We start from the raw sequence: 57,671 nt of genomic DNA on the forward strand, positions 1-57,671 counted from the left end.
GGCCTTAGCTCAGCTGGGAGAGCGCCTGCCTTGCACGCAGGAGGTCAGCGGTTCGATCCCGCTAGGCTCCATCTAAATAAAAAAGCTTACATCATATGATGTAAGCTTTTTTTGTGTTTAAAAAGACAACTTTTATACTTGTCGTTTAAAATGAAGAAAACGTAAAAATAAGGGATGGGGAGATAATTGTGAAAGTTGTTATTGCATCTGATTCATATAAAGAAAGCCTAAAAGCTATAGAAGTATGTGGAGCTATTGAAAGAGGTTTTAGAGCAATTTTTCCTAATGCAGAGTATGTGAAAATACCAATTGGAGATGGAGGAGAAGGGACGGTTGAATCACTTGTTGATGCTACAGGGGGGAGAATTATATCAATTAGTGTGACAGGACCGCTTAGAGAAGGTATACAAGCTTTTTATGGCATTTCTAAAGATAAAAAGACAGCGTTTATTGAAATGGCAGCAGCATCAGGATTACAGCACGTTCCAGTTGAAAAGCGCAACCCACTTATTACAACGACAAAAGGAACAGGAGAACTTATATTACATGCGCTAGATCAAGGAGTGGAGTACATAATTTTAGGACTTGGAGGAAGTGCTACAAATGATGGTGGGGCAGGTATGTTAGCAGCTTTAGGAGTAAGATTTATAAATGACAAGGGTGAAGTAATAGATCCATCTGGAGGCACATTACATTCGATTGTTGCTATTGATTTTTCACAAATGGACCCCCGCTTAAAGGGGGTAAAGATAGAAGCGGCATGTGATGTGGATAATCCATTAGTCGGAATGCAGGGAGCATCTTTCATATTTGGGAGACAAAAGGGTGCAAATGTAGAGATGATGAAAGAGCTAGATGAGAATTTACAACATTATGCGAATATGCTTAAACGATATGTATCTTTTGATGTATCTGAAATACCTGGTGCAGGGGCAGCGGGAGGAATGGGAGCGGCTGTTATTTCAGTGTTAAAGGGAGACTTGCGGAGGGGCATTGAAATTGTATTAGATTATACAAATTTCGATAAACATATAGAAGATGCAAATCTCATTATAACTGGTGAAGGTAGAATAGATAAACAAACTGCATATGGAAAGGCTCCTGTGGGTGTTGCGGGGCGTGCAAAACGTTTTTCTGTGCCTGTAATTGCTATTGGAGGGTCTGTATCATCTGATTATTCAGCTGTGTACGAGAAAGGAATAGATGCGGTATTTAGTATTACAACGAGACCGATGACACTAGAAGAAGCATATAAAGTAGCAGAAGAAAATATTGAAATGACAACAAAAAATATTGCAATAGTATGGAAAATAGCATCAGAAAAACACTTCTAAATGTAGGAGTGTTTTATTATTATTATTTAATAATAGTGATTGCGATTGTTTCATTAAGTTAACTTTATACATAGAATAGTCTTGAAATTTGGTTTTCAGTATGAATATAAGTGAATAAATTGTATATCCATACAGAAAAATGTCGAGTTGAGTCAGACTATATAAAAGATTTAAAATATTTAGTGAAGGCATAAAAGGGGGATACTATCTATGAAAAAAGAAATCTCAGTTATTGGAGTTCCAATGGATTTAGGACAGATGCGTCGTGGAGTTGATATGGGACCGAGCGCGATCCGTTATGCAGGGGTAATTGAAAGAATTGAAGAAATTGGATATGACGTTAAAGATATGGGAGATATATGTATAGAGAGAGAAAAAGAGATAGATGAAAATACAAAATTAAGAAACCTTACACAAGTTGCAACTGTATGTAATGAATTAGCAAGTAAGGTGGATCATATTATAGAAGAAGGTCGTTTTCCACTTGTATTAGGTGGTGACCATAGTATTGCTATCGGTACATTAGCTGGTGTAGCAAAACATTATAAAAACTTAGGCGTTATTTGGTATGATGCACACGGTGATTTAAATACAGAGGAAACTTCACCATCTGGAAATATTCATGGTATGTCACTTGCAGCAAGTTTAGGTTATGGACATTCTTCACTTGTAGATTTATACGGAGCATATCCAAAGGTGAAAAAAGAGAATGTCGTAATTATCGGTGCGCGTGCATTGGATGAAGGAGAAAAAGATTTCATTCGCAATGAAGGTATTAAAGTGTTCTCAATGCATGAAATTGATCGTATGGGGATGACGGCTGTTATGGAAGAAACAATCGCATATTTATCTCATACTGATGGTGTACACTTATCATTAGATTTAGACGGTCTTGATCCTCATGATGCACCAGGTGTTGGAACGCCTGTAATTGGCGGTCTATCTTATCGTGAAAGTCATTTGGCGATGGAAATGTTAGCAGAAGCTGATATTATCACATCTGCTGAATTTGTTGAGGTAAATACGATTTTAGATGAGAGAAATAGAACGGCAACAACAGCAGTTGCTTTAATGGGTTCTTTATTCGGTGAAAAACTAAAATAAATGTAAGAAAAGCAACTGAGAAGTTGCTTTTTTTATTTGAAAATAGGCGTATAATAATGATTTATATTATACTGTACAATAAAAATGTTTGACATCTTACCAATTTGAGCTAAAGGGGGTTGTTTGTAATTGTCGTTTGTTTCATGTATGGTATAATTAACTAGTTGTTGGAAATACATACAGATAGAGCATAAAACAATATTTCAATATATGGATAGAATTGCTCGTAAGTAGGAGGAAGGGATAGCATGCCTTTTGAAGATACGACCATTTTGAAATATCTTAGTACGGCATTAGATATTGCCATTGTATGGTTTATTATATATAAGCTAATTCTTATAATCCGAGGGACAAAAGCTGTTCAACTTTTAAAAGGGATTACAGTTATTATCGTCGTTAAGATGATCAGTATTTTCCTTGAATTGCGTACGCTATCTTGGCTAACTGAACAAGTATTAACGTGGGGATTTTTAGCCGTTATTATTATCTTTCAGCCAGAATTGCGAAGAGCACTTGAGCAGCTAGGGCGCGGAAGTTTATTTTCGCGTGTTGGAACGCATGAGGATGATGAACCTGAAATGGTTGCAACAGCGATAGCAAAAGCAACCGAATATATGGGGAAACGTAGAATTGGTGCATTAATTACTTTGTCAAAAGAGACCGGTATGGGTGATTATGTGGAAACGGGTATTCCGCTGAATGCAAACGTATCATCGGAATTACTTATTAATATTTTTATTCCAAATACACCTCTTCATGACGGAGCGGTAATTATGCAAGGAAGTACAATTAAAGCAGCAGCATGCTATCTTCCATTATCAGAAAGTCCGTTTATTTCTAAAGAATTAGGAACTAGACATCGTGCTGCAATGGGAGTTAGTGAAGTTACTGATAGTATTACAGTAGTTGTGTCTGAAGAAACTGGTCAAATTTCTTTAACGAAAAATGGTAAGTTGCATCGTGATTTGAAGACAGAACAGCTGAAGGATATGTTATTAGCTGAATTTAGTGGAAACGAAAAAACGACTTCTTCGTCTTTATGGAATTGGAGGAGAAAGCGTCATGGATAAGTTAATGGAGAATCATTGGTTTTTAAAAGGGATCTCATTACTATTGGCGTGTATGCTTTTTATGTCAGCGACGTTAACTGAAAAAAATACGACATCAGGTATATTACCTTTTGCAAATGATACGAAAGAAACATTAACTAATTATGCTATTAATCTTAAGTATGATGAGGAGAAATATATTGTAAGTGGTATTCCGGCAGAGGGCGTTAAAGTAAAATTAGAAGGCCCAAAAGCATCAGTTGCTACAGCAAAAGCAAAAAAACAATTTGACATACCGGTTGATTTGCGAGATAGTCCAAAAGGAACTTATGAGATTTCTTTAAAAACGAACGGGCTTCCAGATGATGTGAAAGGAACAGTTCAGCCATCAACAATTAAAGTTACTCTTCATGAAAAGGCGAGAAAATATGTTCATGTAGATCTGAAATTATCAAATGAGGATCAGATGCCAGCGGGGGCTACTCTAGAAAAATCAAGCCTTAAACCGGATACTGTTGAGGTAGTTGGGACGAAAGAAGAAATTGAAAGCATTTCATCTGCCAAAGCGTATGTTGATTTAAAAGGTGTTAATAAAACTGTTACAAAAACGCCCGAAGTTACATTATACAATAAAGAAGGAAAACGTTTAAATGTAAGAACAAGTCCATCTAAGATTAGTGTAACGTTGAATGTGGCAACGCAAAATACAGCCAATAATACTGAAAAAACTGTTCCTGTAACGTATACGAAGAAGGGGAGTTTAGCAGAAGGATTGGCGGTTACAAATATCAGTGTTGAACCGAGAGAAGTAACGATAGCTGGTCCAAAAGATATTTTGGATAATATACAATCGCTAGAGGGGGTCGAAGTAGATCTTAGTCAATTGACAGAGTCTACAACATTCGATGCCTCTGTTTTATTACCCAAGGGTGTAACAAGTGCCAAACCGAATCAAGTGAAGGTTTCGGTGGGAGTGCAAAAAACAAAACAAACGAAAACAAAAACGATTGATGGTATCCCAATCCAGAAAAATGGACTTTCTAAAGATGTTACTGCTCAGCTACTTTCGCCGCAAGATGGAAAGATAAGTGTTGATATTTCAGGAGAAGCAAGTATAGTAGATAAAATAACAGCTGCTCAAATAACAGCGGTAATTAATCTGCAAAATGTATCTCCAGGAACGAAAGATATTTCAATTCAAGTGAGTGGTCCTGGTAATATTTCAATAGAGCCAAAACAAAAAAGTGCTAAAGTTACTATTGTGAAGAAAGAAAAACCAGATAAAGAAGTACAGGGTAACGGTCAACAACCGGATTCAAACACCGATCAAGAAAATCAAAATGAGAAACCAAAAAATCCTGAACCTGATTCAGAAAAAGAACAGGAAAAGAATCAAAACCAAAATCAAAATCAAGATAAAGATAAAGAAACGAGTCAAGAACCAACAGTAGATAATCACAATCAAAAAGAGCAAGAAAAAGGAGCGAATCATAATGGGTAAATATTTTGGTACAGATGGAGTACGCGGAGTTGCAAATAAGGAGTTAACACCTGAATTAGCTTTCAAAATTGGACGTTTTGGTGGTTATGTATTAACAAAAGATACAGATCGTCCAAAAGTAATTATTGGTCGTGATACACGTGTATCTGGCCATATGTTAGAAGGAGCTTTAGTAGCAGGGCTATTATCAACTGGAGCAGAAGTAATGCGCCTTGGCGTTATTTCTACACCGGGCGTTGCTTATTTAACAAAAGCACTAGACGCACAAGCGGGTGTTATGATTTCTGCATCTCATAATCCAGTACAAGATAACGGTATTAAATTCTTTGGTTCAGACGGCTTTAAATTAACAGATGAGCAAGAAGCTGAGATTGAAGCTTTATTAGACAAAGAAGTTGATGAACTACCACGTCCGACAGGTACTAATCTTGGACAAGTGAGTGATTACTTTGAAGGTGGACAAAAATATTTACAGTACATTAAACAAACTGTTGAAGAAGATTTCTCTGGCCTACATATCGCTTTAGATTGTGCACATGGTGCAACTTCTTCTCTTGCTCCATACTTATTTGCAGACCTAGAAGCTGATATTTCAACGATGGGAACTTCTCCAAATGGTATGAATATTAATGAGGGTGTAGGATCTACACATCCAGAAGGCTTAGCTGAATTGGTAAAAGAAAAAGGTGCGGATATCGGACTTGCTTTTGATGGCGATGGCGACCGTTTAATTGCTGTAGACGAAAAAGGAAACATCGTTGACGGTGATCAAATTATGTTCATTTGTGCGAAGTACATGAAAGAAACTGGTCAATTAAAACATAATACAGTTGTTTCAACTGTTATGAGTAACTTAGGTTTCTACAAAGCACTTGAAGCAAATAATATTACAAGTGATAAAACAGCAGTTGGTGACCGCTACGTAATGGAAGAAATGAAGCGCGGAGGTTACAACCTAGGTGGAGAACAATCAGGCCATATTATCTTACTTGATTACATTACAACTGGTGATGGAATGTTAAGTGCACTTCAACTTGTAAACATCATGAAAATGACGAAAAAGCCATTATCTGAGCTTGCAGGGGAAATGACGAAATTCCCACAATTGCTAGTAAACGTTCGTGTAACAGATAAAAAATTAGCATTAGAAAATGAAAAAATTAAAGAAATTATTCGTGTTGTAGAGGAAGAAATGAACGGTGATGGACGTATTCTTGTTCGCCCATCTGGAACAGAGCCACTTATTCGTGTAATGGCAGAAGCACCAACACAAGAAGTTTGTGATGCATATGTACATCGCATTGTAGAAGTTGTGAAAGCCGAAGTTGGCGCTGAATAATTAGCTGAATTTATATGAAAAAGGAGCACAAAAAGTGCTCCTTTTTCATATGTTTTATAGACGATGAAAAAAATTTCATTGACGGTTTATCCATGTTTGTTATAAGATGGTCTTGTTCTTTTTCTCAAAGGAAATATTGTAAATTATAAAAGCGCCAGAACTACAAATAGTGTAGTTGACGAGGTGGGGTTTATCGAGATTTCGGCGGATGACTCCCGGTTGTTCATCACAACCGCAAGCTTTTACTTAAATCATTAAGGTGACTTAGTGGACAAAGGTGAAAGTGTGATGAGAGAAGAGGAACGGATGAAAACTAGCTGTATAAGTATATACGGACTTAAACCCAATCGAGAGGAAGGTGAAAGCCGTTACAAGCTTACAGGGCTAGCAATATGTAATCCGTTTTTTAGTATAAATAAAAATGGTATCGGACTATGTCGTTACATGTTCGCAGAGCAGTGTAAGCATTTGTAACGGCGACTAAACATGTGTGGAATCGTAGGATTTATTGGAGAGCAAGATGCAAAGGAAATTTTATTAAAAGGTTTAGAAAAGCTAGAATATCGTGGATATGATTCAGCAGGTATTGCAGTACAAGCAGAGAACGGTGTTGTTGTATACAAAGAAAAAGGCCGTATCGCAAAACTTCGTGAAATCGTAGATGAGAACGTAGCAGCAAGCGTAGGTATCGGACACACACGCTGGGCTACACACGGTGTTCCAAGTAAAGTAAACGCGCATCCGCATCAAAGTACATCAAAACGCTTTACATTAGTTCATAACGGTGTAATTGAAAACTATGAATTAGTGAAAAAGGAATATTTACAAGATGTAACGTTCGTAAGTGAAACAGATACAGAGGTTATCGTACAGCTTATGGAACAACAAGTGAGCACAGGATTAAGTGTAGAAGAAGCGTTCCGTAATACGCTATCTCTTTTACATGGCTCTTATGCAATCGGATTACTTGATGCTGAAAATCCAAACATGATTTATGTTGCTAAAAACAAAAGCCCGCTATTAGTAGGTGTTGGTGACAACTTTAATGTTGTGGCAAGCGACGCTATGGCGATGTTACAAGTTACAGATCAATTCATTGAGTTAATGGATAAAGAAATCGTAATCGTAACGAAAGAAAGTATTACAATTAAAAACTTACAAGGTGAAACGATTGAACGTGCACCGTTTACAGCGGAATTAGACGCAAGTGATATTGAAAAGGGAACATATCCTCATTTCATGCTTAAAGAAATCGATGAGCAACCACTTGTAATCCGTAATATAATTCAAAAGTATCAAGATGAAAATGGCGAAATTGAATTAAATCAAGACATCCGCAATGCGATTTTAGATAGCGATCGCATTTACATCATTGCATGTGGAACGAGTTATCATGCAGGTCTTGTTGGAAAACAATTTATCGAGAAGTTTGCAAAAATGCCAGTTGAAGTACACGTGGCAAGTGAATTCTCTTACAACATGCCATTATTAACAGAAAGACCATTCTTCATTTACATTTCACAAAGTGGTGAAACAGCTGATAGCCGTGCAGTACTTGTACAAACAAATGAAATGGGGCATAAAGCATTAACAATTACAAACGTGCCTGGTTCTACGCTTTCTCGTGAAGCTGATTATACACTTCCGTTATACGCTGGACCAGAAATTGCAGTTGCATCAACGAAAGCTTACACAGCACAGCTTGCAGTACTTTCAATTTTAGCGGCTGATATTGCTAAAGCAAAAGGTGAAGTTCTTGATTTCGATTTAACACACGAACTAGGACTTGTAGCAAATGCAATGATAGAACTTTGTGATCAAAAAGAAGAAATGGACGCATTAGCAAAACAATTTTTAGCAACAACGCGTAACTGTTTCTTCATCGGCCGTAGCGTAGACTTCTACGTAGGATTAGAAGGTGCGTTAAAACTAAAAGAAATCTCTTACATCCAAGCAGAAGGATTCGCTGGAGGAGAGTTAAAACACGGTACAATCGCTTTAATTGAAAATGGTACACCAGTTATCGCACTTGCTACACAAGAGCACGTAAACCTTGGAATTCGTGGTAACGTGAAAGAAGTAGTAGCACGCGGGGCTAACCCATGTATCATCTCAATGAAAGGCTTAGAAATGGAAGGTGACAGCTTCGTATTACCAGCTGTACACGAAGCGCTAGCACCGCTAGTAGCAGTTATTCCATTACAACTTATCTCATACTACGCAGCACTTCACCGCGAGTGTGACGTTGATAAGCCACGTAACTTAGCTAAGTCTGTTACTGTTGAGTAGGAGATTGGTAGGTTAATAAATATAGTTATAGCTTTAAAATAAATTTACAAATTTGCACCCCTTTAGATATTTTATCTAAAGGGGTATTTTTGTGTCGAAAAAGAACATCTAAAATTGATAAGCGGAAAGAGCCCTATAGATTAAAGTTTTACTTTATCGGATTCACTTTTATTTATCTGAATTTTCCGTTACTATTTTAAGTATCCGTGAACAATTTCCTTTATTACGACAAGAAGAGACGGTAGATTCATGGACATTACAAGGGGGCTTATTATATGAAAGTGAAAGCAAAAACATATTTAAGTATAGAAGAGATTATTTCATTACCAACCGTATCAAGTACAAACATAAGTGATGATGGTAAAAACGTAGCATTTGTTAAGAAGACGGCTGATTGGAAAGACAATACATATAGGAATCATGTATGGATATATGAAAAAGATAAGAAGCAGAGTTACCCATTATCAAATGGTGATATAGATAGTACACACCCATTATGGTCTCCAGATGCTAGGTGTATCGCATATCTTAGTCCAGTTGGTGACGGGGAAAATCAGATATTTGTTAAGTCACTAGATGATTATAGAGAGGTTCAAATTACTGATGAGAAAGAAGGAGTCAGTACATTCAAATGGGGTCCTACTGGCAAGGGGCTTTATTATGTTACGCAGTCAAAAGAATGTGAAGAGATAAAGAAACGTAAGGAGCTATATGGAGATTTTCAACATATAGGTAAGGAACACCAGAATGATTGTTTATATTACATTGAAATAGAAAAGGTGATACAAAGTGATACAGATGAACACGAGAACAGAGTTGTTTATCAATTAACGGATGGTAAGGATTTTCATATCCATGAATTTGATATTTCAAATGATGGTAAAAAGGTTGTATTTATGGCGGCACCAAGCTCAAATATGGCAGATTATATAAATGGAGATCTATACATACTCCATATTAAAGCTGGAGAGCTACAAAAGCTGAATGTGGATAAGTTGTTGGGAGGGAGTGTTTGCTTTTCTCCTGACGGCAGTAAAATATGTTACACAGCAAGCATAAGAGAGAAGGATTACTATAGAAACCATATACAAGATAGTACGTTAGAGATATATGATATGAATACTGGAGAGGTAATTCAGCCTCTAACAAACTTTGATAGTACAGTTATGCCATTACAGTGGACAGCTAAAGGAATTTTAATTAGATGGCAGGATAAAACGAATTATCGTATTGGATTACTAGCTGAAGATGGCACTGTGGGAGCATTAAGCGACAAGATAGATGGCTTTATAATGGATGCCTCTATAACAAAGGATGGAAATCATATAACCTATAATAAGGCTATAACAAATGAAACCTTTGAAATCTATTTAGACGATAAAAAAATAACGGATGAAAATAGCTTTTTCAAAGGGAAACTTAAAAGTAACAGGGAAATCATCTCATGGAAAAGTAGTGATGGTCTTGAAATAGAAGGTGTTTTATCAACGCCAGTAGAGTTTGACACTAATAAAAAATATCCTTTATTAGTAGTAATTCACGGTGGTCCGGCTTGGGCATCTTTTCCGATATTTTCAGACTGCTTCAATGAGAAATATCCGATTGAACAGTTTGTTGAAAAAGGCTTTATCGTTTTAGAGCCAAATTACAGAGGAAGTTCAGGTTATGGTAATGAATTTTTAAAAGCTAACTATAGAAAACAGGGGATTGCTGACTACGACGATGTTATATCAGGAGTTGATAAACTAGTTGATCAAGGGATAGTAGATAAAGATAGAGTAGGAGTTATGGGATGGAGCAACGGTGGATATGTATCAGCTTTTTGTTCTACATTTAGTAGCAGGTTTAAAGCTATTTCAGTTGGCGGTGGAATAACTAACTGGAGTACCCATTATGTAAATACAGATATACCTTACTTTATTAGAATGTATTTAGGAAATACTCCATGGAATGATCCAGATATATATACGAAGACATCACCTATGACGTATATTAAATCAGCTTGTACGCCTACCTTAATTCAACATGGGGAAAAGGATGCAAGAATTCCGATTACAAATGCATATGATCTATATCAAGGATTAATGGATATGGAAGTTGATACAGAATTAATTATATTTAAAGGAATGGCATATAGTTCTGACCAACCAGGAGTTCATGTGGCTATTATGAAGCAGAACTTGATGTGGTTTTCACACTATATGCTTGAAGAGAGTATGGAGGGTTTTAGGACTTTGTAATAGATGTTTGTACAAGACATATGATTGAAACGGTCTTCATATTGAGATGATTTATTATAAAATATATACTTAAACTACTATCAGTACATACATCAGGGAGGACTAATATGACAGGAAATAAAAATGACTTACTAGTAGAAAAACGTGAAGAGTTATTGAAAGTATTGCAAGCTCGTTTTGAGAAAAACATGAACCGCCATGAAGGTCTTGAATGGGCTAAAGTTGAAGTGAAGCTGACTACTAATAATGAAAAATTGTGGTCACTTAACGAAATGGAAGTAACTGGTGGTGAGCCGGATGTTATTGGTTATGATGAAGAAAAGGACGAATATACTTTCTATGATTGTTCAAAGGAGAGTCCTAAAGGCCGCAGAAGTCTTTGTTATGATCTTGAAGCGTTAGAATCAAGAAAAAAGCATAAACCAGAAAATAACGCCATTGATGTGGCGGCCGCTATGGGTATTGAGTTATTAACGGAAGAACAATATCGAGAGTTACAACAACTTGGAGATTTTGATATGAAATCATCGAGTTGGGTACAAACACCTTCAGATATTAGAGAGCTTGGTGGTGCTCTATTTTGCGATTATCGCTTTGGACATGTTTTCGTGTACCACAATGGAGCAGACTCTTACTATGCTGCCAGAGGTTTTCGTGGTTCATTAAAAGTTTAAATTAGGATAAATAAGAAAAAGAGCCTATATTCAGGCTCTTTTTCTTATTTATATTTTAAAAGTAAATTGTTACTACGCAGTTTTACTTAATTTATATGTTCTGTGGTTGTTTTTACGGAAAAGTTTAGGGAAAACATAGCCATCTAATCCAATACGTCCAGCGTTCTGCCCTGCAACTAAAATGAACATAGTCAAAATAAGCAGGTTTGGGTTTACACTAACAGTTCCGCTTAATAAAAATGAAAGATTCATTATGATTCCGAAAAATGCAGCTGTTTTTGTTAATCCGCCTAAAATCAAACCTAGACCTACTAAAATTTCTCCCCATTGAACTAAAAAGCTAAATAGGTCTGCGTTTGGAAGGACAAAATGTTGAAGGAAATCTGCCCACCAACTTTGTACTGCAGGGTGGTCCCCTGATGCTTGAGCAATAGCGCCCTTTAGAAAGCCACTTGCGTCAAAAGATTGTCCGAAGACTTTGCCTATCCCAGCAGCGAACCATGTATATCCTATGTAAAGTCGTAAAAGTAATAATATGAAAGTAGCACGTTTATCAGTTCTTAAAAAATTGATAACCATTGAAATCCCTCCAATATTGTATTTACACGTTTATTATATATCCAATGTGAAAAGATTCACAATGGATAAAGTGTGAACAAAAATTATGATTTTTCATTTGTACATAAAGTATTTGGAAATGTATTGTTTGGAGGGTGAACAATATATGAAGGGAGCTCTCCACTAAAATATGTAGCTCCCATAGTAAACAGATTCATGTACGTTCTTTTAACTAGCTATTATTAGTTTATCTTGTCTTTTCATCATTATTTCTCTGGTTTTATATAAGGAACAACTTGTGCAGTCACCCCTACAGAAGCACCGCGAATAAAGTCTTGGTTTTCTAACGCCTTAAAGTTTTCCGTTCTCCCAGTTAGCATAACCCCTAAAATTTTCACTTGATCAAATGGTTTGTCCTTGTTTGATTTTAAAAACTTCTGGATATCTTTATTATGACCATCGTCATCGTATTGGTTAAGTGAATCAACGAACTCTTTATAGGCTTCTCCAGGTGACTTGTCTGGATTAAATCCATAAACGGGCATACCAGCAGGCCCTTTGCTTTCATCTCTAATTGGTGAGGTCATGTATAACCATACAATGTTTAAGTTGTCTGGAATCTTCTCTTTAATTTCTTGTAGTGTGTAGGGCTGGTTGAAAGAAATAGCAACTTCGGCAACATAGTTATTCATTTGTGAAACTTCCCCTAATTCATTTTGGACACCATCAAAATATTCCTTAATAGCGGGATTATAAAATGTTGCAAATTTTTTCTTTGTTTGTTTATCATACTCATAGAACTCTGTATCGGACCAATAAAATCCGGGTGTTAATTCATTGGTATCAATGTTGATACGGAGCCAACCATAGGAACTTGTTAAAGTGTTCCATGGGACTACATAACCATTAATATTTTTAGATCGATTTGATATAATATTGCCGCCAAACATAGTTGAATTACTTGTAACTTGAGAATCGATTTGCACATTAGGTTCGGCAATTGCATTATGTAAAAAGAGACTTTCGTGAAGCTTTGTCGAACTTTTCGCCGCAAAGTAATTGCCAACTTTATAAATTATAGGTATAAGCATGATTACAACGATAATTGAGGTAATGATGATTTTAAGTAACTGTTTTCTTTTAGCTTTTTTTAATGCATCTTTTAAAGAAGTATCCATTAAGGTTTTCCTCCTACTGTAGAATGAATTGTTTTACGTGCACGATGTAATTTTTGTTTTACGCTGTTCACTTGAATATCTAGTATTAGAGCGATTTCTTCATATGAAAAGTTGTAATAGTATTTTAAAAAGAAGGCTTCTTTATGTTCTGGTTTTATATCTTTTAATAAATAGAAAATCTCATCTTTATTTAAAACAGCGTCTAATTCTCGGTCTGTATATTGTAATTTTGAATAAATCTCTTCAGTTAAATAGATGTTCTGTTGCTCTTTTTTTCTCTTTAAGTCAATGTATTCATTTAATGCGACTCTGAAAAACCATGGACGTATGTTATCCTCGGTTAAGCTATCTAGCAATGTGTATACTTTATAGAAGGTATTTTGGATGATGTCTTCTGCATCTTCTTTTATAGCCCCTTTCGCTAATAATAGTTTGAACACTTCCTCTCCTAAATTGATAAGATAGGAGGTTAATATATTTTCTTTTCCCATCATTTTTCCTCCCTACACTTATACAACGAATAGGTAATAGTAAATGTATACACTTAAATTCAAATTCGTTATTAACTACGGTTTATAGTACATGATACTTTATAAATAGGAGCGATTATTTCTTTTTTTTGAAGCATTAAATATTTAATGTTAAAATAAAGTTTGGAGATATATGGAAAGGGGACGAGGACTCAATATGTGGATGAGCCTGTAATGTTTAGAAACTAGATACATAAATTTTTCTCTCATAAGTGAGAGTTTATTTAGCTATCTATAAATCATTCCAGGACTGCGTATTTGGCTTGTACATCCCTTATGTAAGGATAATGTGTAGGGAATTTTATATCTCTTATATAAAATATGCGTCCTTTAAAATTGGAGGAGTATATAATGAATCAATTAAAAAATAAAGTAGCAGTTGTGACAGGTGTAAGTCGTCTAGATGGTATAGGAGCAGCGATTTGTAAAGAATTAGCTGAATCAGGATACGATATATTTTTTACGTATTGGACAGCTTACGATAAAGAGATGCCTTGGGGCGTTGATAAAAATGAACAAATACAATTAAAAGAAGAGTTACTAAAAAACCGTGTTAAAGTATCAAGTATGGAGTTAGATTTAACTCAGAATGATGCACCAAAAGAGCTTATAAATAAAGTTACTGAACAATTAGGGTACCCTCATATATTAATTAATAATGCAGCATATTCTACGAATAATGATTTCTCTACGTTGACTGTTGAAGAATTAGATAAGCATTATATGGTAAATGTTCGTGCGACTACGCTGTTAAGTAGTCAATTTTCCCGGGGATTTGATAAGAAATCTGGTGGTAGAATTGTTAATATTACTTCGGGGCAATTTCAAGGTCCTATGGCAGGAGAACTAGCTTATGCGACAACGAAGGGAGCTATTGATGCTCTTACTAGTACGTTGTCAGCAGAGGTAGCTCATTTAGGAATAACAGTGAATGCAATTAATCCAGGACCAACCGATACAGGATGGATGACTGAAGAGATAAAACAAGGGTTAAAGCCGATGTTTCCTTTTGGCAGAATTGGTGAGCCAAGGGATGCAGCTAGACTCATTAAATTTTTAGTAAGTGAAGAGGCCGAGTGGATTACTGGGCAAGTTATTCATTCAGAAGGTGGATTTAAAAGATAAAAAAGAAGGCATCTCACCAGGGTGAGATGCCTTCTTTTTTAATCTTTCTTCAATCTTCGTGCAACACCATTCCCTAAAGACTGTAATCCTTGAACGAGGATAATTAAAATAAAGACGGTTGCATACATTACTTCAGGCTCGTAGCGTAAATGTCCGAAGCGGTATGCTAAATCCCCTAGCCCGCCAGCACCTACAAGGCCAGCCATTGCTGTTGCGCCGATTAAGCCGATCGTTGCGATTGTTAATCCGAGTACAAGGGAGGGACGAGCTTCTTTCACCATGACGTGCCAAATGATTTTTATAGTAGAGACTCCCATCGCTTGGTAGGCTTCAATGACACCGCGATCGACTTCTAGTAAAGCTGTCTCCATTAAACGTGCGATATAAGGGGCTGTGAAGACGACAAGCGGTACGATAACACCTTGCACGCCAATGGACGTTCCCATTAGAAACTTTGTAAAAGGTAAAATAAAGAATAATAGAATGATAAATGGAAGAGAGCGAATGATATTAATAATTGTATTAAGAATAGGATAGATGATTTTATTTTCACGCTGCCCACCAGGTCTCGTTAAAACAAGTGTGACGCCAAGTGGTAATGCAATAAGGATCGAGATGAGTAATGAGATAGATGTCATTTGAAAGGTTTGGATTGTGGCTTCCCATATGACTTTACCCCATTCATCCAAAAAGGACTTGTTTCCCATAATCTGTTCTACCTCCTTCTACGATGATTCCTTGCTCTTGTAAAAATGATAAAGCACGGTGGATTTCATTTTGTTCCCCTTGCATATGAACGACTAGTTTCCCATATGCTTCATGTTTTAACTGCGTAATATTACCGGATAAAATATTCGGATACACTTGGAAACGTTTTGTGGCAACGGCTAAGGCAGGTTCCCCTGAAGTAGTGCCAATAAATGAAAGTGTTACAATTTCTCCAGTACTTTGTAGTTCTTGCTGTACCTCTTTTGGAATTTTCGCTGCAAATGCGCTATTTACAAATTTCTTCGTGGTTACATGTTGTGGGTTTGTGAAAATATCTTTTACAGTCCCACTTTCGACTACAGATCCGTGTTCCATAACAGCAACGCGGTCACATATACGCTGGATGACATTCATTTCATGTGTAATGAGTAAAATCGTAATTCCGATTTCTTCGTTAATCTTTAATAACAAATCAAGGATAGAATCGGTTGTTTCGGGATCTAATGCGCTCGTTGCTTCATCACTTAATAACACTTCAGGTTCATGTGATAGCGCACGAGCAATTGCAACACGCTGTTTTTGACCACCAGAAAGTTCGCTTGGATACGCATCTTTTCTATTAAAAAGATCGACAATGCGTAAATACTTTTCTACTCTTTTTTCAATTTCTGCTTTTGGAATGCCAGCAAGCCGTAACGGTAATGCGATATTTTCATAAACGGTAACAGTTTTAAGTAAATTGAATCCTTGGAAGATCATTCCGATTTTTTGTCTCGATTTTGCTAGTTCTTTTGTCGATAACGTTGTTAAGTCTTGTTCGTTTACAATGATATTTCCTGTCGTTGGTTTTTCTAATAAATTTACACATCGAATCAATGTACTTTTACCAGCGCCACTATACCCAATGATTCCAAATACCTCGCCTTTTTCTACTTTAAGGGAAGTAGACTTAAGAGCCTCAACATTCCCTTTTTTTGTTGTAAATACTTTGGATATGTTTTTTAATTCAATCATTATCGTCAGCTCCTACCAAGATGGTAAAACTGAACCATCAAATTTTTTCTCGATAAACTCTTTTACTTCTTTAGATTGATAAGCTTTCTTTAATTTGTTTACAACGGCATCATCTTTATTTTCAGTACGAACAACGACCCAGTTCACATATGGTGAATCTTTTCCTTCGCGGAAGATAGAATCTTTCGCTGGACTTAATTTTGCACCTAATGCAAAGTTTGTGTTAATTGCAGCTGCTTTCACTTCACTTAGTTGTGTTGGTAATTGAGATGCCTCTAATTCGACAATCTTTAATTTTTTTGGATTTTCAATTACATCTTTTGCAGTCGCTTTTTCTGTAGCCTTTGGATCAACTTTTAAAACCCCTGCTTTTTCAAATAATTTTAAAGCTCGAAGTTCATTTGTTGGGTCATTTGGTACAGCAATTGCATCGCCCTCTTTTAAGTCTTTTACATCTTTTATATCTTTAGAATATACGCCCATAGGGAATGTTACTGTTGAAAATACTTCAGCTAATTTCATATTGCGTTCAGCTTTAAATACATCTAAATACGATTTCGTTTGGTAACTATTTACATCAAGGCTTTTTTCATCTAATGATACGTTTGGCGCTACATAATCATTAAATACTTTTATATCAATTTCGAGATCATCTTTTGCTGCAACTTCTTTTACCTTTTCAAAAATTTGTTCATGTGGTCCACCTGTTACACCGACAGTAATCTTTTTCTCGTCTAATGCTTTTACCTCTTTATCTGAACTCACGCTACATGCGCCTAATAATAATACTGCTCCGCTTACAATGCTTAATAATACCTTTTTCATCTATAAATCCCCCTTCATATACGTTCCAAAATAAAAAGCACCTCCCAAAAATAAGAGAGGTGCCGAATAGACGAAATAGATTCCTCTCTTATCTTCCAAAACGAAAACTCGTTTTGCAGGAATTAGCACCTTAGCTTATACGTCATAAGCTCGGTTGCCGGGCATCATCGGGCCAGTCCCTCCGCCACTCTTGATAAGAGTATGTGTATGTAGTTTTGAATATGGTACTAATAGTAAATCGTACAAAAAGAATTGTCAATGATATTTTCAGAATATATTTTATTTTAAGATAATCGAAACATTCCCCTTTTTATGTCCTTTTTCTACATATATATGAGCTTCAGCAATTTCTTCTAATCGGTAAGTTCTATCAATAACAGGTTTTAGCTTTTCTGTTTCAGCTAGTTGTTTTAGTAGGTTCATATCTTCTTTACTGACCTTTGCCATCATTCCGTTCACAGATACATATTTTCCATTAGGCATTAATGCATCTGTACAAAGAGACTTTTTATATTTTCCAACTGCATCAAATATAATATCGTAGTGCTCGCCCTGCTTAGTAAAATCTTCTTTCATATAATCAATTACGTTGTCTGCCCCTAAAGCTGTTACTAATTCGAAATTCGAACTACTACAAATGGCTGTGACAGTCGCCCCGAAGTATTTAGCAAGTTGTATGGCAGCTGTCCCTACTGACCCAGAGGCGCCGTATATAAGTACTCTTTGCCCTTTTTTTATCTGTCCTTTTTTAAGGAAGTGCAATGCTGAAGTTCCGCCAAAAGGAATAACAGCAGCTTCTTCATATGTCATATTGGTAGGTTTTAATGCTATTAATCCACTTTCATGCACGCATGTGTATTCCGCATAACCACCAAGGTTTAGTTCTGTTAATGCAAAAACTTGATCTCCTTTTTTAAATTGTGTTACATCTGTTCCAATGTCTTCGATTTCACCGGATAACTCTACGCCAAGTATAGGTTTTCTCGGTTTTCTGAAACCTAATATGATCCGCATAGGAATCCAAAATAAGAGGGGGCTATTAAAGCCACGTATTCTACAATCTCCAGTCGATACACTTGTTGCGTGAATTTTAACTAATACTTCATTTTTTTTAGGTTTAGGCTTTTCTACATTTTGAAGCTGGAGAACATTAGGTGGTCCGTACTTTGTACAAATAATCGCTTTCATAATGACCTCCTGAAATGAGTTGTTATTATTTACATCATATTTAAACTTTTTCTCAAACATGTTGTTATATAGGAAATAAATTTAAAGATAAATATTACGAATTATATAGATTTAATAGGAAAAGAGATGATATTATTTTGGGGAAGGAGGGGACGTTATGAAAAAACTTATTTTAATTTCAAGTTTAGTACTTGCAGTCGGTCTAGGAGTAGGGTGTAGTAATGAGAAAACAAAAAAGACTGATGAACCGAAAAAAGAAGCTGTGCAGAAAGAAAAGGAATTAACAGCGAAGGATGTTTTCAATAAAGCGAATGAAGCTTTTAAAAACGAAGAAAATGTAACGATGACATATGATGTGGGAATAAAGGCTGAAGGAACAGAGATGAATGTAATAAAGGCTAAAATGCAACTAGAGCCGAAGAAAAAAAATTCTCGTTCTGAAATGAATGTTTCTGGTACAGAGGTTGTTGTTTATGATGTGGGTGGCAAAATTGCTGGTCAGTTGAAAAATCCTAATACAGGTGAAGTTATGTCTGTACCAGAGGAACAATTAAATGCTAACGGAATGAACGCGACTCAAGGAATGGTAGATAATTTAGAGATTCCATCGGAAATTTTAAATAAAGTGAAGATGGAGAAAAGTGGAGATAATTATAAGCTGAAGTTTGCATTAAAAGGGCAAGAGACAGAGAGTATGCTAGCTAGTATGGATGAAAAGCAGAAAAAAATGCTACAAGGCCAAAATGCAAAGATAGAAGAAATAGATGGGGAATATATTATTACAAAAGATTTTAAATATGAATCAGCAAAGATAGATATGGTTATGAGTAGCAATGGTGAGGATAAAGCGCACATTATTACGGATGCAAAGTTTACATCGTATGATAAATTTGATCCAATACAATTGCCAGCAGCAAAGTAATCACTGTCAAGAGAGGTACCTGAAAGAAAGGGTATCTCTTTTTGTTGCTAATAAGGAGAGTGTCCTTTGAAAAAAAGAAAGATAGCAGTGGTCATTGTCGCATATACGGTTTTGCTTGCAACGTCTGTACATACGTATAAAAAACAAATTGATCATCCTATTATGAGTGATGTAGGTAAATTGCTTCCGACAAAAATAAAACGTGTTGAAAGCGCTACGGAAGAGCACTCGTTAATAAAATTAGTGCGAGATGCAAAAGTTTCAGGAGAGAAAATTTCCATCGCAGGCATGCAACATAGCCAAGGAGGACAGACATATTATCCGAATGGCACGATGCTCGATATGAAAGGATATAATAAAATATTAGAATTTGATCCAGAGAAGAAGCGGATTACAGTTCAAAGTGGTGTCACCTGGAATGATATTCAGAAGAAAATAAATCCTTATGGCCTTGCGGTACAGGTCATGCAGTCTCAAAATATTTTTACTGTTGGCGGTTCATTAAGTGTAAATGTACACGGGCGTGATATTCGTCATGAGGCACTGATTGATACAGTAGATTCATTTAGATTGTTAATGGCAGATGGCACGGTACGTAATGTAAGTAGAGAAGAAAATGCAGAGTTATTTCCATATGTCATTGGGGGTTACGGTTTATTTGGAGTTATTTTAGATGTGACGCTGAAGTTAACAGATGATGAATTATATGAAATGCACACGAGAATGATAGATTATAAAGAATACGCATCTTATTTCAAAGAGAAAGTGAAAAGAGATGAGAATGTTCGTATGCACTTAGCGCGTATTTCTGTTGCTCCAAATTCATTTTTAAAAGAGATGTATGTGACAGATTATACTTTGGCACAAAATCAAAATATGAGAGAAGAGTACAGTGAATTAAAGGAAGAAAATATTATAGCTGCACCGAAATTTTTACTTGGGTTATCACGTTATAGTGATTGGGGAAAGAATACATTTTGGGATATACAAAGAGGTTATTTTGAACGTACAGATGGAAAGTATGAGACGCGTAATAATGTTATGAGATCAGATAGTGCTTTTATGGAATATGAAAATCCAAATAGGACCGAAGTGTTACAAGAATACTTTGTGCCTATAGATGCTTTCACAGAGTATATAGATGATTTACGTAACGTATTAAATGAAGATGAGTTTAATTTACTCAACATTACGATTCGTTACGTGGAAAAGAATGAAAATGCAGTTTTGTCCTATGCGAAAGATGATATGTTTGCGCTGGTTCTTTTGATTAACCAGGGACGCTCAGAGAGTGAGATAAAGAAAACAGAGGATGTCATTCGAAAGATGATTGATGTTACTTTAAAGCATAATGGTAGTTACTATTTGCCGTATTATTCTTATCCAACGAAAGAGCAGTTAAAGAGGGCATATCCTCGCATTGAAGAATTTCTCAAGAAAAAGAAGGAAGTAGATTCAGAAGAGAGATTTGTGAATTTATTTTATAGGGAGTATACGAAATGACATATAGAAGATTTGTGGCTTCGCAAAGTATCATCATGATGGCAGGAAGTATGGTATTTCCTTTTTATATATTATTGCTTCGAAACGTTGGAAATAGCTTCTCGCAATTTGGCTGGGCGTATGGCTTATTTGCTTTAACATCAGCACTTGTATATCCACTAGTGGGAAAGGTATCTGATCAAGTAGGTGATAAAAAATTATTAATCATATACGCTTGGTCCATGGCAATTTTAATGCTTTGCTTTCCAATTGCCACGGAAGTTTGGCATGTGTATATTCTTCAAATTGTAATGGGCGTTTTAGGTGCTGTGCAGCGTAATACTGAGAAGACTTCGTTAGCACGAAAGGTTGCGCAGGAAAAGGCTGGTTATGAGATTGGAAAATACCATGTGTGGACATCCATTGGCGGAGCAGTAGCGGTTATTGCCACGGGATATTTAGTAGATTTCTTTACCATTGGTACAATTTTTTATATTGCATCTATTCTATATGTAGTGAGCGGGATTGTATTAAGTAGTAAAAAAATATAACTATTCCTATTTTCACCTTAATACCCTTTATTTGTTATACTAAAAGGGAATACAAAAGAAAAGGGGACAGTGCCTTTGATGAAATTTGTAGTTTTAGCTATTCTTACTTTGTTTTTGATTCCATGGACAAGAAGTAGTAGTAAGCTTCGAGCAGTGGATAAGAAGGGAGATAAGAAGGTTGTAAAGGGTAAGAAATCATCTATTTTAGTTATTCCTGTTTTATTTTGGATAGGTATTGCAATCTATGAATACTTTTGGCTAATTGATGATCGAGTAGATTCGATTCTTACTCATTATTCTGTTGCAGTAGCAATTTTAATTGGGCTTGTTTTATTTTCACAAGATCAAATAGGGAAATTAGAAGGTACATTAAAAGGACTTCTAATGTTTATTTTACTCGCAAGTTACGGCTACTTTGGTTATTTGCACGATATAGTAATCTCGCAAAAGAAATATGATTCTGTTGTTAAGGTAGAGAAAGATATTTCAGAGCCATTTACTGAAAATGACCAGCCGTTTACAGTGCCGCCAAAGACAGCGGAGAATAAGATGAAAAAAGTATTTGGTGATATTCCAAAAGTAGCTTATTTTGAGCTAGGAGAATTAACGCCACAAATGGTAAACGGCGAGGCTTTATATGTAGCGCCGATTGAAGTTTCAGGATTTTTTAAAGCGCGTAAAGCTGAGACAATTCCAGGGTACGTAACGATGTCAGGTACGAATCCTGATGCGGAAGCGAAACTGCACCTCGGTTATAAAATGAAATATGTGCCAAGCATGTTTTTTGGTAATAATTTAGAGCGTGTGGTAAGGCAAGCAGAACCAAATTTAATCTTTAAAGGAAAACCTAAATTTGAGGTTGATGATAAAGGAAAACCATATTATACAATGACGTATGGTGAATTTATTTCAGGAAGATCTGGATTTGAGGTAGAAGGTGTTGTCGTAGTAGATGCACAAACAGGTGAAGTGAAAAGATATGATAAAGGAAAGGCACCTAAATTTGTTGATGGTGTATTAAATCATGAGACTGCATCTACGTTAAATACGTACTTTGGCAAATATATTCACGGATTTTGGAATACGAAATTCTCGCAAACAGATATGAAAATTCCGACTGAGTGGGGAACGAAAGAAGGCGTGACCCCGATCTTTGGTAAAGATGGAACACTGTATTATTTTACAGACTTTACTTCTCCAAAAGAAGGAGTAGATTCAGCTCTAGGCTATTCATTAGTAGATGCACGCACAGGCAAGCTATATTACTATAATGGAAAAGAAGTAAAGGGGATTATGGATGGTTCAGCAGCTACAGAAGTAGTAGATAATTCCTTTAAGAGAGAGAAATGGCATGGGACAATGCCTGTCATTTATAACGTATACGGTAAACCAGCTTGGATTATTCCGGTTGTTGATGACGGAGGCCTAGTACGTGCGCATACAGTTGTATATGCTGCTAATGCAAAAATATTTGCGACAGGTTCTTCGCAGAAAGAAGCGCTTGAGAATTATAAAAACGTAATGAGCGGTAATGGTGATACATTTAGACCAACCTCAACAGGAAAAGAAGCGCAAAAAGAAGGTATTGTACAACGTGTATATAAAGAAAAATCAGGTGAAAATACAATCGTGTACGTACTTTTAGAGAATGAACAAAAGGTATTTATGATACCGGTGAAGAAATTCCCATATGCTATGTTTACAGAAGTAGGAGATCCAATTCAAATTACATATTTAGATACGGGAGAGACGATGGCCTCGGTATCTAAATTTACGAATAGCAATGTGAAAAAATAAAGCGGTAGAATTTCTATCGCTTTTTTTACATTATGAAAGAGGAAAATGCACTGTACTTGACGTATGTTTATGATGTAACTATAATTGTTACGATTCAGTGTGTATAGGAAAGGGTGAATTGAAAAAGTGAATGAAGTTAATCACGAAATATATAAACCTGTAAAGGCAAACAGGTTGTGGATGATTCTTGTATTAGGGACACTTACGGCGATTGGGCCATTATCTATTGATATGTATTTGCCTTCATTACCGAAGTTAACGGATGACTTGCAAACAGGTGCATCCCTAGCGCAGCTTACATTAACAGCTTGTTTGCTTGGGTTGTCAGTAGGGCAATTATTTGTTGGCTCAATTAGTGATATTTACGGAAGACGCAAACCACTTATTATTGCTCTTATTATTTATGTTGCTTCTTCTTTACTTTGTGCTGTTGCGCCATCTATTTGGACATTAGTATTATTGCGCTTCCTACAAGGAGCTTCAGGATCAGCCGGGATTGTTATATCACGTGCGATGGTAAGAGATATGTACTCAGGTTCTGAAATGACGAAGTTTTTCTCACTGCTTATGTTAGTAAACGGAGCAGCACCTATTTTGGCACCGATTATTGGGGGTCAATTGTTACAGTTTACAACGTGGCGCGGTGTTTTCATCGTTCTTGGAGCAATTAGCGTATTCATGTTAATCTCAGCTACTTTTGTATTGCGTGAAACATTACCTCCTGAAGAAAGAGAAACGGGTGGTTTGTCAGGGACTTTGGCGACGTACGGAAAATTGTTAAAGGACCGTCTGTTTATGGGATATGCATTGTCACAAGGATTAGTAACAGCGGCAATGTTTGCATACATTTCGGGCTCACCATTTGTGTTGCAGAACATATACGGAGCATCACCACAGCAATTTAGTTTATTCTTTGCGATTAATGGCATCGGTATTATTATTGCTAGTCAGGTAACGGGTCGTTTAGCGGGGAAAGTGAATGAGAAGACATTATTTGTTGCGGGTATTATTATCGCAGCTGTTGGTGGCCTATCTTTACTACTGACAATCGTACTAGGAATAGGTTTAATTGGTGTTTTATGTTCGTTATTCCTTGTCGTATCAAGTGTCGGGGTTGTATCAACAACTGGGTTCTCATTAGCGATGAGAAATCAGAAACAAGCTGCAGGAACAGCATCAGCTTTATTAGGTTTATTACAGTTTATTTCAGGAGCTCTTGTTGCTCCGCTAGTAGGTATTGGTGGAAGTAATACAGCATTACCGATGGGTATTGTTATTGCGCTTTGTGAAGTAGGAGCAGTGTTATGTTATCTATTTATGGCCAGAAGAAGTGAGAAACAGTTTGAACTGCAGCAAAAACAAAATCTAGAGGCTTAACAAAAAAGAACTGATTCAAAGGGAATGTTTGAATCAGTTCTTTTTTCATTTCTTTGAAATACCTCATACAGTTTTGTAAGGTGATGTAGTAAAGCATTGCAAAAGTTATTTGTATAAAGTGACGATACTGTGACAAACATGTTGGTATATATATTACGGTGTCGTCTTAAGTGTAAAAAGTAGGATGTTCTCGGTATAATAACAAGTGGAGATAAAAGAAACTATAATGAGTAATAGTTGTAGATAAAAGGAGAAGAAGAGATGAAGAAGGTTTTGGGTATTGCCGTAATGGGAGGAATGCTCCTTCTAGCAGGATGTAATGGAAATAAAGATACGAAAGAACCGAAAGAAAAGGTAGAGCAATCTACAGAACAAACAGAAGAGATGAAAGAATACCGTGCAGTACATGAAAAATACGATATGAAAATGAATAAAGAAATTAATAAAGCACTGCAGTTATTTGAAGTAGCAAAAGAAAAGGGCGGTAAGGAAATAACGACTGCTACATATAAAGAAGATGTGCAAAAGGTAACAACGAGCATGTTAGAAGATATTGATCATATACGTAAAGAAATTCGTGTTCCGAAGTCGAAAGAGCAAGAACATGAAGTATATGTTGGTTTCTTGAATGAATCGGAACAAGCGATGAAAAAATTACAGAAGTTAGCTAAAGAAGAAGATTCATCGTTGATTCGTGATATAGAAATTAATTTTGCAACAGCATCGACATACTATAAACGTTTTCAAGCAGAAACGAAAAAATAACCTTGCCTGTGCAAGGTTATTTTTTCTTATTACCATCTCCGTCTTCATCTTCATCTTCATCCTCGGATACTAATACCTTCTGCTCTTCGTGAAATTCGGAAATAGTTTGCCCGGTAATATTATCGAAAGGAGTATAAAAAAAGTAATACGTTTCTTTTTAATAAAGAGTTTATAGAAGCCGATGATGACAAGTATAACGATTGTTAAGGGTAATCCTATAGTAGCAAGAAGTAAGGGGTCCATCTTATAACTCCTTTAACATCATTTCTTTTTATTATAAGCTGAAAAATGTAATTTCGATAAATGGATTAAAAACTGATTTTTCTAAATATACCCAATTTGATTGACTTTTCATTTTTTCAGAATTATAATTCGAAATATACAATTTGAACCAAATAATAATATAGCAATTTACTTATCCAGAGAGGTAGAGGGACTGGCCCTATGACACCTCAGCAGCGGGTTCTGTAGTAGGAACACCGTGCTAATTCCAGCAAGCAAGTCTTGAAAGATAAGTGATGGGCCTTTGTTTATTAAGCCTTGATCTTATTTTTTAAGATCAAGGCTTTTTGTATTCTAAAAAGAGAAAAGGGAGTAATGGAAAAAGTACGTTCATAAAACTAAGTAAATATATGTGTTTAGGGGGTTATTGAAGTGTATGTAATTAAAAAATTATCAGTTATGGTGTTCACGCTATGGGTTATTACGACGGTGACATTTCTAATTATGCATATTATTCCGGGGGATCCATTTTCATCAGATGCAAAAATCTTTCCTGAAGAAGTGATCCAAAACATGAGAGCGAAGTATCACCTTGATGAACCGTTGTGGAATCAATATGTGGCTTATTTAGACGGTGTAGTTCATTTTGATTTTGGTGAATCTGTTCAATCAACCGGGCAAGGTGTATCAGAAATTATAACAACTGGCTTTGGTCCATCAGCAATTATTGGTCTACAAGCACTTGTTATTTCGTTGTTAGTCGGAATTGCTGCAGGTACATTTGCTGCTCTATATCATGGGAAAGTAATTGACTATAGTGTGAGTTTGCTCGCAATTCTAGGTATTTCTATTCCAAGTTTTATTTTAGCACCACTATTTATACAAGTATTCGCTATTCAATTCGAGCTTTTACCAGTAGCCTCTTGGGGAACATTCGAACATACAGTATTGCCATCCTTTGCGTTAGCGTTAGGGCCAATCGCAGTGATTACAAGGTTTGTTCGTTCTAATATGATCGAAGTACTGCAGAGTGATTATATTAAGTTAGCAAGAGCAAAAGGCATACCAATTAAGAAGATTATTATAAGACACGCTCTTCGAAATACGATTGTTCCAGTACTTACATTTGTTGGACCGTTAATGGCTGGACTCTTAACGGGGACTTTCGTTATTGAAAAAATCTTTTCAATTCCTGGCCTAGGAAAATATTTTGTAGATAGTATTTTTAACCGAGACTATCCGGTGATTATGGGAACAACAATTTTCTATAGTGCATTATTAATTACTTGTATTTTCATTACAGATATTATTCACCGTATTGTTGATCCACGTATTCGTTCTATTACGTAAGGAGGGGGATGTTTAGATGGGGGCTTATGAAATTAATGACCAGTTATTAACAAATGAAGAGAAAAAAGAATTAACGATAAATAAAAATCAGCAAACGATTAGCAGAAAGAAAGAAGTGTTTCGTAAGTTTATATCGAATCCAATCGCAGTTTTAGGAACAGTGACGTTATTGCTAATTATTGTTTTCTCGCTTATTGGCGAAAGTTTAACTTCATTTACTGCGAGTGAACAAGTAAAAGAGGCAACAAATTTACCGCCGAGTAGTGAACATTGGTTTGGAACAGATGATCTAGGGAGAGATATTTGGGCACGTACTTGGGCTGGTGGGAAGATTTCACTAACAGTTGGATTAGTAGCAGCTGCCCTCGATATAGGGCTCGGTGTACTGATTGGTGGATTTAGTGGATATGTGAGAGGGCGTAATCGCCTTGGAACGTTAATTGATGAGTGGATTATAAGAGGAATTGAAGTATTATACGGCATCCCATATTTATTAATTGTTATTTTACTATTAATTGTTATGAAACCAGGTCTTTTCACCATTATTATCGCCCTTGCATTAACGGGATGGATTGGAATGGCTCGTCTCATTCGAGCACAAGTATTGTCTTTAAAACAACGAGAGTTTGTTATTGCAGCAGAGCGATTAGGTACATCACATATGAAAATTATATATGGGCATTTAATTCCGAATTTAACAGGGATTATTATCGTCAATTTATCATTTACAATTCCAGCAGCTATTTTTTCAGAATCATTTTTAAGCTTTATAGGACTTGGGGTACAATCACCAGCGGCAAGTTGGGGGACGATGACGAATGATGCACTCGGGACATTATTGAGCGGAGAATGGTGGCAGCTATTTTTCCCAGCAATCATGATTGCACTCATTATGTTCGCATTTAATGCAATTGGTGATGGTTTGCAAGATGCAATTGATCCAAAAATCGTCAAACGGAATCGAAAGGAGAAAAAACATGGGACAAATCTTATCTTTAGAAAACGTAACGTTAGCCGTTGAAAAAGAGAATAGTAAGCAAGCAATTGTGAAACATGTTTCCTTTTCTATTAACGAAGGTGAAATAGTTGCACTTGTAGGAGAAAGTGGTTCAGGAAAAAGTGTTACAGCACAATCCATTATCGGCTTGAATCAAGAATTAATTCATATCAATGATGGAAATGTATCTTTCCAATCAAAGGAATTAACGAATTTACAAGAATCAGAATGGAATCAAATTCGCGGAAAAGATATTTCCTTTATATTTCAAGATCCGCTTTCATCTTTAAACCCAACGATGAAGGTAGGCAAACAAATTACAGAAGTAATTTTGCAACATGGGAAAAAGTCGAAAAGAGCGGCAAAGGGAATTGCGATTAACTTGTTAACAGATTTAGGGATACATGAAGCAGAGAAACGCTTTGAACAGTACCCACATCAATTAAGCGGGGGGATGAGGCAGCGTATTTGTTTAGCAATTGCGTTTGCTTGTCATCCAAAGCTTGTAATTGCAGACGAGCCGACAACAGCGTTAGATGTAACGATTCAGAAACAAATTATGGGGCTATTAAAAGAAAGAAAAGAAAAACAAAATACGAGTATTTTATTAATTACACATGATTTGGCACTTGTACGTGAGGTAGCTGATCGAGTAGTTGTTATGTACGGGGGACGTGTTGTTGAAAAAGGAACGATACAGGAGGTAATAGGTTCTCCTAAACATCCATATACGAAAAGCTTATTACAAGCAATTCCGAATATGGATGTTTCCGAAAAGGTATTACGTGCTATAGAAGGAACGACACCTTCCATTGAAACATTAAATAGCTTTGGTTGTCCTTTTGTAAATCGTTGTCCAGTAGCCATAAAAGAATGTATTCATCGTTTCCCAGAGAGAACAACGTATTCTAAGGAGCATAGTTCACATTGCTGGCAGCATGTTCTGGAGCATAATAAAGCGAAATCAAAAGAGAAGGTGAATGCCTCATGACGACAGATTTAATTACTGTAAAGCAAGTAACGAAAACATATGGAAGTAAAAGTAAAGAAATCACAGCGTTAAAAGATATATCACTTTCTATCCCGAAAGGAACAACACTTGGCATTATTGGTGAAAGTGGTTCAGGAAAAACAACACTTGGAAAGCTCATAGCAGGGATTGAGAGTCCAACGTTTGGTGAAATTGATTATAACGGTCAAGTTGTTCACATGCTGAAGTCAGCTCATAAGCGAGATTTTTTACAGAAAGTACAGTTCATTTTTCAAGATTCTACAGCTGCATTAAATCCGCGCTGGAAAATACGCGATAGCGTAACGGAGGGTTATATTTCATTCGGTTTAGGTGATAAAGGATTGAAGGATAAAGTAGCGGGTGATGCCCTGGAGCGTGTTGGATTAGATAGAAGATATATTGATCGATATCCGCATGAATTTAGCGGAGGACAACGTCAACGTATCGCTATTGCAAGAGCGTTATTGTGTGAGCCAGAAGTATTGATTCTTGATGAACCAATTTCAGCATTAGACGTTTCATTGCAAATTCAAATTGTACATCTGCTGCAAAAAATCCAAAAAGAACAAGGTTATACATATTTATTCATCGCTCACGATTTACCGATGGTTCACTATTTATGTGAAAAAGTAGCTGTCTTATACAAAGGAGAACTTGTTGAATTTGGAAATACGGACGAAGTATTCCGTAATCCACAACATTCTTATACAAAAACATTATTAGCATCAACACCAAAAATTTCAGGTTAAAGGAGAATGTAGGATGAAGAAGTTTTTACTGTTTGTCATTATGACTGTTTTAGCAATTACTTCTGTTGCTTGCGGTAAGAAAGAAACGCCAAAGGCGAGTGCTGGTAAGGGAGAAGGCGATCGATTAGTAACGAATATTAGTAGTGATCCATATACACTTGATTCTGCTATTGCAACAGATAGCACGTCAGGTTATATAATTGGGCAGTTGTTTTCAAGTTTATATACGCAAGATAGTGATGGGAAATATCAAAATGAATTAGCGGAGAAAGAAGAAGTAAATGCTGATGGAACTGAATATACAATTCATTTGAAGAAAGATATTAAATGGTCAGATGGTTCGCCTATTACAGCAAATGATTTTGAATTTGCATGGAAGCGATTATTAAATCCAAAAACGGGTTCTATGAATGCGACAGAAATGTATTTTATTAAAGGGGCAGAGGCGTATAATACTGGGAAAGGTGAAGAGGGGCAAGTTGGTATTCAAGTTGTTGATCCTCAAACATTAAAGGTAACCCTTGAACACCCAGTTGCTTCTATTAAACAAAAACTAGCAAGCTCACTATTTATTCCATTAGCTAAAAAGTCGATTGATGATAATAATAAATTAAAAACAGATCCAAAAGAGTTAATTACGAATGGGCCATTCACGTTAAAAGAGTGGAAGCATAACCAGGCTATTACAGTACAAAAAAATAAAGAATTCTATGATAAAAAGGTAACTCTAAAAGAAATTGAGTTTCGTATTATTCCAGACTCTAAAACAGCGTATCAATTATTTAAATCCAAAGAATTAGATTTACTAAGTGGTTTACCACAAGAGATGATCGAAAAAGAAAAAGGAAATAAAGAATATAAGCGTGTTGCAGGTTTCTCTTCGTATATTTATTCGTTTAACGTAGAAAAAGAGCCGTTTACAAATGCGAAGGTACGTAAAGCATTTTCATTAGCGGTTGATCGTAAATTTATCGTTGAAAAATTGTATAAAAATAATGCGCAAGAAGCATATGCATTCGTTCCAGAAGGAGCAAAAACACAAAGTGGCCGTGATTTCCGTAAAGAAAAAGGTGATTACGTTAAATTTGATCCAGCAGAAGCGAAAAAGTTATTAGAAGAAGGCATGAAAGAACAAGGCTGGTCTACATTACCTGAAGTAACATTAAAATTCACTACAGATACACAACATAAAAAAGTAGCAGAAGCAATGCAAGAAATGTTTAAGAAAAATCTTGGCGTAGATATTAAATTAGAAAATAAAGAGTGGAAGAGTTACATCGACACATACAAGCAAAGTGATTTCCAATTAGCTTATATGGGATGGGGCGGCTCTTTATTAGATCCAATTACTAAACTAGATTTATATGCAGGTGATGGTCCGAATAACTATGCAAAGTGGCATAATAAAGAATTTGACGCTTTAATAAAAGAAGCAAAAGTTGAACAAAAAGAGGATAAGCGCTTTGAATTATTACATAAAGCGGAAGATATTATGTTTACAGATTCACCATTAATCCCAATTATTTTCCCAAGTGCCTCATATTTACAAAAATCATCAGTATCTGGTGTCCAATTCATTATTGGTTCTAGTCCAGAATTAAGATACGCAAAAATTAAAAAATAAAGAAGTAGGCAACCGCCTACTTCTTTATTTTATTTCTCTTTTGTATTCTTTTTTCGTTCCATCAGAGAAGACAACTTCTAAATCAAATTTTTGATAGTCTTTATCAAGTTTGAACACGTTCACTACTTGATCGATTACTTCTTGGTCAGCAGTATTTTTATCAAATTTTAATTCTTGTAAGAGTGGGCTTAATTTTGTGATAGCCTCGTCTCCTGTTAATTTTACATCTGCTTTATGATCTTCAATTTTTGCTTCCATTTTCTTATCAGCTGCTACATTTTTATAGTCTGCTTCGTAGTCTTTCTTTGTATCTTGGTAGTCTGCCTTTAAATCGAATTCATTGAAGTTTAGTTTTAAATCTGCAGGAGCCTCATTTTTTGCTTCTTCAGTCGTCTTTTTATTAGAAGTTGTGTCTTCTTTTGCAGGAGCTTTACATCCTGTTAATGCAGGTACTAGCATAAGAGCTAATAAAACTGATAGTAGAATTCTCATTATAAATTCCTCCTTATGTAAATTCGTTCTATACAAGTTTTTCCCAAAAACATGTAATTATGTATGTGTTGAAAATAAATTATTATTCTGTAGTTGCAAGGGCTAATCCGCAATTTAAATCAAAAAAGATTTGTATGTATATGGTAAATTGAAGTTGTGAGGAGGGGCTAAAATGCATGAAGAATATAAAGAGATAATAAAAAAATCAATTGAATATATAGAGAATCACTTACATGAGGAGCTTACAACAGAAAGAGTGGCATCTCACAGTGCAGTATCGATGTACCATTTTCATCGCATCTTTCAAAGATATGTTGGGATGAGTGTAACAGATTATATTCGAAAGAGAAGGTTAACTCATGCTGCGCAAGTTTTAGTGTCAACGGAGAGAGCTGTTATTGATATTGCAGTGCAATACGGTTTTTCCTCACAAGAGGCATTTACGAGAGCTTTTAAAAGAATGTTTCAATTGCCACCAAAGAAATATCGAAAGTACTTTCAGTCATTTTATATAGAAAGAGAGGGTGTTTCAATGCAAAAAGGTATACCGAAAGGATGGATCTTAAGTGGAAGTCATCCTGCTGAATATGAGATGGGTTTAGATTATGAAGTTGTCCATCAGGGGAAAGTATCTGCATACATAAAAGCAAAAGAGAATGTTACGCACGGAGGATTTTCAACATTAATGCAAATGTTCCGAGCGGATAAATATGTAGGAAAGAGATTACGTTTTACAGCATTTATTAAGAGTGAAAATGTAAGAGATTGGGCAGGATTGTGGATGCGAGTAGATGGAAAAGATACAGAACCGCTCGCTATGGATAATATGCAAAATCGCCCCATTAAAAATACGAATAACTGGCAATCGTACTCGGTTGTATTAGATATAAAAGAAGAAGCACTTGGTATTGCATTTGGTGTTTTATTATCAGGAGAAGGTTGTGTGTGGCTAGATAGTATTCGATTTGATGAAGTAGATGAAAAAATTCCTTCAACAGATTTGGCAGAGAACTTTTATGAAACACTTTTAGAAGAGCCGGTGAATCTACAATTTGAAGAAGTAGAAAAATAAAAAACAAGGAGAAAAGATATGCTCAAATATGTAAAACTAATAAGTATTAGTTTAGTAATATCGTCTTGTATTATGGGAGTTAATTATTTAGTTAGCTATCTTTGGTCAGGGCATATACCTTCTTTGACGTGGAGAACATATTTGATGTTTGTGTTTATATGTATGATGAGTTTTGGTTCAATGCAAAAAGAAGGAAAAGAGGATTATTGACAATAGTCTTCTTCGCCTTTCTTTCATTAACACAAATGGTTGTAACTGTTTTTGGAGATGCAGGTATGATTTTCAATATCATCTCACTATCGTTACAACTTGTAAGTTTGGGTGTAATTGTACCACATGAAATGCTTTCTAAAACATACCAAACAATCAGTGAATTATTTCCTGCAATATATGCAGGAAATGGCTATTATACAATAATATTTGGAGGAGTTAGTTTAGAAAGAAATATTATTTCATTATTAGTTATTGTATTGGTTATACAATTAGTAGCAGGTATGATTTTAGCTATAAAAGGAATGGCAAAGGGAAGAGGAAGCTCTGTAGTTAAAGTTGTATAAAAGTAAAAAGGTATCCTTCATGGGATACCTTTTACTTTTGTTACTTTGCAACTTCTGTCCACTTGTAGTTAAACTCACCACCGAAGTCAGTTGTTACAAGTCCTTTAATGAAAGAGCGTTGTAAGTAAGAACGACCTTGTTGGTATAAAGGAGCGACAGCGCCGTCTTGTAATAGAATTTTTTCAGCTTGCTTCATTGCTTCAAAGCGTGCTTTTTCATCGCCAGCTAAATCTGTTTTCACTTTATGAATTAGCTCATCGTACTCTTTGTTAGAGTATTTATCGAAGTTATAAGCACTATCTGTTGTAAATAGATCTAAGAATGTAATTGGATCAGCGAAGTCAGGGCCCCAGCCGTCAATACCAATTTCATAGTCACCACTTAATAGTAGTTTTAGCTGTTGTTTACGTGGTTGTGGTTTTAAATTCACTGTTAATCCGTCTAAGTTCTTTTCTAATTCACCTTTTAAATATTCACCAGTCTTTTTAGCTAAAGCATTGTCACTTGTTAATAGTTCGATTGTTACTTTGTCAGTACCAAGTTCTTGTTTTGCTTTTTTCCAGTTTTCTTTCGCTGTTTTCACATCATCCTTGACTAGATTTCCATTTTCTTTACGGAAGTCGTTGCCTTCTGGGCTCTTTGCGAATTTCGCAGGAACCATTCCTTCAGCTGGAACAGCGCCGTTATTTAAAATTGTTTCTACGTAAGCTTTTTTATTCATTGCGCCGTTAATAGCAAGGCGTGCATGTTGATTTTTTAATGTTTCATTTTTTTGATTTAATCGTAAGAATTGAATGCCGACTTCAGCGCGTTCCTTGAAGTTTGGATCGCTCTTATATTTATCAACAAACTCTGCAGTTAAAGCAACACGATCAATTTGTCCTGAATCATATAAGTTCACTTCTGTAGACTTATCTTTAACGACATTGAAGTTGATTTCTTCTAATTTTACCGTTTTAGCATCCCAATAGTTAGGGTTTTTCTTCAATTGGAAGCTTTGTTCATGTTTCCAGTTCTCTAATGTGAAAGCACCGTTGTAAATTAAATGATTTGTTTCCAAACCATATTTATCACCTTGAGATTTTAAGTACTCTTCATTAATTGGTAAGAATGTTGAGAATGTCGTTAAGCTTAAGAAGTAGGGAACAGGACGGTCTAGTTGCACTTCTAACGTTTTGTCATCAACAGCTTTGACCCCTAGTTGATCAATTGGCAATTGTTTTTGGTTTATTTGTTTCGCATTCTTTATATCGAAGAATAAGAATGCGTATTCAGCTGCTGTATCAGGATTTACGGCACGTTGCCAAGCGAAGGCAAAGTCCTTTGCTGTAACAGGAGTACCGTTTGACCATTTTGAATCACGCAGATGGAATGTATATTTTGTTTTATCGGGACTAATGTCAACCGACTCAGCGACACCAGGAACCGGTTTATTATCTTCTCCCATTGCATATAACCCTTCAAAAACATTGCGCATTACGTTCATGGATTCCCCATCCGTTGCTTTTGCAACATCCATTGTTGGAATTTCTGAAGCGAATGATAAGTTAATTGCCTGTTTATCAGGTGCTTTATCGTTTGCTTTCGCTCCGCTTGCATTATCCTTATTTCCCCCGCAAGCAGTTAGTAATAGACTTGCCCCTAAAACAGATGCAACAACAGGTATAACTTTTTTCTTCATTGTTCGTTCCTCCCTAAATGTGTTGTTCGTAACGTCATAATGTCCATGTCTTGAAGTAGCTATAGAAGGAGATAAAACCTATTATAAATATGCGTTTATAGGTAATCAGGTGTTCTATATGTATATACATGTTGATCTATAATCTATCGTTATATGTTTCAACGTAGTAGACATTATATTTTGATGGTGAAATATTTCGTTTCTTTGATTATTTAGAATATTAACACTGGAAAGAACTATATGTCAATAATAAAAATAGATTGTTAATTTCTTAGAATAATATATTGAAAAAGCGGATTCTCATGTGTGAGAGAACCTATTTTTAATATATTTTGCTAAAAAAACAATTGGTGTGGGCTAATAATAAGTGGGGATGAAGAAACCCCCACTTATTAAAGTTTCACTTTATTTTTCAATTTTTGCCCACTTGAAGTTTAATTGCCCTGCAAAGTCTACTTGCACAATTCCTTTCACATAAGAACGTTCTAAATAAGATTCGCCTTTTTGGTAAAGAGGAGCGATAACAGAGTCTTTAAATAATATTTTCTCGGATGCTAGTAATGCTTCCCAGCGAGCTTTTTCATCACCAGCTAAAGTTGTTTTCACTTTTGCTATTGTTTCATCGAATTCCTTATTAGAGTAATGATCTAAGTTATAAGGGTTATTCGTTGTAAATAGCTCAAGGAATGTAATTGGATCCGCAAAGTCAGGGCTCCAGCCATCAATTCCGATTTCGTAGTTACCTTTTAATAAAAGCGAAACTTGTTGCTTACGCGGTTGCGGTTTTATATTTACTGTTAATCCATCTAGATTATTTTCTAGTTGTCCTTTTAAGAATTCACCAGTTTTCTTATCAAGGTCAGCATCACTCGTTAATAATTCTAATGTTATCTTTTCAGAACCAAGCTCTTGTTTAGCTTTTTTCCATAACTCTTGTGCAGATTTTGTATCAACTTTTGTTAAATCGCCATTTGCAGTACGGAAGTCTTTTCCTTCAGTTCCTTTTGCAAAGTTTTTTGGAACGAGACCAAATGTTGGTGTAGATCCATCATTTAATAACGTATTTACAAAGGATTTTCTATCAATTGTTTGATCAATTGCTTGGCGTGCAGAAACGTTTTGAAGCACTTTGTTTTGTTGATTCATACGTAAAAATTGTACGCCTACGTTTGGACGTTCTTTAAAGTTAGCATCCTTTTTATATTTATCGACGAAGTCAGATGTTAGTTTTATACGATCTAATTGTTTTGACTCGAATAAATTTACTTCTGTTGATTTTTCTTTTACGACGTTAAAATTGATTTCTTCTAGTTTGACAGTATCTTTATCCCAATAGGTAGGGTTTTTCTTGAATTTAAAGCTTTGTTCGTGCTTCCAATCGCTTAGTGTAAAAGCTCCGTTGTACAAGATTGTATTATCTTCTAAAGCGTACTTATCACCTTGTGCTTTAAAGAATTCCTCGTTAATTGGTAGAAATGTTGGGAACGCTGTTAAGCTAATAAAATACGGAACAGGACGCTCCAATTCTACCTCAAACGTATGGTCATCAACTGCTTTTACACCAAGTTGGTCGGCTGGAAGTTCTTTGTTGTTAATTTTTGTTGCGTTTTTAATATCAAAGAATAGAAATGCATATTCAGAGGCTGTTGCTGGATCTACGGCTCTTTGCCAAGCGAACACAAAATCTTTAGCTGTAACAGGAGTGCCGTTTGACCATTTTGAATCTCGCAAATGGAATGTGTATTTCGTTTTATCGCCACTTACTTCATGAGATTTTGCAACACCAGGAACAGGTTTGTTACCTTCACCAAGATTATACAAACCTTCAAATACGTTTCTCATTACTTGACCAGAATCAGTATCTGTAGCACGAGCCGTATCCATTGTTCGTATTTCAGTAGGTGAAGATAAGTTTAAAACCTGTTTACTAGGTGCCTCGTCTTTTGCATTTGCTCCGCTTGCTTCGTTTTTATAACTACCGCAACCAGTTAATAAAATACTTACTCCTACAACTGATGCAATACCGGGTACAAACTTCTTTTTCATTTGATTTTCCTCCTAAATAATTAAGTTTGGATGATGATGAGGGAAATGAAAAATAAAAAATCCCTCTTTTCATATTGAGAAAGAGGGATTTTTACGTACAAGTTATGCACCCGTATATAAACGAAGTCCCTCATTCTATCTTTCAAGCATAAAGCTTGCAGGAAGTGGCACAGTATTCAAAATGAACCTGTTGCCGAGGTTTCAAAGGGCCAGTCCCTCCACCTCTCTTGATACAATGAGTAAACGAATAAATTTTATTAATTTTTGTGTTTCTTTGATAATTCAAAATCTTACACCTTGAATAATGAAGTGTCAACTAAATGAAATATAGTTTAAATTTTCAGTTTTCTTAAATAGAAAAACCACTGCATAGGACAGTGGTTTTTCTACTAGAAGTTAAAGTTATCTGGATCTGGACCAACGCGACGATCTTCATTTAAAGCTTGAATTGCTTTCATATCATCAGCACTTAATTCAAAGTCGAAGATGTTTGCATTTTCAATAATGCGATGTTCTTTAATTGATTTGGGAATTGTTACAACTTCGTTTTGTAAATCCCAGCGTAAAATAATTTGCGCAGTTGATTTATTATATTTTGTCGCAATTTCTTGTAACGTTGGATTATCTAGTAGTTGTCCTTGCATTAATGGTGACCAAGCTTCAAGCTGAATATTATGTTCTTTACAGAATGCATGTAACTCTTCTTGTGCTAAACGTGGGTGGTATTCCACTTGGTTGACCATTGGCTTAATTTCAGCAATTTCAAATACGTCTTGTAAGTGGTGAATGTGGAAATTACTCACACCGATAGCGCGAACACGGCCATCTTTATAAAGTTTTTCTAATGCTTTCCATGATTCGGTATATTTCCCTTTTACAGGCCAATGTACTAAATATAAATCTAAATATTCTAGACCTAATTTCTCTAATGTAGTTTCAAATGCTTGAAGTGTTGTTTCATATCCTTGATCGCTATTCCATACTTTTGAGGTAATAAATAATTCTTCGCGTGAAACACCGGATTCACGAATCGCTTGTCCAACGCCTTCTTCATTTTGATAGATTGCTGCAGTATCGATGCTGCGGTAGCCATTTTTAATTGCTGCTTTTACAGAATCAATTACTTCTGAACCATCTTCTACTTTAAAAACACCTAAACCAAACCAAGGCATTTTTACACCGTTATGTAATGTTGTATAGTCTTTTAAACTTGTTAAAATCATATTATTTCCCCCTAGCTTTTTTGTTTGTTGCTTCTACTGCTTTTTGAATTGCCTCTGAAAAATTATATTCGTATAAAGTTTTGAGACCCTCAGCTGTGGAACCACCTGGCGTTGTTACTTGTTCGCGGAGGTTAGCTGGATTTTGCGTTTGTTCGAGCATAGAAGCAGAGCCAGAAATCATTTGAATGACAAGATGTTTTGCGGTTTCTTCATCGACTCCATAACTTTTTGTTGTTTCAATTAAGCTTTCAGCAAAGTAATAAAGGAAGGCTGGTGCACTTCCAGTAACTGCAGTAAGCTGATGAACTTCTTCCTCAGTACAAAGTTGCGAAGTACCAATACCTTTTAAAAGCAGTTGCAGGGTTTCTTGATGCATCTCATTTACTGATTGTCCCATTGTATATAAGGAGATAGATTTTCCAATTTCAGCAGCTGTATTAGGCATAATCCAAGCAACAGGCGTGCCCTTTGGGAGTCTAGCTTCTAAATAAGATGGTCCAATGCCAGCTGCGACTGTTACGACTAGTTGATTTGATATTAACGGAGATAGCTCAGCTAATAACTCTTCATGAGCAGAAGGTGGCATTGCTAAAACAACCGTATCAACAGATGTAACATGCTGTTTCCAATCTGTTGCAGTAGACACATTATATCGATGTTGTAACTGTTTTAGCTTTTCTACGTTGCTTCGATTAGAGACGATAATTTCTTCGATGTACTCTTTGCTTGTTTTAAGTAATCCGGAAAATATAGCTTCTGCCATACGACCGGCACCAATAAATAAAATTCGATGTTTAGTTAGCATATTCTTTATTCCTTTCTAGTAGAGATATGTTATAAAAACGATATCATCTTTAAGAGAATGTTGTAAAAAGAAAAGACTTACCGTAGATGGAATGGATAATGAGAAGGCGGAAATTCATGCTAATATTAACTGTTATTAATCTCTTTATATGTGTAGCTGGTTTGCTAGAGTGGAAGAGCAATTATAGGGGGCAAGAACATACAAATAATTATATCTAGAAAATAATTAGAATTGAAAAACCCCTGAAGCATATATGCTTCAGGGGTTTACTAATAGAATATAAGATTATGCTTTTGTCATACCAAGTAATACAGCGCCGCCGATAATTAAAACACTACCTAGTGCAATAAAGATCAATTGACGTTTTGTTTTCTTTTCACCTAAGAAGACAATCGCACCAAATGTTGAGATAACGATTCCAGTTTGAGATAATGGGAAGCTTGTTGCTACTCCAACACGTGGTAATGAAAGAAGTAAGAATAAGTTTCCAGTTCCCCATAGTAAACCAGACAAAGCATTACGGATTGCATATTTGTTAAATGGTTTATGTTTAGACGTCAGTACAACCGCACCAACAAACATACCAACTGCTTGTGGTAAAATAGCAGACCAACCATCAATATTATACCAACGAATAATAATTACATATACAAGATAGCCGAAAGTAGAAACAATTAAAGTAAGAAGTCCTTTTTTCAATTGTCCAGGTGGCTGAGCATTTTCTTTATCATCTAATGATGTGAATACAACACCAACTACAATTAATAGGATTGCAATCGTTCCCAGAATGATCGTTGTAGTAGTAGTCCACTCACGGAAAGCGATAACCCCAAAGATAGAAGTTGCAACAAGTTGCATACCAGTAGAAATCGTTACAGTAGTTGAAACACCTAGTTTTTCAACTGTTTTTAATTGGTTTACTTGTCCTAAAGCCCAGAATAAACCTGAAATAAAACCAACAATTAAGATTGTCATTGTTAAAGCTGGTTGAGTAAATACATACATAATTGTTGCGAAGAATAGAGCACCGATTGTCATACCTACCGTTTGGCTATATGCACCACCGCCCATTTTTACGCTTACTAATAAGATGTTTCCCCATGCAATTGCAGGAAGAAGCGCTAATAAAATGTCCATTACAAGACTCCTTTCGGTTTGCTATACCAATATAGTTACATATCGTTCTAACGATCGGTAATGCCCCACTAATAGAGTAGAAGATTACCGATCGCTAAAACAGGATGAAGAATTCACAATATAAATGCGTTTTCATTTCTTCATTTTTTGAAACACCTCCATATAATAACAGGAAATTGCCTATTTTAGAAAGTGAATTCAAATAAAATGTATATTTAAATAAGAGGTAAAATTCAGTTATTTCCCATTGGTATATTTTATTTCCTAAGAAATAAAGAAGCAGCTTCGACAAAAGCTGCTTTAAGAGTTAGTGATTCTTTTATTAATAAGTTGAATACATAGTAGAAATACGAGTGACATACCGATAGTAATAACTACAAGTGTCCAGGCGAGTTGCATATTACTTGCATCAATAGCCATGTAAATTGCAGTTGGGATTGTCTGTGTTTTACCAGGAATGTTCCCGGCAAACATGAGTGTAGCACCAAACTCACCGAGCGCGCGGACAAAGCTCAAAATCATCCCGCTTAGTAAGGCAGGAAATGCGAGTGGAAGTGTAACGTGCAGAAAAACTTGATATTCACTTGCGCCAAGGTCACGAGCACTTTCTTCAATTTGTACATTTGCGATAGAAAATCCCGTTTTCGCTGATTGGTACATAAGCGGAAATGCAACAACTGTAGAAGCGATAATCGCAGCAGTAGATGTGAACATAATAGACTGCTGAAATAATGATTCAACCCACTTTCCGATCGGGCTGTTGTTTCCAAAGATGATAATGAGAAAGAAGCCGATAACAGTTGGTGGAAGTACCATTGGTAATAAAAATATGGTTTCTAATAGTACTTTATATCGCCATGAGGAGCGAGCTAGTGCTCGCCCGACAATTGTCCCTAAAATTGTAACGAGAATAGTGGCGCACGCAGCTACTCTTAAAGATAGAAAGACAGGCGATAAAATAGCATCAATGCTCATAGTAATTACGACAGAACTGTAAATCCATATTTCTTAAAGATAGATTGTGCATCTTTTGACTGCAAATACTCATAAAATGAAGTCGCCTCTTTCTTATGTTTAGATTCCTTTATAACACCTAAAGGATAGTGGATTGGCTCATGAGAAGTAGCTGCTGCTGTCTCACCAATCTTTACTTTATCCGAAATGAGAGCATCTGTTTTGTATACGATGCCAGCATCGACATTCCCTGTTTCTACATATGTTAACACTTGGCGAACATCTTTTGTAAATACGACTTTATTTTGAACATCATTCCAAAGGTTTTCGTGTGTTAGAGAAGCCTTTGCATATTTGCCAGCAGGTACAGATTCAGGTGTACCAAGTGCAATTTTTTTGATTTTCTCATCTTTTAAATCTTGAAATTTTGTAAGTGAACTATCTTTAGGGATGACTAGAACTAGTTCATTTCCAAGAAGATTTTTCCCTTCTTTTTCACTAATGAATCCTTTTTTTACAAGGGTTTGGAATTTATCTTCTGCTGCAGAGAAGAATAAATCAGCAGGTGCACCTTGTTCAATTTGTTGTTGAAGTGCTCCAGAAGCACCGAAGTTAAAAGAAAGTTTGATATTTGGCTCTTTTTCTTTATATTGTTTTTCGATTTCTTTTAATGCATCTTGTAAGCTTGCAGCAGCTGAGATAGTCAGTTCAACTGTTTTATCCTCTTTAGCAGCTGACTTTGTATGCTTTTCCCCACTTGTACAAGCAGCACTAAATATAAGAAGGAAAGAAAGTATAAGTGCCCCGATGGAACGTAATGTAAATTTATTCATAAAAAAATCCCCTTTCGTTTTGATACATCTAATTATAACTAATTATATCTAAATATAACTAGTTATAATTGAATGTAATTTGAACATATATCTATTTTTAAAAAATAGGAGAAATATTCTTTTCTTTGTTACAATGAAAGGAGAAAGTGAGGAATCGTCTATGGATCATCATTCCTACACAACGGAAGAAGTAGCAAAGCGATTAAAAGTATCAAAATTAACTGTATACGACTTAATTAAAAAAGGAGAACTTCCTTCTTATAGAGTTGGTAGACAGATGCGCATTGATGCAACAGATTTAGATCAATATATAAAACAAATGAAAACAGGAAAGGTACAAGTTACTCCTGTAAAAAACGATGGTAGTAGTATCTTGAACACGTGTATTATTAGTGGTCAAGAACTAACGTTAGATATGTTAGCTAAACGTATAGAAAATCGTTTGCCAAGTTCTAATGTTTTAAGGGCGTATCAAGGTAGCTTAACGAGTTTAGTGAAAATGTATCAAGGAGAAGGAAGTATCGTTAGTTTGCATTTGTTTGATGGTGAAACTGGTACATATAATGTTCCTTACGTAAAACGCATTTTAGTAGGACAGCCATGCATTATGATTAATTTATTGTCCAGAAATGTAGGATTTTATGTCCGAAAAGGAAATCCGAAGAGAATAAAGGCATGGGCTGACATATCCGGGTCCACTATAAAGTTTGTGAATCGAGAAAAGGGTTCTGGTATTAGAGTGTTAGTCGATGAACAATTACGAATCCAAAAATTAAATAAAGCTGATATTAGTGGATATGAATGGGAAGAATCGAATCATCTTGGTGTTGCCACGCAAGTTGCAAATGGAAAAGCTGATGTAGGAGTAGGTTCAGAAAAGTTTTCGCAAATTGTAAATGTGGACTTTATTCCAATCATGAAAGAACAGTATGATTTAGTAATTTTGAAGAATAAAGAAAATGAAGAGTTGATTGAAGTTGTGAAAGACATTCTGCAATCGGAAGAATTTCATAATGAATTAAATGCGATTGGCGGATATGATATTACGAAAACAGGTCAAATTGTATATGAAACAAACTAAAAAGCTGCTTGTCTATAAGACGAGCAGCTTTTTCTATATATAAAGGGGGTTGGGGAAACAAAGTGTTAAACAAGACCTTGAGCAAGTGTATAAATGAAAGCCGTAAGAAGAGTGGCTCCACTTGCAAGTCCGATAAAGTCTGATTTGTTGAAAGTAATGTTGTTCATTATAAACTCTCCTTATTTGTTTAATGTAGTTGCAACAGCTTTTGCATCGACAAGTGCGGATAGCACCATGCCCATTGTATTTAAAAATTTATTTGATTTCATATTGTTCATCATGCGTATCCGCTCCTTTTCGAATTGTTGTTGCCCTGCTTATGTCTTAATTATAGGAAATATGGCTACTTGCAACTATCGAATTAGCTTACGAAAGACTTACACTTTTGTAAGAAAAAAAGACATTCATGTAAGAATGTCTTTCACAGCATATTGATATGATGATGGTCTTCAATTGTTTTTAAAAAACTACGCATTGAATTCGTCATATAGCTATCTTTACGGCGTATGAAAACCGTTGAAATACTGCCGTATTTTTCAGGGATTGCATGACAATGTACCTTACCTGCTTTAGAAAGATGATGGACAGCAGACTGTGGTACGAGTGTAATTCCGAGGCCGAGTGCAACGCTGTTTAATATTGTCTCTAATATATTGAATTCCATAATTCTTTTTGGTAGCAAACCTTCATCTTTAAGCCAACGTTCTAGTTTGGAGCGGTATCCACATCCTTGGTTAAAAACGAGTAGAGGAGTTGTTGTAAATTCTTCTATATGAAAGGCTTTATTTTGTGTTATAAGCATTAATTTCTCTGTACTAACATCGTATTGTTCGATTAGTGGATGTTTAATAGGACCTGATATAAAGGCGCCATCCAATTGATGATCAAGTACTTCTCTAATTAATTCTTCTGTTAGACCCGCTTGTAATGATAAATCGACATTTGGATAGCTTTTATAGTAAGAAGATAAAATGGTAGGCAGTGTACTTACTGTTTCGACTGTACCGATTTTCAATATACCGGAGGGTGTTTCGCTATCTAAAAATACTTGTTTTAGTTCGTCGACATCTTGCAAAATTTTACTAACATAAACGAGCATTTTTCTTCCTTCAGCTGTTAAAGTCATTCCTCGTTTATGGCGGTAAAAGAGTGGGGTTTTTAATTCGTTTTCTAGTTGTTTAATACGTGTAGTTACATTTGATTGTACATAATTTAATTCCTTTGCTGCGCTACTTACACTACCCTGATCGGCAACGCTTTTAAAGATTTGTAAGTCTCGTAATTCCATTTTGTAATCCCCCTTGATGTTAACTATCATTATAAATGATAGTTAACATCATTTTGAATCATTTTACGTGATATATTTTTTCTTTTACAATTCTCTTTGTGCAAATAGAAAGAAACGGGGGATTGCGGTGAGAAGAGGTCAAATGATAATAGGGGCTGTAGCGTGTTTAATTGCGAGTATGTCATGGGGAGCGATGTTTCCAGTTGCTGATCATGCGCTAGAATACATAAATCCATTTTATTTTTCGCTTATTCGCTATGGAGCAGTGGCGATAATGCTGATTGTATTGTTGTTAGTGAAAGAAGGAAAACAGGCATTTCGTTTAGAGGGAAGAGGAAAGTTACTCGTCTTTTTTGGAACGATGGCATTTACAGTATATAATGTCCTCATATTTTTAGGGCAAATGTTGATGGGTAAGTCGGGTGTAATGGTAGCTTCCATTATGGAAGCACTTATGCCGATGATTTCTATTTGTATTTTATGGGGATATAAGCATATAAAACCGAAGAAGTATATGATAACGAGTATGGTTATTGCTTTTGTAGGAGCTGTGTTTGTTATTACAAAAGGTGACATGAGTTTCTTTGTAACATTGAAAGATAATATGTTCCCATTAGCATTTATATTTATTGGTGTTATAGGCTGGGTTATTTATACGATGGGTGGTCAAACGTGTAGTGATTGGTCAACATTACGTTATTCTACGTTGACGTGTGTATTCGGTACGACTGTTACAGGAATTATAACGGTAATTATTACGTGGCTTGGATATGTTTCAGTTCCTAGTATGGGAACGATTTCTATTGTGAAATATGATTTGTTATTTATGATGACATTGCCAGGTATTGTAGCGCTACTTGCTTGGAACTACGGTGTGAAAATTTTATCATCCATTAATGGGATTTTATTTATTAATTTTGTACCAATTACGACTTTAGCTATTATGATGATGCAAGGGTATCAAATCACAATGTTTGATATTATAGGGACTGTACTTGTTATTGCAGCACTTATTCGCAATAACGTTTGCCAGAGAAAAGAAGAAAATATAAATAAGAGAGTTTTACAAGAAGAACAATTACGTCAAGCTGTTTAATAGGCAAATGGAGGATTTCACATGTTAGAAAGTTTATTGTTTTTCTTCGCCGTCGGAGTTGGCTGTGAGCTTGCAGCAATTAATCGAAATGGTCGTAAAAAGATAAAACAACAAGCTGAGCTGATACAGCTTTTAAAAGAGTTGAAAGAAAGAAAAAATTAAAAAGACGACCGGGCATAGACGGTCGTCTTTTTCTATATAAAGGGGAAAGGGGACACAAAGTTATACAAGCGTAGCAGCGTAAATAAAAGCAGTAAGAAGAAGAGAGCCGCTAGCTAATCCTAAAAAGTCTAATTTGTTAAAAGTGATGTTATTCATAATACATTCTCCTTACTTGTTTAATGTAGAAGCAACAGCTTTTGCATCGAAAAGAGCCGATAATACCATGCCCATTGTATGTAAGAAATTGTTCGTTTTCATTTTGTTCATCATATTAATCGACTCCTTTTCGAATAATTGTTGCCCTGTTTCTGACTTAATTGTATGAAATATAGTAAGAAGTAACTATCGAATTAGCTTACAAGAAAATTACACTTTTGTAAGAATTGAAATTTAACAATTCATACTTATTTTTATTACCAACTCCTAAAACTTAGTGTTATAATTGTTGTAAGAATATGATTATACTTCGGATGTTTAGAAAGGAACGAAATAAATGTATAAACCAATTACATTTTTGTTGAAATATATATTTAAAACAGCTGGGAAAGTAGAAGTGCAAGGAAGAGAAAAGCTACCAGAAGGTGGTCCGTATGTTGTTGCGTGTACACATACAAGTTTTATGGATGTATTAATGTTAGCTACAGGGATGTACCCAACTCAAATTCATTACATGGCAAAAAAAGAATTATTTGAAGGGAAATTCAAAAATTGGTTCTTTAAAAATGTAAATGCATTCCCTGTAGATCGCGCGAATCCGGGACCGAGTACACTTAAAATTCCATCACGTTTATTAAAAGAAGGAAAGGTAGTAGGGATTTTTCCGAGTGGAACGAGATCAGCGGAAGATGTTTCATTAAAAGCGGGTGCTGTGACAATTGCGATGCGTTCTAATGTACCTTTAGTGCCGGCAGCTTATGTTGGTCCATCAAGTGTAAAAGAATTAATAAAGGGGAAAAAGGCAAAATTGATTTTTGGAGATCCGATTCAAATTGAGGCTGGAGAACAAATAGATCGAAAAACCGCTATGAAAATGATGACAGATCAATTAAATGAGAAGTTTGAGGAGTTAAAAGAAGCTTTGCAATCAAATCAAAAATAAGAAAAGACGACCGGGCATAAACGGTCGTCTTTTCTATTACTATTTATAATAAAGGGGAAAGGGGACACAAAGTTATACAAGCGTAGCGGCGTAAATAAAAGCAGTAAGAAGAAGCGAGCCACTAGCTAGTCCTAAAAAATCTAATTTGTTAAAAGTGATGTTATTCATAATATATTCTCCTTACTTGTTTAATGTAGAAGCAACAGCTTTTGCGTCGATAAGAGCGGAAAATACCATGCCCATTGTATGTAAGAAATTGTTCGTTTTCATTTTGTTCATCATATTAATCCGCTCCTTTTCGAATAGTTGTTACCTTGTTTCTGACTTAATTGTATGAAATGTTGCGGAAAGTCACTATCGAATTAGCTTACAGAAAAATTACACTTTTGTAAGAGAAACAAATGAAGGTGTAATGATAAGAAGATTTGACATATGTTCATGAGATTCATTAACTTAAAGATAGAGGTGAGTGCATGGCTAATATTAAAGATATCGCAAAGATGGCGGGAGTTTCAGTTACGACTGTTTCGAGAGTGTTGAATGATCACCCATATGTAAGTGAAGAAAAAAGGAAAGCGGTTATAGAGATAGTTGAGAAATTGAATTACTCGCAAAACGCAAATGCTGTTCATTTATCAAAAGGAAAGACGAATATTGTTGGTGTGATTTTACCGTATATTAATCATCCGTGTTTTGATGCGATGGTGAGCGGAATGATGGAGATTGCGTTAACTCATAATTACAGAGTGTTACTTTGCCAAACGAATTATAATAAAAAAGAAGAAATGAAAAGTTTACATATGTTAAAAACAAAACAATTGGATGGTCTTATTATTTGTTCACGTGCAAATGATTGGGAAACGATAGAACCGTATGCTTCTTACGGCACAATAATTGCTTGTGAAGATAATGATATTTCAAACATCTCAAGTGTATATACGAATCATTCAGCGGCCTTTCAATTAGGAATGGATTATTTGATTGAGAAAGGTTATAAAAAAATTGGCTATTGTACGGGAAGAAAATTAGGGCCGAGTAGTCAAAAGCGTTTTGATGTTTATAAACAGCAATTGCAATCTATAGATGAAGAGGTTAACGAAGAATGGATTTTTACAGAATGTTTTACACTAGAAGATGGTGTAAAAGTGGCTCATAAGTTAAAAGAGATGCAGGATCTTCCTGGAGCATTAATAGTAGCAGGTGATGAAGTTGCGATTGGGGTTATGACAGAGGTTGAAAAATTAGGGATTCAAGTTCCTGAGGATTTAGCGATTATTGGCTTTGATAATCAACCTATCTCGCAAGTGTTACAATTGACAACTATTGATCAAAATTTAAAGGAGATAGGGAAAACTGCTTTTGAAATGTTGCATAGAAAAGTGAATGACGAGAGTTCTAAACAAGAAAAGCTGGAAATTCCATACGAACTTGTGGAACGCTCTACAGTTTAATCTTAATCCGTTATGTGTATAATCGCATAACGGATTATTTTTTTGAAATATCTTTGACAGGAAACGCGTTTCATACTTTATAAAGGAGTTAAACCGGTCTGTAATATCCATGGATTCTTTTCAAGTGTTAAAGCAGTGAATAGAATTTGGAGGAATATGCATGAATGAACTTTTATCGAGTATGAAAAAGTATGTAGATGATGATGAAAAGATTTTGGTTTTTGTGGTAGGGATCTTTGAGAAGGATAATTTCATGTTATGTTATCAACATGGAATTTTTGTTGCCACTACTAGACGCCTCCTGTTTTACGGGAAATTTCCTTACTATCCTTCAACATTTAAAGAGTACTCATATGTGCATATAGATAGCATAGATTTTCATCCGTACTTTGAGTTTACTTGTAATCATGAAACCATTCGCGCTAAGTATATTCAGAAAGGGAATGTGGAGCAATTTGTCCGTGCAGTTAGAGCAAATATGAATAATTAATCAACCCTCTGTTTAAACATAATATTTCAATTTTTAAGAGGGAAAATGCGGAATAAAAACCACTTCTAAACCTCTAGGAGATAGTGATACAATGTCAAATGGGGGGAGGGTATGAACTATGGTTAATCAACGTATAAAGGAAATAACACTAATTACAATTGGTTCATTATTATTCGCAATTGGTATTAATTACTTTGCAATTCCAAACCGTTTATCGGAAGGTGGAATTATTGGTTTAACGGTTGTTACGTACTACTTATTTGATTGGTCACCAGGGATTGTGAATTTTGCTATAAATGCAATTTTACTAGCTATTGGTTATAAATTTTTTGATAAGAAAACAATGATTTATACAATTTTAGGGATTGTAGAAACATCTTTGTTTTTATACGTTACAGAACATATTGAGTATCATGTAAATAGTGATACATTATTAGCAGCTTTATTTGCTGGTTTATTTGTGGGTATTGGATTAGGCTGTATGTTCAAAGCCGGAGGTACATCGGGAGGGTCAGCAATCTTAGCTCGGTTAGCAAATCAATATTTAGGTTGGAGCGTAGGTAAAGGCGTACTAATTATTGATATTGTTGTAATTGCTGGTTCTGTATTTATAATAGGGCAAGAAAAGGCAATGTATACACTTGTAGCTGTGTTCATCGGAGCGAAGGTGATTGATTTCATTGTAGAAGGAATGGATACAAAAACGGCTGTTACGATTATCTCGAATCAACCAGATTTAATTCGTGAAGCTATTACGAAAAATATGACACGCGGTGTTACTGTATTAGAAGGGCGCGGCGGATATACTGGTAAAAATAAAGAAGTTTTATATGTTGTTATTAATAAACAAGAGCTTGTTAAGTTAAAACAAGTTATTAGCCGGGTAGATGAAGATGCTTTCGTTGTTATACATGATGTACGTGATGTACTTGGCGGTGGCTTTAAAGCAAGCTAAAAGGTGAACGAGTAAATTCGTTCACCTTTTTTAATTCTTACAAAAATGTAAGTGTAATGTAATGAGATTCAATAGTAGATTTTATTCCCCCTTTTTAAAATGGATGTATATATATCCTGCAGAGGAGGAATGTTTATTATGAAGAAAAAAATGATCACTACTATAATAGCGATGATAGTGATAGTAGTAATGTTACTGCCTACGAAACTTGGACCGGTTATCGATAAATATAATCCATTTTATAAGACGAAAGAATACTATACGGTTGTGAATACAATTGGTCAGCATATTGGTGATGAGTGGTATGAATATGAATTTATTGCATTCGATGAACGTGGTAGAGAGCAGAAAATAAAGAAAACGGTTAAGCATATGTTAAAGAGAGATGAAGCATTAAAGGTTTTTGCAAAAGGACGTTACGGTGAATCGATTGAAGAGATTGAGGTTGCAAATATTCCTATAAATGCGAAGAGTAAACTTTTAACGATGAGATAGTAAAATATACCCCCAGCTATTTTTTGTCGAAAATAAAAATACCAGGTAAGGGTATTTTATGGGTTAATAAAAAATCCTTAGTCCATATAGACTAAGGCTTTTTTATTATATAAAGGGGAAGGGGGTACATTGTAGTAGCATGGTTGAAAGGTATAAGAAGAGTAGCTACTAGCAATGCAATTTGGTTATTTGAGTGTTCTTCTTATTTGGCTTACTTTCTAACTTTATTGTACGAAATATAAGTAAGGGAAACTATCGAATTACATTACACATAACTTACAAACATGTAAGTCTTCTGTAATGTAATTCGATAGTTAAAAGATAGTAATTTTCATATAGTGTAACTAGAAAGTCTTAATGTATTACTTTCTGTTTGTAATGAAGAATGAAAAACCAACTAATTTTTAATAATCCTCATCTGAATAAAGATGAGGATCCTTTTTTAAACCTTACAACATTGTAAGGTTTACGTAAGTTAATTCGATAGTAAATTTGTCATATTTTTTGCATAATAGATACAGATAGAAAAATAATTAGGGATCTAGTAAGAAGGGAGAAAAATGGGATGCGTAAAGAAGAAGTAGTGAAGTTACCAATTAAAGATTTCTGTAGCTACTTTACTGTTGCCGTAGTGTGTATTGGATTATTTGATATCATAACAAACTTAATTGTTAAATAATATAGATGCTAAAACAAGAAAGGAAGTCCTTTCTTGTTTTTTTTATGGGGGCATAAAGATGAAATGGATTGATAGTCATATACATGTTGATCAATATAAGGATGAAGAGAAGAACAGATTACTGAAAGAGGTGGAAAATAGTAATGAAATAAAGGGGCTTATTGCTGTATCTATGAATTATCAATCTTGTAAGGAAACGTTATCTTTAGCGAAGAAGAATCCCTTTATATATCCAGCGATAGGGTTTCATCCAGAGCAACAGATTCATAAAGAAGAGTGTGAACAGATTTATAAACTTATTGAACAGAACGCAGAGGAAATTGTTGCGATTGGTGAAGTAGGTTTGCCCTATTATTTGAGGAAAGAAGATGAAAGCATTGCTGTAGATCCATACATAGCTGTATTGAAAAAATTTATAGAACTAGCTAGTAAGTATAATTTGCCGATTGTATTACACGCAGTTTATGAAGATGCTGACACTGTATGTGATTTGCTAGAGAAATATAAAGTTTCACGTGCACATTTCCATTGGTTTAAAGGAAGTGATGAAACAATGAAACGGATGATGAAGAATGGTTATTATATTTCGATTACACCGGATGTTTTACATAAGGAGAAGATTAGAAAAATCGTTTCGTATTATCCGCTTGAATATATGATGGTAGAAACAGATGGACCGTGGGAATTTCAAGAGGGTGTTATAACGCATCCAAGAATGATTCGAGATGTATTAAAGGAAATTAGTTCTATACAAAACATATCCATTGATAAGGTCGCAAAAACAATATATGAAAATACAAGTCGATTTTATTTGAAAGGATAGGAGAATTATAGTTTTAATCATGTAACGGAAAAAGTGAAAATTGAATGTATTTAATAAAATGCCACGGTTTGATATATGACAAAAAACCACCAAGCGTTCCGCTCGGTGGTTTTGTATTAGGATTCTAATTTTCTCGCACGTTTTAATAATAAAAGAAAGACAATGATAACGAACCCCAGTATAAGGAAGAAGCCATATTGCTTTATATAATCAATTATGTCATTCGCACTGGTTGGTTTTTCAACGTGAATGCCGTCTTTATTCGTCGTAATATGAATATCTTTCATTTTTACTTCATTCTTTTCCTTTTGTAAATCAATCCACTCTATATTTGGAATACTTTCTAGATCCTTTAATACTTCTTTTAATGGTTTCACACCTAAGTAAGGATGATAGAATGCACCAATAACTCCATCGGATAATTTAGAAACAGATAGAGCACGTTCTTTCATTTTAGCAATAGTTTGTGGCGTATCTTCTTCAATAAATCCGACTGTTTCAGGCAATAGTTTCATTCCATGTAAAAATGACGGAGTACTTGTATAATATGGTGAGTGCATGGATTTCCAAGTTGTATCATTTAACTGTAGTTGTCCTACATAAGTTGAAAAGTACCTTGATAATATTTCATATCCTTTTTGAGACATCGTGTAATGAGGTGCTTCAAAGGCAACAGGATATAGTTTAGCATCTACAAGTTCTTGAATTCCTTTTTCAATATGATCTTTCGTATATTTTTCCTCGAATTCTTCCTCTTTTTTTACATATTGGTTATATGCCTCTATATTTGGAAAGTCATCTTTTGTCTTCGGTTTTTCATGCTTCGGTTGGCGAATTGGTTGATCTGTTTTGACATCCCAAAATTCAAAGCCCTCACCTGTTTCACTGTCATAAAATTGGTGAGTATAACCATGCATAATAATTGCTGCACCATCATCTTGCATAGAGCGTAAAAGATCAACTAGTTCTGGTTTATCTTTTAAATGTATTATCTTTCCTGTATCTGGATCTTTATATACCGGAATAACAGTAATCATGTAAGGCATCTTTTTCTCTTTTAGTAATTCAGCAATTTCTTTCAATTGATTTATATCTGCTGCTGGGTGAACATCCTCAAGACGTAAATAAGCTTCAACTTTATTTTTCGTTGGTTTTTGGCTGAAATAAGAAAATAACATTTCACCGACGTAATGAGACATCCAGTCAAAGAGGTTAGGTGTTGCAACATAATAAGATATTTCATGCTGAACGATTAGTGGGTTAGTGTTATTTGAGCTTAAAGCGTTAGCAAGCACAGTTCCATTCGTATCAAATGATTGAATTAATCGTTCCTCTTCTAAGGTATTTTTTAGCTTCTTTTCTGGATATTCAATTTTATTAACTCGTATATCGTCACTCTTCAATGTAATGAAAGAAAAACGCTTAGATAATTGTTCAACATTTTGTCCTAATACTAATACAGGGCCGGAGAAGTTTTCTAGAAATTGTTTCGTTTCATCAGAAAACGCTTCTTTTGTTTCACCGATATAAACAATATGTGTATAGGAGGATACGTTATTAATTGAAGTTGCTTCTTTTAAGTTTTTTACGGTTATATCATTTGTAAAATGTCCTAATTGAGTATTAAGGATTTGGACATTATTTGAAACTTTATCGTCTTGTGTACTATACAAAACAAGTACTTTTGGTTTTGATGATGTTTGTGCAGAGGTGTAGGTAGGGATGAGTAGTAAAATGCTGAACAAGAGTGTTAGGCATTTTTTCATTTTGTACGCTCCTATTCTATATATAGAGTTCAGTTTACAATTATATACAAAAAATGCGTTATAGTCTATGAAAGTTACATTTTTGCACGTATTTACCAGCTGTTTTTTCACAAAATCGGTCTAAAGCATGATGATAATACGTATAGTTATTTGCTATGATAAAAGAGTAATAGAATGTAGGTAATTGTAAAGGGAAGGCTGAAAGGGGACAAATTTCAGCGGAGAAAGAGGTAGAGGTAGTGAAGAAATTCTTTGTAGGATTTTTAGTTGTTCTTGGAGTATATTTATATTTCCAAGGAAAGTCTGAAGGAATGGATAAGCTAGTGAATGGAACAAGCTATGTTGATTCAGAAGAAGCAAAACAGATGAAACAAATCATTATAGAGGAAGCGAAGAAAGTAAATCTTCCAGAATGGATACCTCTTGCAATTGCCGAGCATGAAAGTCGATTAAATCCAAGAAGTGTTGGAGATAATGGAACTTCATTCGGATTGTTTCAACTACACCGCGGCGGCGGGCTTGCACCAGAACATTTAACTGATGATGAGCTGAAAGATCCACGTACAAATGCGCAAATTGCAATGCCGCATTTAATGAAAGGATATAAGCGTGGGGTGCAAAAAGGTTTGACTGATTTTGCATTACTGAAATATATAGCGAATACATCTGGATGGCCAGGGAATTTAGGGCCAGAGTGGACGGATAATAACATGAAGTATAACATCGGACTAGAAGATGTGTACTATCGAAATAAAGGTGTAATAAAGTGAAACTTTAATCAGTGGGGGAGTCTGTTCATCCCCCGCTGATTATTAGTCTTCACCAATCGGGCTTTTACGAGCAGTTAATCTTCCACCTAAATTCTAGCGTTTTCCGGATTTTGAGGTGGAAGTTTTACTGCTCGTTAATGCGGGGTCAAAGAGTAGGTTTTCTATACCTACTCTGTTTTTTTATGAATAATTTCATCCTTTTCTTTCGTGAAATACTGCGTGAGTTGTATTTTCACCTCTTCTAGTTTTGTAGAAACTTGCGGTATTTTATATCCTACATACAATGGTGAAACGACAAATCTAGGTACAACTTTACAAATGATTTTTCCATTTAAGTAATAAAAGAATAAGTTATAACTACTGCATCCTTTATGGAAATCTATCAGTATGTAACGTACAGTTTGCTGAATGTAATTTGCCATTTCATCTATATATGAAATATTATCAATGATTATATTGAATTCAGTGAAGCCAATAATGGGACGCTCTGAAATATTAAGCTCAATGCGTTCATTTTTTTGCACAATTACCCCTTGAAAATTTTCTTCTTCAATATTTTCAAGATAATCTACATATTTCATTCCGATAATTTGCATGTGTGCATGATGCAAACTTCCACCTGAAAATGGACCGTGATTTTTGTATAAAATTACAGATGCAAATTCTTCGTTCTTCTGTAAGTGTAACCAATGTTGAATAGAAAATTGCATTAATTTTCGCATATGTTCTTCTGTATATGTTGCGATATGATCTTCGCAATTATCCGTTTCAATCAGCACCGTTTGAAATGTATCTTGTAATGTAGGAAATTTATTTTTTAACCAAATAATAGAACCATCAGTTGCTAAAATATCCGTTAAATGTTCTTTATCGCAAAATGGACATGCAGCGCTTCTATTCCGAATACTTTCTGGTTTTTGTTTACCGATATCGTTTAAAAAATATAGTTGTTGTGTATCCATTTGTATATATGCCCCTTTAAAATATGTGTAAAAATCCCGCTTAATACATTCGGGAAAAGGAGAAGGAAATCCTCTAAAGACAATATGGAAAAAATAAAAGACAAGATATCCTCATTACGATAGGGTACCTTGTCTTTTATTTTTTCTCTAATAGTGTGTATGGATAATATAGAACATTTTCATTATTTTTCTTTTTTCTATTTTTTATTGTGTATAAAGTAATTGCTGTGCTTGCAATTATAATAATGGCTTTCTTCATATTCATATACCCCTTTTTATTGTTGGTTTAATTCTTGGCTAACTGCTTTTGCATCGACTAAAGCGTGTAAAATCATTTTTACCATGTTCATCATATTTCTTCACTCCTTTTTATAGTTCATTTAGTTCTTTTACAACTGCTTGTCCGTTCACTAATACCTCAAAGATTGCTTTTACGATTTCTTTCATCATGTTTGTTTCCTCCTTGTGTTTGTCTCTCTTGTTTTACATCTTTATTGTATAGGGAGGCATCTTTTCGTACTATCGCTTTCCATTACGTGAACATAACAGTTTTGTAAGATTTGATGTCACTTATTGAAATGTTTAGTCTATCTTCATTATTTTCAGAAAAATGACTATTCAAACATGAAATTGGAAAGTATAATAAAGAAGTAAGTATTAAATTCCGTACGAAAGGGGTGAATGAGATGAAACGTTCTTTAGCTGCGCGTGCCAAATTTTTAGATTTTATCTATTTTTGTCGTGCGATTTTTCATGATGTAGTTGTTAACGGGATACGTATGCCCTTTTTTAACAATTGCATAGTGACTATTGAACGATAGAAATCTCTTCACCCATTTTTAATAAACGTGTGAAAAGGGAGCTATTTGGCTTCCTTTTTCTATGCCGAAAACCATGGGGAATGTTTCTTTCTCATGGTTTTTTATATTGAAAGGAGTACGGAAAATGACTATTTGTAGTGTAAATAATGTAACGAAATCTTTTGGTGGAAACATCATATTTGAAAATATATCGCTTGAAATAAAGAATGGTGAACGTGTTGGGTTAGTTGGTCGTAACGGTAGTGGGAAGACAACAATCTTTGGGCTTCTAACGGGAATGGAGAGTTTGGATGCAGGAGCCATTCATATGAAGAAAGGTACACGTATTGGTCATGTCGCACAAATTCCGAAGTTTGATGAGGCCATGACTGTATATGATGTATTGAGTTCCGCTTTTAAAGTAGAAAAGGAATTAGAAAAAGAAATGCATGCTCTAGAAAAAAATATGGCGGAGGAGCAGGAACAATCTGCTTTGCAAAAGCTAATGGAGAGGTACGGAGTAATTCAAGAAAAATTTGCATTTCTCGGTGGTTATGAAATAGAGGCAAATATAATGAAGGTAGCAAATGGCTTACAAGTCACAAACTTATTTCCAAGAGTATTTACGGAATTAAGTGGAGGAGAACAGACGAAAATAAGCCTTGCATATATGCTATTGCAGAAACCAGATTTACTTCTATTAGATGAACCAACAAATCATTTAGATTTGTTTGCAGTTGAATGGTTAGAGAAATTTTTAAAAGAATATAATGGAACAGTTATGGTTATTTCACACGATCGCTATTTCCTTGATGAAGTTGTAACGAAAATTTTGGATTTGGAAGATGGAGAGATTCACGTGTACCATACGAATTATTCTCAGTTCGTTGAGGAGAAGGAAGAAAGGTTACTTCAAGAGTTTCAAGCTTATCAAGAGCAGCAAAAGAAAATAAAGAAAATGAAAGAAGCAATTAAGCGCCTACGTGAATGGGCAAATCAAGCGAATCCTCCGAATGAAGGATTGCATAAAAGAGCGAGGAATATGGAACGTGCGTTAGAGCGTATAGAGAAATTAAAGAGACCGATTTTAGAAAGAAAACAGATGGGTCTTCAGTTTGAAGGGCAAGAGAGAAGCGGAAAAGATGTTGTTGTAATGAAAGAAGTGAGTAAAGGTTTTGCTGGCCGATCTTTATTTGAACAAGCGAATTTACATGTTCGTTTTCAAGAGCGTGCTGCTATCGTTGGTCGTAATGGTACAGGGAAGACTACATTATTAAAACTACTATTAGAAGAAATAAATCCAGACGTTGGTGAAATTCGAATTGGTAGTAGTGTCAAAATTGGTTATTTATCACAACATGCATATGAAAATATGAAGAGTAATGTATTGGAAGCATTCAGAGAGAATGTGGCTGTAACAGAGGGAGAAGCAAGACATATATTAGCTAAG

The 57,671-nt window shown here is 35.2% G+C and carries 58 protein-coding genes, 1 tRNA gene, 1 pseudogene and 3 riboswitches (1 of these 63 running past the window's edge); of the genes and pseudogenes, 37 read left to right on the plus strand and 23 right to left on the minus strand.

Annotated elements, in window-relative coordinates:
- The 10 genes from QO049_RS20945 to QO049_RS20990 all read left to right on the plus strand — a co-directional run bounded on the left by QO049_RS20945 (nt 1) and on the right by QO049_RS20990 (nt 11,530).
- Nucleotides 1–71, plus strand: a tRNA-Ala gene (locus tag QO049_RS20945).
- Between the two features lie 117 nt (nt 72–188).
- Nucleotides 189–1,334, plus strand: a complete 1,146-nt coding sequence (locus QO049_RS20950) for a glycerate kinase (RefSeq protein WP_000869581.1) — start codon at nt 189–191, stop codon at nt 1,332–1,334.
- 210 nt (nt 1,335–1,544) lie between these two features.
- The gene (rocF, locus tag QO049_RS20955; RefSeq protein ID WP_000711563.1) at nt 1,545–2,438 is read left to right on the plus strand and encodes an arginase; all 894 of its coding nucleotides are present in this window, start codon (nt 1,545–1,547) and stop codon (nt 2,436–2,438) included.
- Between the two features lie 248 nt (nt 2,439–2,686).
- A complete protein-coding gene (cdaA, locus tag QO049_RS20960; protein ID WP_001115697.1) occupies nt 2,687–3,508 on the plus strand; it encodes a diadenylate cyclase CdaA in 822 nt (273 codons plus the stop codon).
- Nucleotides 3,501–4,988, plus strand: a complete 1,488-nt coding sequence (locus QO049_RS20965) for a CdaR family protein (protein ID WP_000359598.1) — start codon at nt 3,501–3,503, stop codon at nt 4,986–4,988. The genes cdaA and QO049_RS20965 overlap by 8 nt, the downstream gene beginning before the upstream one ends.
- The gene (gene glmM / locus QO049_RS20970; RefSeq protein WP_000521476.1) at nt 4,981–6,327 is read left to right on the plus strand and encodes a phosphoglucosamine mutase; all 1,347 of its coding nucleotides are present in this window, start codon (nt 4,981–4,983) and stop codon (nt 6,325–6,327) included. The genes QO049_RS20965 and glmM overlap by 8 nt, the downstream gene beginning before the upstream one ends.
- A 288-nt stretch (nt 6,328–6,615) precedes the next feature.
- Complete coding sequence (locus QO049_RS20975; RefSeq protein WP_001206405.1) at nt 6,616–6,801, plus strand: hypothetical protein; 186 nt, start codon at nt 6,616–6,618, stop codon at nt 6,799–6,801.
- Nucleotides 6,802–6,813: 12 nt separating this feature from the next.
- Nucleotides 6,814–8,616 (plus strand): glutamine--fructose-6-phosphate transaminase (isomerizing), encoded by a 1,803-nt coding sequence (glmS, locus tag QO049_RS20980; protein WP_000334163.1) that lies wholly within the window; start codon nt 6,814–6,816, stop codon nt 8,614–8,616.
- Between the two features lie 275 nt (nt 8,617–8,891).
- On the plus strand, nt 8,892–10,856 hold the full coding sequence (locus QO049_RS20985; RefSeq protein ID WP_246961731.1) for a S9 family peptidase: 1,965 nt from the start codon (nt 8,892–8,894) through the stop codon (nt 10,854–10,856).
- Nucleotides 10,857–10,963: 107 nt separating this feature from the next.
- Nucleotides 10,964–11,530, plus strand: a complete 567-nt coding sequence (locus QO049_RS20990; protein WP_246961733.1) for a DUF4256 domain-containing protein — start codon at nt 10,964–10,966, stop codon at nt 11,528–11,530.
- A 72-nt stretch (nt 11,531–11,602) separates the two neighbouring features.
- Here QO049_RS20990 and QO049_RS20995 read toward each other — a convergent pair whose 3' ends face one another.
- The 3 genes from QO049_RS20995 to QO049_RS21005 form a co-directional block, all read right to left on the minus strand.
- Entirely contained in the window at nt 11,603–12,109 is a 507-nt protein-coding gene (locus QO049_RS20995; RefSeq protein ID WP_000236359.1) for a DoxX family membrane protein, read from the minus strand.
- Between the two features lie 245 nt (nt 12,110–12,354).
- Nucleotides 12,355–13,266 (minus strand): sigma factor regulator N-terminal domain-containing protein, encoded by a 912-nt coding sequence (locus tag QO049_RS21000; RefSeq protein ID WP_246961734.1) that lies wholly within the window; start codon nt 13,264–13,266, stop codon nt 12,355–12,357.
- Nucleotides 13,266–13,757 carry an RNA polymerase sigma factor gene (locus QO049_RS21005; RefSeq protein ID WP_284489437.1) on the minus strand — a complete coding sequence of 164 codons (492 nt, stop codon included), beginning with the start codon at nt 13,755–13,757 and terminating at the stop codon, nt 13,266–13,268. The genes QO049_RS21000 and QO049_RS21005 overlap by 1 nt, the downstream gene beginning before the upstream one ends.
- 360 nt (nt 13,758–14,117) lie before the next feature.
- On the opposite strand from QO049_RS21005, the gene QO049_RS21010 reads away from it, so the two are divergent.
- Nucleotides 14,118–14,921, plus strand: a complete 804-nt coding sequence (locus QO049_RS21010) for an SDR family oxidoreductase (protein ID WP_246961736.1) — start codon at nt 14,118–14,120, stop codon at nt 14,919–14,921.
- Between the two features lie 38 nt (nt 14,922–14,959).
- Here QO049_RS21010 and QO049_RS21015 read toward each other — a convergent pair whose 3' ends face one another.
- The 4 genes from QO049_RS21015 to QO049_RS21030 all read right to left on the minus strand — a co-directional run bounded on the left by QO049_RS21015 (nt 14,960) and on the right by QO049_RS21030 (nt 18,656).
- Entirely contained in the window at nt 14,960–15,628 is a 669-nt protein-coding gene (locus QO049_RS21015; RefSeq protein ID WP_000527151.1) for a methionine ABC transporter permease, read from the minus strand.
- Complete coding sequence (locus QO049_RS21020; protein WP_246961738.1) at nt 15,603–16,643, minus strand: methionine ABC transporter ATP-binding protein; 1,041 nt, start codon at nt 16,641–16,643, stop codon at nt 15,603–15,605. The genes QO049_RS21015 and QO049_RS21020 overlap by 26 nt, the downstream gene beginning before the upstream one ends.
- 12 nt (nt 16,644–16,655) lie before the next feature.
- Nucleotides 16,656–17,468: a MetQ/NlpA family ABC transporter substrate-binding protein gene (locus tag QO049_RS21025; protein WP_246961740.1), complete on the minus strand. Its 813-nt coding sequence runs from the start codon at nt 17,466–17,468 to the stop codon at nt 16,656–16,658.
- Between the two features lie 85 nt (nt 17,469–17,553).
- Nucleotides 17,554–17,668: riboswitch (SAM riboswitch) on the minus strand.
- Nucleotides 17,669–17,747: 79 nt separating this feature from the next.
- Nucleotides 17,748–18,656, minus strand: a complete 909-nt coding sequence (locus QO049_RS21030; protein WP_246961742.1) for an NAD(P)-dependent alcohol dehydrogenase — start codon at nt 18,654–18,656, stop codon at nt 17,748–17,750.
- 157 nt (nt 18,657–18,813) lie between these two features.
- On the opposite strand from QO049_RS21030, the gene QO049_RS21035 reads away from it, so the two are divergent.
- From QO049_RS21035 to QO049_RS21060, 6 genes are all read left to right on the plus strand, one after another.
- Nucleotides 18,814–19,578, plus strand: coding sequence for a DUF6612 family protein (locus tag QO049_RS21035; protein WP_000733614.1), 765 nt, complete (start codon nt 18,814–18,816; stop codon nt 19,576–19,578).
- A gap of 66 nt (nt 19,579–19,644) precedes the next feature.
- The gene (locus QO049_RS21040) at nt 19,645–21,081 is read left to right on the plus strand and encodes an FAD-binding oxidoreductase (protein WP_000746287.1); all 1,437 of its coding nucleotides are present in this window, start codon (nt 19,645–19,647) and stop codon (nt 21,079–21,081) included.
- Nucleotides 21,078–21,611 (plus strand): MFS transporter, encoded by a 534-nt coding sequence (locus tag QO049_RS21045; protein WP_000222367.1) that lies wholly within the window; start codon nt 21,078–21,080, stop codon nt 21,609–21,611. Before QO049_RS21040 ends, QO049_RS21045 begins: the two co-directional genes overlap by 4 nt.
- 78 nt (nt 21,612–21,689) lie before the next feature.
- On the plus strand, nt 21,690–23,408 hold the full coding sequence (locus tag QO049_RS21050; protein ID WP_000674048.1) for a DUF3981 domain-containing protein: 1,719 nt from the start codon (nt 21,690–21,692) through the stop codon (nt 23,406–23,408).
- A gap of 117 nt (nt 23,409–23,525) precedes the next feature.
- Complete coding sequence (locus tag QO049_RS21055) at nt 23,526–24,785, plus strand: multidrug effflux MFS transporter (protein WP_223153447.1); 1,260 nt, start codon at nt 23,526–23,528, stop codon at nt 24,783–24,785.
- A gap of 261 nt (nt 24,786–25,046) precedes the next feature.
- Nucleotides 25,047–25,550 carry a hypothetical protein gene (locus tag QO049_RS21060; RefSeq protein ID WP_000756517.1) on the plus strand — a complete coding sequence of 168 codons (504 nt, stop codon included), beginning with the start codon at nt 25,047–25,049 and terminating at the stop codon, nt 25,548–25,550.
- A 16-nt stretch (nt 25,551–25,566) separates the two neighbouring features.
- Here QO049_RS21060 and QO049_RS21065 read toward each other — a convergent pair.
- Nucleotides 25,567–25,793, minus strand: a pseudogene (locus QO049_RS21065) (DUF3951 domain-containing protein).
- 169 nt (nt 25,794–25,962) lie between these two features.
- A riboswitch (SAM riboswitch) is annotated at nt 25,963–26,068 on the plus strand.
- Between the two features lie 136 nt (nt 26,069–26,204).
- On the opposite strand from QO049_RS21065, the gene QO049_RS21070 reads away from it, so the two are divergent.
- From QO049_RS21070 to QO049_RS21090, 5 genes are read left to right on the plus strand one after another with little or no spacing between them, the layout of a single operon-like run.
- The gene (locus QO049_RS21070) at nt 26,205–27,122 is read left to right on the plus strand and encodes an ABC transporter permease (RefSeq protein ID WP_246961744.1); all 918 of its coding nucleotides are present in this window, start codon (nt 26,205–26,207) and stop codon (nt 27,120–27,122) included.
- A gap of 16 nt (nt 27,123–27,138) precedes the next feature.
- A complete protein-coding gene (locus tag QO049_RS21075) occupies nt 27,139–28,143 on the plus strand; it encodes an ABC transporter permease (RefSeq protein WP_000501529.1) in 1,005 nt (334 codons plus the stop codon).
- On the plus strand, nt 28,100–29,110 hold the full coding sequence (locus QO049_RS21080) for an ABC transporter ATP-binding protein (protein ID WP_246961746.1): 1,011 nt from the start codon (nt 28,100–28,102) through the stop codon (nt 29,108–29,110). Before QO049_RS21075 ends, QO049_RS21080 begins: the two co-directional genes overlap by 44 nt.
- Nucleotides 29,107–29,880 carry an ABC transporter ATP-binding protein gene (locus tag QO049_RS21085; protein ID WP_000205679.1) on the plus strand — a complete coding sequence of 258 codons (774 nt, stop codon included), beginning with the start codon at nt 29,107–29,109 and terminating at the stop codon, nt 29,878–29,880. The genes QO049_RS21080 and QO049_RS21085 overlap by 4 nt, the downstream gene beginning before the upstream one ends.
- A gap of 13 nt (nt 29,881–29,893) precedes the next feature.
- A complete protein-coding gene (locus QO049_RS21090) occupies nt 29,894–31,504 on the plus strand; it encodes a peptide ABC transporter substrate-binding protein (protein ID WP_284489438.1) in 1,611 nt (536 codons plus the stop codon).
- Nucleotides 31,505–31,528: 24 nt separating this feature from the next.
- Here QO049_RS21090 and QO049_RS21095 read toward each other — a convergent pair whose 3' ends face one another.
- Nucleotides 31,529–31,996, minus strand: coding sequence for a YusW family protein (locus tag QO049_RS21095; protein ID WP_001221553.1), 468 nt, complete (start codon nt 31,994–31,996; stop codon nt 31,529–31,531).
- 172 nt (nt 31,997–32,168) lie between these two features.
- Between QO049_RS21095 and QO049_RS21100 the strand changes: the two genes are divergently transcribed.
- From QO049_RS21100 to QO049_RS21110, 3 genes are read left to right on the plus strand one after another with little or no spacing between them, the layout of a single operon-like run.
- Complete coding sequence (locus QO049_RS21100; RefSeq protein ID WP_000544203.1) at nt 32,169–33,068, plus strand: helix-turn-helix transcriptional regulator; 900 nt, start codon at nt 32,169–32,171, stop codon at nt 33,066–33,068.
- Between the two features lie 18 nt (nt 33,069–33,086).
- Nucleotides 33,087–33,278, plus strand: coding sequence for a hypothetical protein (locus tag QO049_RS21105; RefSeq protein ID WP_000922552.1), 192 nt, complete (start codon nt 33,087–33,089; stop codon nt 33,276–33,278).
- Complete coding sequence (locus QO049_RS21110) at nt 33,275–33,625, plus strand: ABC-2 transporter permease (protein ID WP_000156942.1); 351 nt, start codon at nt 33,275–33,277, stop codon at nt 33,623–33,625. The genes QO049_RS21105 and QO049_RS21110 overlap by 4 nt, the downstream gene beginning before the upstream one ends.
- A 40-nt stretch (nt 33,626–33,665) precedes the next feature.
- Here QO049_RS21110 and QO049_RS21115 read toward each other — a convergent pair whose 3' ends face one another.
- The 7 genes from QO049_RS21115 to modA form a co-directional block, all read right to left on the minus strand.
- Nucleotides 33,666–35,306, minus strand: a complete 1,641-nt coding sequence (locus tag QO049_RS21115) for a peptide ABC transporter substrate-binding protein (RefSeq protein ID WP_000730942.1) — start codon at nt 35,304–35,306, stop codon at nt 33,666–33,668.
- A gap of 405 nt (nt 35,307–35,711) precedes the next feature.
- A complete protein-coding gene (locus tag QO049_RS21120) occupies nt 35,712–37,352 on the minus strand; it encodes a peptide ABC transporter substrate-binding protein (protein WP_246961748.1) in 1,641 nt (546 codons plus the stop codon).
- A gap of 132 nt (nt 37,353–37,484) precedes the next feature.
- Nucleotides 37,485–37,589: riboswitch (SAM riboswitch) on the minus strand.
- Between the two features lie 152 nt (nt 37,590–37,741).
- Nucleotides 37,742–38,575, minus strand: coding sequence for an aldo/keto reductase (locus QO049_RS21125; RefSeq protein WP_000604196.1), 834 nt, complete (start codon nt 38,573–38,575; stop codon nt 37,742–37,744).
- Between the two features lies 1 nt (nt 38,576).
- A complete protein-coding gene (gene proC, locus QO049_RS21130; RefSeq protein WP_000956278.1) occupies nt 38,577–39,380 on the minus strand; it encodes a pyrroline-5-carboxylate reductase in 804 nt (267 codons plus the stop codon).
- A 285-nt stretch (nt 39,381–39,665) separates the two neighbouring features.
- Complete coding sequence (locus QO049_RS21135) at nt 39,666–40,517, minus strand: GRP family sugar transporter (protein WP_000353544.1); 852 nt, start codon at nt 40,515–40,517, stop codon at nt 39,666–39,668.
- Nucleotides 40,518–40,817: 300 nt separating this feature from the next.
- Nucleotides 40,818–41,492 carry a molybdate ABC transporter permease subunit gene (gene modB / locus QO049_RS21140; protein ID WP_000020526.1) on the minus strand — a complete coding sequence of 225 codons (675 nt, stop codon included), beginning with the start codon at nt 41,490–41,492 and terminating at the stop codon, nt 40,818–40,820.
- A 5-nt stretch (nt 41,493–41,497) separates the two neighbouring features.
- Complete coding sequence (gene modA / locus QO049_RS21145; protein ID WP_001032229.1) at nt 41,498–42,304, minus strand: molybdate ABC transporter substrate-binding protein; 807 nt, start codon at nt 42,302–42,304, stop codon at nt 41,498–41,500.
- Between the two features lie 160 nt (nt 42,305–42,464).
- On the opposite strand from modA, the gene QO049_RS21150 reads away from it, so the two are divergent.
- The gene (locus tag QO049_RS21150; protein WP_001987638.1) at nt 42,465–43,385 is read left to right on the plus strand and encodes a substrate-binding domain-containing protein; all 921 of its coding nucleotides are present in this window, start codon (nt 42,465–42,467) and stop codon (nt 43,383–43,385) included.
- 65 nt (nt 43,386–43,450) lie between these two features.
- Here the strand turns inward: QO049_RS21150 and QO049_RS21155 are convergent, their stop codons facing one another.
- Together QO049_RS21155 and QO049_RS21160 are read right to left on the minus strand one after the other, a co-directional pair.
- Nucleotides 43,451–43,552 carry a DUF3948 family protein gene (locus QO049_RS21155; RefSeq protein WP_001060018.1) on the minus strand — a complete coding sequence of 34 codons (102 nt, stop codon included), beginning with the start codon at nt 43,550–43,552 and terminating at the stop codon, nt 43,451–43,453.
- A gap of 254 nt (nt 43,553–43,806) precedes the next feature.
- Nucleotides 43,807–44,673 (minus strand): LysR family transcriptional regulator, encoded by an 867-nt coding sequence (locus QO049_RS21160; RefSeq protein ID WP_000423040.1) that lies wholly within the window; start codon nt 44,671–44,673, stop codon nt 43,807–43,809.
- Between the two features lie 127 nt (nt 44,674–44,800).
- On the opposite strand from QO049_RS21160, the gene QO049_RS21165 reads away from it, so the two are divergent.
- Both QO049_RS21165 and QO049_RS21170 read left to right on the plus strand, forming a co-directional pair.
- Nucleotides 44,801–45,769, plus strand: coding sequence for a DMT family transporter (locus QO049_RS21165; protein WP_246961759.1), 969 nt, complete (start codon nt 44,801–44,803; stop codon nt 45,767–45,769).
- 21 nt (nt 45,770–45,790) lie between these two features.
- Nucleotides 45,791–45,931, plus strand: coding sequence for a YrzO family protein (locus tag QO049_RS21170; protein WP_061140073.1), 141 nt, complete (start codon nt 45,791–45,793; stop codon nt 45,929–45,931).
- Nucleotides 45,932–45,991: 60 nt separating this feature from the next.
- Here the strand turns inward: QO049_RS21170 and QO049_RS21175 are convergent, their stop codons facing one another.
- Nucleotides 45,992–46,087 (minus strand): DUF3948 family protein, encoded by a 96-nt coding sequence (locus tag QO049_RS21175; protein ID WP_001060007.1) that lies wholly within the window; start codon nt 46,085–46,087, stop codon nt 45,992–45,994.
- Between the two features lie 337 nt (nt 46,088–46,424).
- Between QO049_RS21175 and QO049_RS21180 the strand changes: the two genes are divergently transcribed.
- Complete coding sequence (locus QO049_RS21180; RefSeq protein ID WP_000277777.1) at nt 46,425–47,030, plus strand: lysophospholipid acyltransferase family protein; 606 nt, start codon at nt 46,425–46,427, stop codon at nt 47,028–47,030.
- 72 nt (nt 47,031–47,102) lie between these two features.
- Here QO049_RS21180 and QO049_RS21185 read toward each other — a convergent pair whose 3' ends face one another.
- The gene (locus QO049_RS21185; RefSeq protein ID WP_001060007.1) at nt 47,103–47,198 is read right to left on the minus strand and encodes a DUF3948 family protein; all 96 of its coding nucleotides are present in this window, start codon (nt 47,196–47,198) and stop codon (nt 47,103–47,105) included.
- Between the two features lie 305 nt (nt 47,199–47,503).
- On the opposite strand from QO049_RS21185, the gene QO049_RS21190 reads away from it, so the two are divergent.
- From QO049_RS21190 to QO049_RS21210, 5 genes are all read left to right on the plus strand, one after another.
- Nucleotides 47,504–48,481, plus strand: coding sequence for a LacI family DNA-binding transcriptional regulator (locus QO049_RS21190; RefSeq protein WP_001273899.1), 978 nt, complete (start codon nt 47,504–47,506; stop codon nt 48,479–48,481).
- Nucleotides 48,482–48,641: 160 nt separating this feature from the next.
- Nucleotides 48,642–48,971, plus strand: coding sequence for a PH domain-containing protein (locus tag QO049_RS21195; protein WP_001004251.1), 330 nt, complete (start codon nt 48,642–48,644; stop codon nt 48,969–48,971).
- Nucleotides 48,972–49,089: 118 nt separating this feature from the next.
- Complete coding sequence (locus QO049_RS21200; RefSeq protein ID WP_000248040.1) at nt 49,090–49,926, plus strand: YitT family protein; 837 nt, start codon at nt 49,090–49,092, stop codon at nt 49,924–49,926.
- Between the two features lie 138 nt (nt 49,927–50,064).
- On the plus strand, nt 50,065–50,421 hold the full coding sequence (locus QO049_RS21205; RefSeq protein WP_000728422.1) for a YxeA family protein: 357 nt from the start codon (nt 50,065–50,067) through the stop codon (nt 50,419–50,421).
- 737 nt (nt 50,422–51,158) lie between these two features.
- Complete coding sequence (locus QO049_RS21210; RefSeq protein ID WP_246961761.1) at nt 51,159–51,923, plus strand: TatD family hydrolase; 765 nt, start codon at nt 51,159–51,161, stop codon at nt 51,921–51,923.
- 116 nt (nt 51,924–52,039) lie between these two features.
- On the opposite strand, the gene QO049_RS21215 is transcribed toward QO049_RS21210, so the two are convergent.
- Nucleotides 52,040–53,689: a DUF2334 domain-containing protein gene (locus QO049_RS21215; RefSeq protein ID WP_246961763.1), complete on the minus strand. Its 1,650-nt coding sequence runs from the start codon at nt 53,687–53,689 to the stop codon at nt 52,040–52,042.
- 239 nt (nt 53,690–53,928) lie between these two features.
- Here QO049_RS21215 and QO049_RS21220 point away from each other — a divergent pair, with 239 nt between their 5' ends.
- Nucleotides 53,929–54,459, plus strand: coding sequence for a transglycosylase SLT domain-containing protein (locus tag QO049_RS21220; RefSeq protein ID WP_000713248.1), 531 nt, complete (start codon nt 53,929–53,931; stop codon nt 54,457–54,459).
- A gap of 167 nt (nt 54,460–54,626) precedes the next feature.
- Here the strand turns inward: QO049_RS21220 and QO049_RS21225 are convergent, their stop codons facing one another.
- Together QO049_RS21225 and QO049_RS21230 are read right to left on the minus strand one after the other, a co-directional pair.
- On the minus strand, nt 54,627–55,421 hold the full coding sequence (locus tag QO049_RS21225) for a DUF4931 domain-containing protein (protein ID WP_002004289.1): 795 nt from the start codon (nt 55,419–55,421) through the stop codon (nt 54,627–54,629).
- Nucleotides 55,422–55,557: 136 nt separating this feature from the next.
- Nucleotides 55,558–55,686 carry a hypothetical protein gene (locus QO049_RS21230; protein ID WP_001998915.1) on the minus strand — a complete coding sequence of 43 codons (129 nt, stop codon included), beginning with the start codon at nt 55,684–55,686 and terminating at the stop codon, nt 55,558–55,560.
- Between the two features lie 421 nt (nt 55,687–56,107).
- Between QO049_RS21230 and QO049_RS21235 the strand changes: the two genes are divergently transcribed.
- Together QO049_RS21235 and abc-f are read left to right on the plus strand one after the other, a co-directional pair.
- Nucleotides 56,108–56,242 (plus strand): RAxF-45 family protein, encoded by a 135-nt coding sequence (locus tag QO049_RS21235; RefSeq protein ID WP_000830643.1) that lies wholly within the window; start codon nt 56,108–56,110, stop codon nt 56,240–56,242.
- Between the two features lie 124 nt (nt 56,243–56,366).
- On the plus strand, nt 56,367–57,671 hold the 5' portion of the coding sequence (gene abc-f, locus QO049_RS21240; protein ID WP_284489439.1) for a ribosomal protection-like ABC-F family protein. Its footprint extends 576 nt past the window's final position; 1,305 of the gene's 1,881 nt are visible here — the first part of the coding sequence; its start codon is at nt 56,367–56,369; its stop codon lies beyond the right edge, outside the window.

Source organism: Bacillus sp. RB3 (genome assembly GCF_030164735.1).
In the GTDB taxonomy this organism is placed as follows: domain Bacteria; phylum Bacillota; class Bacilli; order Bacillales; family Bacillaceae_G; genus Bacillus_A; species Bacillus_A cereus.

Bases quoted from the DNA above. Each gene is read 5' to 3' on its own strand.
- rocF (WP_000711563.1), top strand. From the start codon at position 1,545: ATGAAAAAAGAAATCTCAGTTATTGGAGTTCCAATGGATTTAGGACAG.
- cdaA (WP_001115697.1), top strand. From the start codon at position 2,687: ATGCCTTTTGAAGATACGACCATTTTGAAATATCTTAGTACGGCATTA.
- QO049_RS20965 (WP_000359598.1), top strand. From the start codon at position 3,501: ATGGATAAGTTAATGGAGAATCATTGGTTTTTAAAAGGGATCTCATTA.
- glmM (WP_000521476.1), top strand. From the start codon at position 4,981: ATGGGTAAATATTTTGGTACAGATGGAGTACGCGGAGTTGCAAATAAG.
- QO049_RS20975 (WP_001206405.1), top strand. From the start codon at position 6,616: ATGAGAGAAGAGGAACGGATGAAAACTAGCTGTATAAGTATATACGGA.
- glmS (WP_000334163.1), top strand. From the start codon at position 6,814: ATGTGTGGAATCGTAGGATTTATTGGAGAGCAAGATGCAAAGGAAATT.
- QO049_RS20985 (WP_246961731.1), top strand. From the start codon at position 8,892: ATGAAAGTGAAAGCAAAAACATATTTAAGTATAGAAGAGATTATTTCA.
- QO049_RS20990 (WP_246961733.1), top strand. From the start codon at position 10,964: ATGACAGGAAATAAAAATGACTTACTAGTAGAAAAACGTGAAGAGTTA.
- QO049_RS20995 (WP_000236359.1), bottom strand. From the start codon at position 12,109: ATGGTTATCAATTTTTTAAGAACTGATAAACGTGCTACTTTCATATTA.
- QO049_RS21000 (WP_246961734.1), bottom strand. From the start codon at position 13,266: ATGGATACTTCTTTAAAAGATGCATTAAAAAAAGCTAAAAGAAAACAG.
- QO049_RS21005 (WP_284489437.1), bottom strand. From the start codon at position 13,757: ATGGGAAAAGAAAATATATTAACCTCCTATCTTATCAATTTAGGAGAG.
- QO049_RS21010 (WP_246961736.1), top strand. From the start codon at position 14,118: ATGCGTCCTTTAAAATTGGAGGAGTATATAATGAATCAATTAAAAAAT.
- QO049_RS21015 (WP_000527151.1), bottom strand. From the start codon at position 15,628: ATGGGAAACAAGTCCTTTTTGGATGAATGGGGTAAAGTCATATGGGAA.
- QO049_RS21020 (WP_246961738.1), bottom strand. From the start codon at position 16,643: ATGATTGAATTAAAAAACATATCCAAAGTATTTACAACAAAAAAAGGG.
- QO049_RS21025 (WP_246961740.1), bottom strand. From the start codon at position 17,468: ATGAAAAAGGTATTATTAAGCATTGTAAGCGGAGCAGTATTATTATTA.
- QO049_RS21030 (WP_246961742.1), bottom strand. From the start codon at position 18,656: ATGAAAGCGATTATTTGTACAAAGTACGGACCACCTAATGTTCTCCAG.
- QO049_RS21035 (WP_000733614.1), top strand. From the start codon at position 18,814: ATGAAAAAACTTATTTTAATTTCAAGTTTAGTACTTGCAGTCGGTCTA.
- QO049_RS21045 (WP_000222367.1), top strand. From the start codon at position 21,078: ATGACATATAGAAGATTTGTGGCTTCGCAAAGTATCATCATGATGGCA.
- QO049_RS21050 (WP_000674048.1), top strand. From the start codon at position 21,690: ATGAAATTTGTAGTTTTAGCTATTCTTACTTTGTTTTTGATTCCATGG.
- QO049_RS21060 (WP_000756517.1), top strand. From the start codon at position 25,047: ATGAAGAAGGTTTTGGGTATTGCCGTAATGGGAGGAATGCTCCTTCTA.
- QO049_RS21075 (WP_000501529.1), top strand. From the start codon at position 27,139: ATGGGGGCTTATGAAATTAATGACCAGTTATTAACAAATGAAGAGAAA.
- QO049_RS21080 (WP_246961746.1), top strand. From the start codon at position 28,100: ATGGGACAAATCTTATCTTTAGAAAACGTAACGTTAGCCGTTGAAAAA.
- QO049_RS21085 (WP_000205679.1), top strand. From the start codon at position 29,107: ATGACGACAGATTTAATTACTGTAAAGCAAGTAACGAAAACATATGGA.
- QO049_RS21090 (WP_284489438.1), top strand. From the start codon at position 29,894: ATGAAGAAGTTTTTACTGTTTGTCATTATGACTGTTTTAGCAATTACT.
- QO049_RS21095 (WP_001221553.1), bottom strand. From the start codon at position 31,996: ATGAGAATTCTACTATCAGTTTTATTAGCTCTTATGCTAGTACCTGCA.
- QO049_RS21100 (WP_000544203.1), top strand. From the start codon at position 32,169: ATGCATGAAGAATATAAAGAGATAATAAAAAAATCAATTGAATATATA.
- QO049_RS21105 (WP_000922552.1), top strand. From the start codon at position 33,087: ATGCTCAAATATGTAAAACTAATAAGTATTAGTTTAGTAATATCGTCT.
- QO049_RS21115 (WP_000730942.1), bottom strand. From the start codon at position 35,306: ATGAAGAAAAAAGTTATACCTGTTGTTGCATCTGTTTTAGGGGCAAGT.
- QO049_RS21120 (WP_246961748.1), bottom strand. From the start codon at position 37,352: ATGAAAAAGAAGTTTGTACCCGGTATTGCATCAGTTGTAGGAGTAAGT.
- QO049_RS21125 (WP_000604196.1), bottom strand. From the start codon at position 38,575: ATGATTTTAACAAGTTTAAAAGACTATACAACATTACATAACGGTGTA.
- proC (WP_000956278.1), bottom strand. From the start codon at position 39,380: ATGCTAACTAAACATCGAATTTTATTTATTGGTGCCGGTCGTATGGCA.
- QO049_RS21135 (WP_000353544.1), bottom strand. From the start codon at position 40,517: ATGGACATTTTATTAGCGCTTCTTCCTGCAATTGCATGGGGAAACATC.
- modB (WP_000020526.1), bottom strand. From the start codon at position 41,492: ATGAGCATTGATGCTATTTTATCGCCTGTCTTTCTATCTTTAAGAGTA.
- modA (WP_001032229.1), bottom strand. From the start codon at position 42,304: ATGAATAAATTTACATTACGTTCCATCGGGGCACTTATACTTTCTTTC.
- QO049_RS21150 (WP_001987638.1), top strand. From the start codon at position 42,465: ATGGATCATCATTCCTACACAACGGAAGAAGTAGCAAAGCGATTAAAA.
- QO049_RS21155 (WP_001060018.1), bottom strand. From the start codon at position 43,552: ATGAACAACATTACTTTCAACAAATCAGACTTTATCGGACTTGCAAGT.
- QO049_RS21160 (WP_000423040.1), bottom strand. From the start codon at position 44,673: ATGGAATTACGAGACTTACAAATCTTTAAAAGCGTTGCCGATCAGGGT.
- QO049_RS21170 (WP_061140073.1), top strand. From the start codon at position 45,791: ATGTTAGAAAGTTTATTGTTTTTCTTCGCCGTCGGAGTTGGCTGTGAG.
- QO049_RS21175 (WP_001060007.1), bottom strand. From the start codon at position 46,087: ATGAATAACATCACTTTTAACAAATTAGACTTTTTAGGATTAGCTAGC.
- QO049_RS21180 (WP_000277777.1), top strand. From the start codon at position 46,425: ATGTATAAACCAATTACATTTTTGTTGAAATATATATTTAAAACAGCT.
- QO049_RS21185 (WP_001060007.1), bottom strand. From the start codon at position 47,198: ATGAATAACATCACTTTTAACAAATTAGATTTTTTAGGACTAGCTAGT.
- QO049_RS21190 (WP_001273899.1), top strand. From the start codon at position 47,504: ATGGCTAATATTAAAGATATCGCAAAGATGGCGGGAGTTTCAGTTACG.
- QO049_RS21195 (WP_001004251.1), top strand. From the start codon at position 48,642: ATGAATGAACTTTTATCGAGTATGAAAAAGTATGTAGATGATGATGAA.
- QO049_RS21200 (WP_000248040.1), top strand. From the start codon at position 49,090: ATGGTTAATCAACGTATAAAGGAAATAACACTAATTACAATTGGTTCA.
- QO049_RS21205 (WP_000728422.1), top strand. From the start codon at position 50,065: ATGAAGAAAAAAATGATCACTACTATAATAGCGATGATAGTGATAGTA.
- QO049_RS21210 (WP_246961761.1), top strand. From the start codon at position 51,159: ATGAAATGGATTGATAGTCATATACATGTTGATCAATATAAGGATGAA.
- QO049_RS21215 (WP_246961763.1), bottom strand. From the start codon at position 53,689: ATGAAAAAATGCCTAACACTCTTGTTCAGCATTTTACTACTCATCCCT.
- QO049_RS21225 (WP_002004289.1), bottom strand. From the start codon at position 55,421: ATGGATACACAACAACTATATTTTTTAAACGATATCGGTAAACAAAAA.
- QO049_RS21230 (WP_001998915.1), bottom strand. From the start codon at position 55,686: ATGAATATGAAGAAAGCCATTATTATAATTGCAAGCACAGCAATTACT.
- QO049_RS21235 (WP_000830643.1), top strand. From the start codon at position 56,108: ATGAAACGTTCTTTAGCTGCGCGTGCCAAATTTTTAGATTTTATCTAT.